At 64.5% G+C, this 56,100-nt stretch carries 51 protein-coding genes, 1 tRNA gene and 1 pseudogene (1 of these 53 only partly in view); 34 read left to right on the top strand and 19 right to left on the bottom strand.

The annotated features are described in order from the left end of the window. Positions 1 to 498 carry the beginning of a methyl-accepting chemotaxis protein gene (locus tag ACEN2S_RS11300; protein WP_441866256.1) on the bottom strand. Its footprint begins 2,178 nt before the window's first position, so 498 of the gene's 2,676 nt are visible here — the first part of the coding sequence; its start codon is at positions 496 to 498; its stop codon lies beyond the left edge, outside the window. Between the two features lie 19 nt (positions 499 to 517). Further along, the gene (locus ACEN2S_RS11295) at positions 518 to 1,087 is read right to left on the bottom strand and encodes a hypothetical protein (RefSeq protein WP_441866254.1); all 570 of its coding nucleotides are present in this window, start codon (positions 1,085 to 1,087) and stop codon (positions 518 to 520) included. Positions 1,088 to 1,322: 235 nt separating this feature from the next. Between ACEN2S_RS11295 and ACEN2S_RS11290 the strand changes: the two genes are divergently transcribed. The 5 genes and pseudogenes from ACEN2S_RS11290 to ACEN2S_RS11270 all read left to right on the top strand — a co-directional run bounded on the left by ACEN2S_RS11290 (position 1,323) and on the right by ACEN2S_RS11270 (position 4,765). After that, positions 1,323 to 1,955 carry an ATP-dependent Clp protease proteolytic subunit gene (locus ACEN2S_RS11290; RefSeq protein ID WP_441866253.1) on the top strand — a complete coding sequence of 211 codons (633 nt, stop codon included), beginning with the start codon at positions 1,323 to 1,325 and terminating at the stop codon, positions 1,953 to 1,955. Between the two features lie 116 nt (positions 1,956 to 2,071). Continuing rightward, positions 2,072 to 3,337, top strand: coding sequence for an ATP-dependent Clp protease ATP-binding subunit ClpX (gene clpX / locus ACEN2S_RS11285; protein ID WP_441866251.1), 1,266 nt, complete (start codon positions 2,072 to 2,074; stop codon positions 3,335 to 3,337). Positions 3,338 to 3,481: 144 nt separating this feature from the next. After that, a complete protein-coding gene (locus ACEN2S_RS11280; RefSeq protein WP_441866249.1) occupies positions 3,482 to 3,856 on the top strand; it encodes an NADH:ubiquinone oxidoreductase subunit NDUFA12 in 375 nt (124 codons plus the stop codon). Between the two features lie 4 nt (positions 3,857 to 3,860). Continuing rightward, positions 3,861 to 4,310, top strand: a pseudogene (gene mlaD, locus ACEN2S_RS11275) (outer membrane lipid asymmetry maintenance protein MlaD); the annotation flags it as partial. A 98-nt stretch (positions 4,311 to 4,408) separates the two neighbouring features. Next, positions 4,409 to 4,765, top strand: a complete 357-nt coding sequence (locus ACEN2S_RS11270) for a DUF2155 domain-containing protein (protein WP_441866248.1) — start codon at positions 4,409 to 4,411, stop codon at positions 4,763 to 4,765. Here the strand turns inward: ACEN2S_RS11270 and aat are convergent. Beyond that, positions 4,729 to 5,379, bottom strand: coding sequence for a leucyl/phenylalanyl-tRNA--protein transferase (gene aat, locus ACEN2S_RS11265; protein ID WP_441866246.1), 651 nt, complete (start codon positions 5,377 to 5,379; stop codon positions 4,729 to 4,731). The two genes, ACEN2S_RS11270 and aat, sit on opposite strands and share 37 nt — an antisense overlap. Positions 5,380 to 5,462: 83 nt before the next feature. Here aat and ACEN2S_RS11260 point away from each other — a divergent pair, with 83 nt between their 5' ends. Further along, on the top strand, positions 5,463 to 6,167 hold the full coding sequence (locus ACEN2S_RS11260) for a class I SAM-dependent methyltransferase (RefSeq protein ID WP_441866244.1): 705 nt from the start codon (positions 5,463 to 5,465) through the stop codon (positions 6,165 to 6,167). Positions 6,168 to 6,325: 158 nt separating this feature from the next. On the opposite strand, the gene ACEN2S_RS11255 is transcribed toward ACEN2S_RS11260, so the two are convergent. The 3 genes from ACEN2S_RS11255 to accB all read right to left on the bottom strand — a co-directional run bounded on the left by ACEN2S_RS11255 (position 6,326) and on the right by accB (position 8,510). Beyond that, positions 6,326 to 6,493: a hypothetical protein gene (locus ACEN2S_RS11255; protein WP_441866242.1), complete on the bottom strand. Its 168-nt coding sequence runs from the start codon at positions 6,491 to 6,493 to the stop codon at positions 6,326 to 6,328. 159 nt (positions 6,494 to 6,652) lie between these two features. Beyond that, positions 6,653 to 8,002 carry an acetyl-CoA carboxylase biotin carboxylase subunit gene (gene accC / locus ACEN2S_RS11250; protein ID WP_441866240.1) on the bottom strand — a complete coding sequence of 450 codons (1,350 nt, stop codon included), beginning with the start codon at positions 8,000 to 8,002 and terminating at the stop codon, positions 6,653 to 6,655. A 7-nt stretch (positions 8,003 to 8,009) separates the two neighbouring features. Continuing rightward, on the bottom strand, positions 8,010 to 8,510 hold the full coding sequence (gene accB / locus ACEN2S_RS11245) for an acetyl-CoA carboxylase biotin carboxyl carrier protein (RefSeq protein ID WP_441866238.1): 501 nt from the start codon (positions 8,508 to 8,510) through the stop codon (positions 8,010 to 8,012). A gap of 311 nt (positions 8,511 to 8,821) precedes the next feature. Here accB and ACEN2S_RS11240 point away from each other — a divergent pair, with 311 nt between their 5' ends. Both ACEN2S_RS11240 and preA read left to right on the top strand, forming a co-directional pair. Beyond that, on the top strand, positions 8,822 to 10,159 hold the full coding sequence (locus ACEN2S_RS11240) for an NAD(P)-dependent oxidoreductase (RefSeq protein WP_441866236.1): 1,338 nt from the start codon (positions 8,822 to 8,824) through the stop codon (positions 10,157 to 10,159). 1 nt (position 10,160) lies between these two features. Next, positions 10,161 to 11,462, top strand: coding sequence for an NAD-dependent dihydropyrimidine dehydrogenase subunit PreA (gene preA / locus ACEN2S_RS11235; RefSeq protein ID WP_441866234.1), 1,302 nt, complete (start codon positions 10,161 to 10,163; stop codon positions 11,460 to 11,462). A gap of 66 nt (positions 11,463 to 11,528) precedes the next feature. Here the strand turns inward: preA and ACEN2S_RS11230 are convergent, their stop codons facing one another. From ACEN2S_RS11230 to ACEN2S_RS11200, 7 genes are all read right to left on the bottom strand, one after another. After that, entirely contained in the window at positions 11,529 to 12,521 is a 993-nt protein-coding gene (locus ACEN2S_RS11230; RefSeq protein ID WP_441866232.1) for an endonuclease/exonuclease/phosphatase family protein, read from the bottom strand. Next, a complete protein-coding gene (locus tag ACEN2S_RS11225; RefSeq protein WP_441866230.1) occupies positions 12,518 to 13,618 on the bottom strand; it encodes a sn-glycerol-3-phosphate import ATP-binding protein UgpC in 1,101 nt (366 codons plus the stop codon). Before ACEN2S_RS11225 ends, ACEN2S_RS11230 begins: the two co-directional genes overlap by 4 nt. A gap of 9 nt (positions 13,619 to 13,627) precedes the next feature. Next, complete coding sequence (gene ugpE / locus ACEN2S_RS11220) at positions 13,628 to 14,470, bottom strand: sn-glycerol-3-phosphate ABC transporter permease UgpE (RefSeq protein ID WP_441866228.1); 843 nt, start codon at positions 14,468 to 14,470, stop codon at positions 13,628 to 13,630. Positions 14,471 to 14,476: 6 nt separating this feature from the next. After that, positions 14,477 to 15,382: an ABC transporter permease subunit gene (locus tag ACEN2S_RS11215; RefSeq protein WP_441866375.1), complete on the bottom strand. Its 906-nt coding sequence runs from the start codon at positions 15,380 to 15,382 to the stop codon at positions 14,477 to 14,479. Positions 15,383 to 15,549: 167 nt separating this feature from the next. Further along, on the bottom strand, positions 15,550 to 16,848 hold the full coding sequence (locus ACEN2S_RS11210) for an extracellular solute-binding protein (protein WP_441866226.1): 1,299 nt from the start codon (positions 16,846 to 16,848) through the stop codon (positions 15,550 to 15,552). 375 nt (positions 16,849 to 17,223) lie between these two features. Then, positions 17,224 to 17,856 carry a TetR family transcriptional regulator C-terminal domain-containing protein gene (locus ACEN2S_RS11205; RefSeq protein ID WP_441866224.1) on the bottom strand — a complete coding sequence of 211 codons (633 nt, stop codon included), beginning with the start codon at positions 17,854 to 17,856 and terminating at the stop codon, positions 17,224 to 17,226. A 375-nt stretch (positions 17,857 to 18,231) separates the two neighbouring features. Continuing rightward, positions 18,232 to 18,876 (bottom strand): TetR family transcriptional regulator C-terminal domain-containing protein, encoded by a 645-nt coding sequence (locus tag ACEN2S_RS11200; protein ID WP_441866222.1) that lies wholly within the window; start codon positions 18,874 to 18,876, stop codon positions 18,232 to 18,234. 140 nt (positions 18,877 to 19,016) lie between these two features. Here ACEN2S_RS11200 and ACEN2S_RS11195 point away from each other — a divergent pair, with 140 nt between their 5' ends. The 7 genes from ACEN2S_RS11195 to ACEN2S_RS11165 all read left to right on the top strand — a co-directional run bounded on the left by ACEN2S_RS11195 (position 19,017) and on the right by ACEN2S_RS11165 (position 26,054). Continuing rightward, entirely contained in the window at positions 19,017 to 20,267 is a 1,251-nt protein-coding gene (locus ACEN2S_RS11195; RefSeq protein ID WP_441866220.1) for a Zn-dependent hydrolase, read from the top strand. Between the two features lie 139 nt (positions 20,268 to 20,406). Then, on the top strand, positions 20,407 to 21,858 hold the full coding sequence (gene hydA, locus ACEN2S_RS11190) for a dihydropyrimidinase (RefSeq protein WP_441866218.1): 1,452 nt from the start codon (positions 20,407 to 20,409) through the stop codon (positions 21,856 to 21,858). Next, positions 21,858 to 22,685: an ABC transporter ATP-binding protein gene (locus tag ACEN2S_RS11185; protein ID WP_441866216.1), complete on the top strand. Its 828-nt coding sequence runs from the start codon at positions 21,858 to 21,860 to the stop codon at positions 22,683 to 22,685. Before hydA ends, ACEN2S_RS11185 begins: the two co-directional genes overlap by 1 nt. A 129-nt stretch (positions 22,686 to 22,814) precedes the next feature. Continuing rightward, positions 22,815 to 23,681, top strand: coding sequence for an ABC transporter permease (locus ACEN2S_RS11180; protein WP_441866214.1), 867 nt, complete (start codon positions 22,815 to 22,817; stop codon positions 23,679 to 23,681). Further along, complete coding sequence (locus tag ACEN2S_RS11175) at positions 23,678 to 24,517, top strand: ABC transporter permease (protein ID WP_441866212.1); 840 nt, start codon at positions 23,678 to 23,680, stop codon at positions 24,515 to 24,517. The genes ACEN2S_RS11180 and ACEN2S_RS11175 overlap by 4 nt, the downstream gene beginning before the upstream one ends. A 68-nt stretch (positions 24,518 to 24,585) precedes the next feature. Beyond that, on the top strand, positions 24,586 to 25,575 hold the full coding sequence (locus tag ACEN2S_RS11170) for an ABC transporter substrate-binding protein (RefSeq protein WP_441866210.1): 990 nt from the start codon (positions 24,586 to 24,588) through the stop codon (positions 25,573 to 25,575). Between the two features lie 116 nt (positions 25,576 to 25,691). Further along, positions 25,692 to 26,054 carry a hypothetical protein gene (locus tag ACEN2S_RS11165; RefSeq protein WP_441866208.1) on the top strand — a complete coding sequence of 121 codons (363 nt, stop codon included), beginning with the start codon at positions 25,692 to 25,694 and terminating at the stop codon, positions 26,052 to 26,054. Between the two features lie 66 nt (positions 26,055 to 26,120). Here the strand turns inward: ACEN2S_RS11165 and ACEN2S_RS11160 are convergent, their stop codons facing one another. Further along, positions 26,121 to 27,257 (bottom strand): mechanosensitive ion channel family protein, encoded by a 1,137-nt coding sequence (locus ACEN2S_RS11160; RefSeq protein ID WP_441866206.1) that lies wholly within the window; start codon positions 27,255 to 27,257, stop codon positions 26,121 to 26,123. A gap of 153 nt (positions 27,258 to 27,410) precedes the next feature. Here ACEN2S_RS11160 and ACEN2S_RS11155 point away from each other — a divergent pair, with 153 nt between their 5' ends. From ACEN2S_RS11155 to ACEN2S_RS11130, 6 genes are all read left to right on the top strand, one after another. Beyond that, positions 27,411 to 28,778 (top strand): short-chain fatty acyl-CoA regulator family protein, encoded by a 1,368-nt coding sequence (locus tag ACEN2S_RS11155; protein WP_441866204.1) that lies wholly within the window; start codon positions 27,411 to 27,413, stop codon positions 28,776 to 28,778. Positions 28,779 to 28,868: 90 nt separating this feature from the next. Beyond that, the gene (locus ACEN2S_RS11150; protein WP_441866202.1) at positions 28,869 to 29,276 is read left to right on the top strand and encodes a response regulator transcription factor; all 408 of its coding nucleotides are present in this window, start codon (positions 28,869 to 28,871) and stop codon (positions 29,274 to 29,276) included. After that, on the top strand, positions 29,276 to 29,557 hold the full coding sequence (locus ACEN2S_RS11145; protein WP_441866200.1) for a hypothetical protein: 282 nt from the start codon (positions 29,276 to 29,278) through the stop codon (positions 29,555 to 29,557). Before ACEN2S_RS11150 ends, ACEN2S_RS11145 begins: the two co-directional genes overlap by 1 nt. Next, on the top strand, positions 29,557 to 32,265 hold the full coding sequence (locus ACEN2S_RS11140) for an ATP-binding protein (protein ID WP_441866198.1): 2,709 nt from the start codon (positions 29,557 to 29,559) through the stop codon (positions 32,263 to 32,265). The genes ACEN2S_RS11145 and ACEN2S_RS11140 overlap by 1 nt, the downstream gene beginning before the upstream one ends. 152 nt (positions 32,266 to 32,417) lie before the next feature. Then, entirely contained in the window at positions 32,418 to 33,650 is a 1,233-nt protein-coding gene (locus ACEN2S_RS11135) for a FliM/FliN family flagellar motor switch protein (protein ID WP_441866196.1), read from the top strand. 514 nt (positions 33,651 to 34,164) lie between these two features. Further along, a complete protein-coding gene (locus ACEN2S_RS11130) occupies positions 34,165 to 36,387 on the top strand; it encodes an enoyl-CoA hydratase-related protein (RefSeq protein WP_441866194.1) in 2,223 nt (740 codons plus the stop codon). Positions 36,388 to 36,420: 33 nt separating this feature from the next. Here the strand turns inward: ACEN2S_RS11130 and ACEN2S_RS11125 are convergent, their stop codons facing one another. Then, on the bottom strand, positions 36,421 to 36,636 hold the full coding sequence (locus ACEN2S_RS11125) for a hypothetical protein (RefSeq protein ID WP_441866192.1): 216 nt from the start codon (positions 36,634 to 36,636) through the stop codon (positions 36,421 to 36,423). Positions 36,637 to 36,818: 182 nt separating this feature from the next. Here ACEN2S_RS11125 and ACEN2S_RS11120 point away from each other — a divergent pair, with 182 nt between their 5' ends. Beyond that, complete coding sequence (locus tag ACEN2S_RS11120) at positions 36,819 to 37,067, top strand: DUF2312 domain-containing protein (protein ID WP_441866190.1); 249 nt, start codon at positions 36,819 to 36,821, stop codon at positions 37,065 to 37,067. Between the two features lie 512 nt (positions 37,068 to 37,579). Further along, a complete protein-coding gene (locus ACEN2S_RS11115; protein ID WP_441866188.1) occupies positions 37,580 to 38,479 on the top strand; it encodes an NAD-dependent epimerase/dehydratase family protein in 900 nt (299 codons plus the stop codon). Positions 38,480 to 38,649: 170 nt separating this feature from the next. On the opposite strand, the gene ACEN2S_RS11110 is transcribed toward ACEN2S_RS11115, so the two are convergent. Then, the gene (locus ACEN2S_RS11110) at positions 38,650 to 39,525 is read right to left on the bottom strand and encodes a hypothetical protein (protein ID WP_441866186.1); all 876 of its coding nucleotides are present in this window, start codon (positions 39,523 to 39,525) and stop codon (positions 38,650 to 38,652) included. Positions 39,526 to 39,691: 166 nt separating this feature from the next. Here ACEN2S_RS11110 and ACEN2S_RS11105 point away from each other — a divergent pair, with 166 nt between their 5' ends. The 3 genes from ACEN2S_RS11105 to ACEN2S_RS11095 all read left to right on the top strand — a co-directional run bounded on the left by ACEN2S_RS11105 (position 39,692) and on the right by ACEN2S_RS11095 (position 46,289). Continuing rightward, on the top strand, positions 39,692 to 41,326 hold the full coding sequence (locus tag ACEN2S_RS11105; protein WP_441866184.1) for an ABC transporter permease: 1,635 nt from the start codon (positions 39,692 to 39,694) through the stop codon (positions 41,324 to 41,326). A gap of 54 nt (positions 41,327 to 41,380) precedes the next feature. Next, positions 41,381 to 41,456, top strand: a tRNA-Thr gene (locus ACEN2S_RS11100). Between the two features lie 819 nt (positions 41,457 to 42,275). Next, positions 42,276 to 46,289, top strand: a complete 4,014-nt coding sequence (locus ACEN2S_RS11095; RefSeq protein ID WP_441866182.1) for an HYR domain-containing protein — start codon at positions 42,276 to 42,278, stop codon at positions 46,287 to 46,289. Positions 46,290 to 46,432: 143 nt separating this feature from the next. Here the strand turns inward: ACEN2S_RS11095 and ACEN2S_RS11090 are convergent, their stop codons facing one another. The 3 genes from ACEN2S_RS11090 to ACEN2S_RS11080 all read right to left on the bottom strand — a co-directional run bounded on the left by ACEN2S_RS11090 (position 46,433) and on the right by ACEN2S_RS11080 (position 51,204). Then, entirely contained in the window at positions 46,433 to 47,452 is a 1,020-nt protein-coding gene (locus ACEN2S_RS11090) for an NAD-dependent epimerase/dehydratase family protein (RefSeq protein WP_441866180.1), read from the bottom strand. After that, complete coding sequence (locus ACEN2S_RS11085) at positions 47,452 to 48,615, bottom strand: nucleotide sugar dehydrogenase (protein ID WP_441866178.1); 1,164 nt, start codon at positions 48,613 to 48,615, stop codon at positions 47,452 to 47,454. The genes ACEN2S_RS11090 and ACEN2S_RS11085 overlap by 1 nt, the downstream gene beginning before the upstream one ends. A 486-nt stretch (positions 48,616 to 49,101) precedes the next feature. Then, entirely contained in the window at positions 49,102 to 51,204 is a 2,103-nt protein-coding gene (locus tag ACEN2S_RS11080; protein WP_441866176.1) for a methyl-accepting chemotaxis protein, read from the bottom strand. Positions 51,205 to 51,679: 475 nt separating this feature from the next. Here ACEN2S_RS11080 and ACEN2S_RS11075 point away from each other — a divergent pair, with 475 nt between their 5' ends. The 8 genes from ACEN2S_RS11075 to ACEN2S_RS11040 all read left to right on the top strand — a co-directional run bounded on the left by ACEN2S_RS11075 (position 51,680) and on the right by ACEN2S_RS11040 (position 55,825). Beyond that, positions 51,680 to 51,937 carry a spike base protein, RCAP_Rcc01079 family gene (locus tag ACEN2S_RS11075; RefSeq protein ID WP_441866174.1) on the top strand — a complete coding sequence of 86 codons (258 nt, stop codon included), beginning with the start codon at positions 51,680 to 51,682 and terminating at the stop codon, positions 51,935 to 51,937. Beyond that, positions 51,937 to 52,152, top strand: a complete 216-nt coding sequence (locus tag ACEN2S_RS11070; protein WP_441866172.1) for a hypothetical protein — start codon at positions 51,937 to 51,939, stop codon at positions 52,150 to 52,152. The genes ACEN2S_RS11075 and ACEN2S_RS11070 overlap by 1 nt, the downstream gene beginning before the upstream one ends. Beyond that, positions 52,152 to 53,309 (top strand): phage head spike fiber domain-containing protein, encoded by a 1,158-nt coding sequence (locus tag ACEN2S_RS11065; RefSeq protein WP_441866170.1) that lies wholly within the window; start codon positions 52,152 to 52,154, stop codon positions 53,307 to 53,309. Before ACEN2S_RS11070 ends, ACEN2S_RS11065 begins: the two co-directional genes overlap by 1 nt. After that, positions 53,309 to 53,578 (top strand): hypothetical protein, encoded by a 270-nt coding sequence (locus ACEN2S_RS11060; protein WP_441866168.1) that lies wholly within the window; start codon positions 53,309 to 53,311, stop codon positions 53,576 to 53,578. The genes ACEN2S_RS11065 and ACEN2S_RS11060 overlap by 1 nt, the downstream gene beginning before the upstream one ends. Positions 53,579 to 53,956: 378 nt before the next feature. Continuing rightward, entirely contained in the window at positions 53,957 to 54,334 is a 378-nt protein-coding gene (locus ACEN2S_RS11055; protein WP_441866166.1) for a TIM barrel protein, read from the top strand. A gap of 197 nt (positions 54,335 to 54,531) precedes the next feature. Continuing rightward, on the top strand, positions 54,532 to 54,894 hold the full coding sequence (locus ACEN2S_RS11050; protein ID WP_441866164.1) for a hypothetical protein: 363 nt from the start codon (positions 54,532 to 54,534) through the stop codon (positions 54,892 to 54,894). A 227-nt stretch (positions 54,895 to 55,121) separates the two neighbouring features. After that, positions 55,122 to 55,349 carry a hypothetical protein gene (locus tag ACEN2S_RS11045; protein ID WP_441866162.1) on the top strand — a complete coding sequence of 76 codons (228 nt, stop codon included), beginning with the start codon at positions 55,122 to 55,124 and terminating at the stop codon, positions 55,347 to 55,349. Further along, the gene (locus ACEN2S_RS11040; RefSeq protein WP_441866160.1) at positions 55,346 to 55,825 is read left to right on the top strand and encodes a type II toxin-antitoxin system death-on-curing family toxin; all 480 of its coding nucleotides are present in this window, start codon (positions 55,346 to 55,348) and stop codon (positions 55,823 to 55,825) included. Before ACEN2S_RS11045 ends, ACEN2S_RS11040 begins: the two co-directional genes overlap by 4 nt. Positions 55,826 to 56,100: the final 275 nt, after the last annotated feature.

Raw genomic sequence — 56,100 nt, 5'->3', positions numbered from 1 at the left:
CGCCAGCGCGCCAACGACCTTGTTGTCCGCGCCCACGTGAATCGGCACCGCATAGATCAGGCCATCGGCGGCGGTTTCCGCCTTGCCCGATTTCAGCGCGGCGCGGGCGGTATCCCCCATCAGACGGATATCGCCCGCGGTTTCATAGCTCGCAATATCCTTGCCCTCGACATTGACGAAAACGCCGCCGCTGGCCGGGTTTGACGGGTCATCGACAGCCCCGCGGATGATCTCAAGCGCTTGCTCTGCCTTGCCAAACTGCACCGCCCCGCCGCCTTGACGCGCGAGAATAGGTGTGAAGCCGGCCGCGTTGTGGCGCAGCGCGTTCATCACCAGCGCATGTGAGTTGGAGTAGTTGAGCCAGGCCAATGCTGTCGCAACCGCAGCAACGCAGATTGCCACAATGAGGGTCGCCTTGAAGAACAGCGAGCGCAGGGTGGCCGTCTTGCGATCGGCCCTGACCTGCCCGGCGCTGCCGGGGGATGCTGATGCACGCATGAGGAGGATCTTTCCAGTATTATTGGATCTGTTCGGCGTTCAGGGACACGGTCATCGCGCCGACGGGCGCGTTGTCGCTGGGATCCACGAGGGTGAACGAGACCTGCACGGTGTAGAGCTGCGACGATTCGTCGAATTCGACATCGCCGATCAGCATGGCGCCCGCGCCTTTGGGATAGGTCATGGTGAACTTGTCTTCGTCACCCTGCCAGTAGTCCGAGGTCAGCTCGGCGGTGGCGACGTTCAGGCCGCGGTTGTCCATCACGAAAGCTTCGGCAATCTCGCCGCCCGAGGCCGCGACCTGCTCGCGCAGGAAGGAGGAAATCGGGTTGTTCATCACCGGATCGATCGTCGGCTTTGCGCTGGCCGAAACTTCGGCGCGCCAGGCCGCATCCATCGCCAGAATCTGATCTTCGGAGAGGCCGGTATTGGCGGCATCCTGTGCCTTGACGGCCGCAATCACCGACGGGCTGGTCGCCCAGGCCATCACATGATCGTTGATATAGGCGGTCGCGGCGGCGTCGAATTCGCCTGCATGGGCGGAACCGGTTGCGGCGACAAAGGCCAGAGCGAGGATCGATTTCTGCATTCTGTTCTCCATATGGCGAAGGGACGTCCCAAAGCGAATTAGGGGCAGAATAGGAAACAACTCTTTCAGACCGATTAATTCCTGAGCGGTTTGTGAGCGCTCCGGCGGCCTGACTTTCGCAGGCCAATCGGATCAGAAATTTCACGCGCCCTTGCAGCTGGGGGGGCGTGACACTAAGACTCCGATAAGGTTCAGACGATATGGCTTTGTAACGGACAACAGCAGGCAGGCGGATATGAGAGACCCAATCGATACCTACATGAACACGCTGGTTCCCATGGTGGTTGAGCAGACCAGCCGCGGTGAACGCGCCTATGACATCTATTCGCGGCTTCTGAAGGAACGGATCATCTTCCTGTCCGGCCCGGTGCATGACGGCATGTCGACGCTGATCTGCGCGCAGCTCTTGTTCCTCGAGGCCGAGAATCCCTCGAAAGAGATCGCGATGTACATCAACAGCCCCGGTGGCGTGGTCACCAGCGGTCTGTCGATCTATGACACGATGCAATACATCCGGCCCAAGGTTTCGACTCTGGTGATCGGGCAGGCGGCCTCGATGGGGTCGCTGTTGCTGCAGGCGGGCGAAAAGGGCATGCGCTTCTCGCTGCCCAACAGCCGCGTCATGGTGCACCAGCCCTCGGGCGGCTATCAGGGCCAGGCGACGGACATCATGATCCATGCGCAGGAAACGCAGAAACTCAAGCGTCGCCTGAATGAAATTTACGTAAAACACACCGGTAACGACTATGAGACGGTCGAAGCCGCGCTGGAACGTGACAATTTCATGTCGGCAGAAGACGCAAAAGCTTGGGGCCTGATCGACGAGATTCTCGAAAGCCGCACCGCGCCGGACGCCGAGAAAAAGTGATCGGGCAAAAACCCGGCATTTTGACATTGTGATGACGGAGGGGCTGTCCTAGACTTTTAGCAGGGGCAGCCCATGACAGGCCCGGTTTCATTCCGGGCAAGCCGCAGAGGATACCAATGGCGAACAATTCAGGCAGCGACAGCAAGAACACGCTCTACTGCTCGTTCTGCGGCAAGAGCCAGCACGAAGTGCGCAAGCTGATCGCGGGCCCGACGGTCTTCATCTGTGATGAATGCGTCGAGCTGTGCATGGACATCATCCGGGAAGAGACGAAGACCACCGGTCTGAAATCCACCGATGGTGTTCCGAGTCCGCGCGATATTTGCAAGGTTCTCGACGATTATGTCATCGGCCAGGTGCATGCGAAACGCGTGCTCTCGGTGGCGGTGCACAACCACTACAAACGGCTCAACCACGGCACCAAGTCGGATATCGAGCTGGCGAAATCGAACATCCTGCTGATCGGCCCCACCGGCTGCGGCAAAACCCTGCTGGCACAAACGCTGGCGCGGATTCTGGATGTGCCCTTCACGATGGCCGATGCGACCACGCTGACCGAAGCGGGTTATGTCGGCGAGGATGTCGAGAACATCATTCTGAAGCTGTTGCAGGCCTCGGAATACAATGTCGAGCGGGCGCAGCGCGGCATCGTCTATATCGACGAAGTCGACAAGATCACCCGCAAGTCGGACAACCCCTCGATCACCCGTGACGTCTCGGGCGAGGGGGTGCAGCAGGCGCTTCTGAAGATCATGGAGGGCACCGTGGCCTCTGTGCCGCCGCAGGGCGGGCGCAAGCATCCGCAGCAGGAGTTCCTGCAGGTCGACACGACGAACATCCTGTTCATCTGTGGCGGCGCTTTTGCGGGCCTCGACCGGATCATCGCGCAGCGCGGCAAAGGCTCGGCCATCGGTTTCGGGGCTGAGGTCAAGGACCCGGAATCGCGCGGCGTCGGCGAATTGTTCATGGAGCTGGAGCCGGAAGATCTGCTGAAATTCGGTCTGATCCCGGAATTCGTCGGCCGTCTGCCGGTGATTGCCACCCTGACCGATCTTGACGAAGCGGCGCTGGTCACCATCCTGACCGAGCCGAAAAACGCGCTGGTGAAACAGTATCAGCGTCTGTTCGATCTGGAAGATGTCAAGCTGACCTTCACCGATGATGCGCTGATCGCCATCGCCCGTCGCGCCATCAAGCGCAAGACCGGCGCGCGCGGCCTGCGCTCGATCATGGAGGACATCCTGCTCGACACGATGTTCGATCTGCCGGGTCTCGACTCGGTGGAAGAGGTGGTGGTGAACGAAGAGGCGGTGGATACCCCCGAGGCGAAACCGCTCCTCATCCACTCGGATGCGAAGAAAGAGCCCAAGACCGCGGGCTAAGGTTTCAAAGGCGGGCGAAAGCCCGCCTTTTTGATTGGCTCGCGGCTTTTTGCTTTCGCCTCAAGGGGCAAGGCACTGGACCTTCGCGCGCCATTGCGTCATATCCCTAACAGCATTCCTGAATTGCCTCCCGGAGGATCTGAGATGAGTTTCCTGCTTCGTGTCGTGACCTGGTGGAACAGCCAGACGCTTGGTACCCAGCTGTTCACCGCCCGCAAGGGGACGCGTGTCGGCGAGGACGAACAGGGCAACATCTATTACCAGACCGGTGACGGCAAACGCCGCTGGGTGATCTACAACGGCGAATCCGAGGCGAGCCGCGTGGCCCCCGATTGGCACGGCTGGCTGCACCACACCTGGGATCAGCCGCCGACCGAAAAGCCGCTGACCCGCAAGGCCTGGGAAAAACCGCATCAGGAAAACCTGACCGGCACCCCGGCCGCCCATGTCCCCGCAGGCTCGCTGCGTCGCGCGGCGCCGATTGCGCGCAGCGACTACGAGGCCTGGCAGCCGGAATAAGCATATGTCCGAGAATCGCCTTGAAATCCTGACCGGCGCCGCCGTTCTGGCCATCGCCGCCGGTTTCCTGCTGTTCGCGGGCGAGGGCCATAGCCTCCGCCCCGCCGCCGACAGCTACACGCTGCACGCCTCCTTCCGGTCGGTGGAAGGGGTGTCGGTGGGCACGGATGTCAAGCTCGCTGGGGTGAAGGTGGGCACGATCACCGCGCTCACGCTGAACCCGAAAACCTTCTTTGCCGATGCGACCATTGCCCTGCGCAAGGACATCGAACTGCCCGATGACAGCGCGATCCTGATCTCCTCCGAGGGGCTTTTGGGCGGCAATTTCGTCGAGTTGCAGCCGGGCGGCAGCCTTGAGAACTTCGCCCCCGGCGATGAGATCGAGGATACGCAGGGCGCGATTTCCATGGTCTCGATGATGATGAAATTCGTCGATGGCGGCGGCTCCTCCAGCGCCCCGACAGCTCCGGCTGCGGCGCCTGCTGCGGCCCCCGCGCCCGCACCGGCGACCCCCGGTGCTATTCCCTATGCGCCGGCGCCCGGGGCCAACCCGTGATCCGCGCCGCCGCCCTTTCCCTGATGCTGGCGGCGGGTGCGGCCAGCGCCCAGGAGGTCGCCGAGGCCCCCGGCGCCCTGCTGCGTGGCCTCGACAAGATCTCGGGCGAAACCACCGATATTCCGGTGACGCCCGGTCAGACAGCGCCCTTCGGTCGTCTGCTGGTCACCCTGTCCGAATGCCGCTATCCGGTCGAGGATCCCTCCTCCAACGCATTCGCCCGGCTATCCATCGTCGACACCACCTCGAACACCGAGGTTTTCGCAGGCTGGATGATCGCCGACAGTCCGGCGCTCTCGGCGCTGGACCATCAGCGTTACGACGTCTGGGTCATCCGCTGCACCACCAACTGAGCGGGCGCGACGGGCAGGGCGGTGAAATCGGCCTGTACCCGCAGCGCGGCGGCCAATTGCTTGCGATAGGCCGCGCGGGAAATCTCGACACCGCCAAGGCTGGCCAGATGCGGCGTCAGATATTGCGTGTCGCAAAGGGTGAAGCCCGCCTGTTTCAGCCGGTCGACCAAACAGACCAGCGCCATTTTTGACCCGTCGGTGCGGCGCGAAAACATGCTCTCGCCGAAAAACGCACCACCAAGGCTGATGCCGAACAGCCCGCCCGCCAGCGCATCCCCCTCCCAGACCTCCAGCGAATGGGCATGGCCCAGGGCAAACAGCGCGCGGTAGAGATCAAAGAGCGGCGCATTGATCCAGGTTTCATCGCGATCGGCACAATGCTGCACGACCCCGGCAAAATCGTCGTTCATCCGAAAAGTGATATTTCCCCGCCGCATCCGCCGGGCGAGCGAGCGGGACATGTGGAAATTCTGCAAGGGGATCACGCCGCGCCACTGGGGTTCAAACCAATGCAGGCGGCTTTCGCCACGGCTGGTGGCCATCGGAAAAATGCCCTGCGCATAGCCCGCCAGCAGCATCTGGGGCGTCAAACCCTGACTGTCCTGCGCTGTCATGCCGCCGCCATCTTCTTGCCCGCCCCTCTGGCCTATACTAGCCTTGGCGCCAAGATGACGCAGATTTAACCCAAGGGCAATTGATGGGCTTTTATGATTTCATGGGGGAGATTCCGCCCTATAGCGAAGAGCCCGGGGCGATCAAACGCCTGAACGAGCGCCATAAAATGCTGATCAGGCCGCTGGCCGCCGAACTGGAGGGCAAGCGCGTGCTGGATCTGGCCGCGCATGACGGCCGCTGGGCCTATGCTTTCGCGGCGGCGGGCGCGCGCGAGGTGGTGGGGATCGAGGGGCGGCAAGAGCTGATCGACCGTTTTGCCAGCTTTCCGCGCGCCAATCTGCGCGAGAAGGTGCAGCTGAAACAGGGCGATATTTTCGACGGCATGGCGGCCGAACATGCCGCGGGCGCGCGCTACGATGTGGTGGGGGTGCTGGGCATCCTCTACCACGTGATGGACCATTTCCGCCTGTTTCAGCAGGTGCGCCGTCTGCAGCCCAAGCTGGTGATCGTCGACAGCGAATTCGCCGTCCGCCCCGGCCCGGTGATCATGCTGGTGCGCGAGCGGACCGACAATCCGCTGAACGCGATTCCGCAGATCGACGGGCAAGAGACGGCGCTGATCGGAATCCCCTCGTTTCCGGCGATGGAGGCGATGGCGGATGTGCTGGGCTACAGCTGCGAATGGCTGGACTGGAACGCCGTGCCCGAGGCGCGGCGGGGCCCGATCGGCGATTACTACCGCCCCGAGGGCAAGCGGCGCGCCACCTGCCTGTTGCGCCCGCGCTAAGCGGCACGGGCCCGCCCGCAGGCTGAAACGTGGTGCGGCTGACGGGGGGCAGGGCGGACGTGAAAAGGGCCACCTGTGCACGGCGGCCCTTTTGCGTCTCAAAGCGTTTCCCGCATTCTGTGCCCCTGCCGGGGTCCGGCGCGGGCGGCCGCGCGGGCTCAGCCCTGGTTCTTCTTGGCCTCGGCGGCTGCTTTCATGCGGGCCAGCAGCTCGGCCTTGGTTTCCTGCGTGCCATAGGGGTTCTTGTCCGTCCCCTTGGCGTTGTGCTCATTGTGGCGCGGCGCTTTTTTCCGCAGCGCCGGATTGCCCGATTTACCGTAATCCATCCTGAAACCCTCAGTTCGCGCGCCCGGGGGCGCTCATGTCATCATTCTGTCCCCAGCCGCGCGCCGACGCCAGAGGGGTCGCGCGCCCGCCGGGGGCCATTTCGCAAAGAAAACGCCCGGCCGCAACGGACCGGGCGTTCCTGTTGGCTCTCCGACGCCTCAGCCGCCGAATTTGGCCGCGAGCCATTTCTCCAGCCAATGAATGGAGTAATTGCCCGATTGGATGTCCGGCTCTTCCAGCAGCGCGTGGAACAGCGGCGCTGTGGTCTCGACGCCGTCGATGATCATCTCGCCCAAAGCGCGGTTGAGACGCGCCAGCGCCTCGGGCCGGTCGCGGCCATGCACGATGAGCTTGCCGATCAGGCTGTCGTAATAGGGCGGGATCTTGTAGCCGTCATAGAGCGCGCTGTCCATCCGCACGCCCAGACCACCCGGTGCATGATACTGGGTGATCTTGCCGGGGCAGGGCGAGAAGTTCGGCAGCTTTTCGGCGTTGATCCGCACTTCAATGGCATGGCCGTTGATCTTGAGATCTTCCTGCACGAAATCCATCGGCAGCCCTGCGGCCACCCGGATCTGCTCGCGCACGAGGTCGACGCCAAAGATGGCCTCGGTCACCGGATGTTCCACCTGCAAACGGGTGTTCATCTCGATGAAATAGAACTCGCCATCCTCAAACAGGAATTCGATCGTGCCGGCGCCGATGTAGTTGATTGCCCCCACCGCATCGGCACAAACCTTGCCGATCCGCGCCCGCTGTTCGGGGGTGATGATCGGGCCAGGGGCCTCTTCAAACACTTTCTGGTGGCGGCGCTGCAAGGAACAATCCCGCTCGCCCAGATGCACGGCGCGGCCTTTGCCATCGCCAAACACCTGAATTTCAATGTGACGCGGCCGCTGGAGATATTTCTCCATATAGACCTCGTCATTGCCAAAGGCAGCCTTGGCCTCAGAACGTGCGGTGCGGAAGGCCACTTCCAGCTCGGCATCGTTCTGCGCCACTTTCATGCCGCGCCCGCCGCCGCCTGCGGTGGCCTTGATGATGATCGGATAGCCGATCTCATTGGCAACCTTCAGCGCGATTTCATAGTCCGGCACGCCACCTGCCGAGCCCGGCACGCAGGGCACGCCCAGCTTTTTCATCGTGTCCTTGGCGGTGATCTTGTCGCCCATGATGCGGATGGTTTCCGCCGTCGGCCCGATGAAGGCGATACCGTGGTCGGCCAAAGTCTGGCTGAACGCGGCATTTTCCGACAGGAAGCCATAGCCCGGATGCACGGCCTCGGCACCGGTGATCTCGCAGGCCGCGATGATGCGCGGCACCGAGAGATAGCTCTCGGTCGAGGAATTCGGGCCGATGCAGACCGACTCATCGGCCATGCGCACATGCATCGCATCCGAATCTGCCGTGGAATGCACCGCGACCGTGGCGATGCCCATTTCCTGGCAGGCCCGGATCACGCGCAGCGCGATCTCGCCGCGGTTGGCGATCAGGATTTTGGAAAACATGCGCGCCTCACTCGATGATCATCAGGGGCGAGCCGTATTCCACCGGCGTGCCGTCATCGACCATGATGCGCTTGACGGTGCCGGATTTCGGCGCCGGGATGTGGTTCATGGTTTTCATCGCTTCGATGATCATCAGCGTCTGGCCTTCCTTGACCACGGCGCCCAGGGTCACGAAGGGCGTGGCACCCGGTTCGGCGGCCATATAGGCAGTGCCGACCATCGGCGAGGGCACAACACCCGGATGGCTTGCAGGATCATCATGTGCGGCGGCCGGAGCGGCAGCGGGGGCTGCTGCGGCGGCGGCCGGGGCCGCAGCCGGGGCGGCGGCATAGGTCACCGGGGCGGCGGGGGCGGCCACAACGGTCGATTGTTTGACAACGCGCACTTCCAGGCTGTCGTCTTCGCCATATTCGCGCATCACCGAAAGCTCGGTCAGGTCGTTCTTGTTCAGAAGCTCGGCCAGCGCCTGAATAAAGGCTACGTCGTTTTCGTGGGTGTGTTTGGTCATGCCGTCCTCAAGAAACTTGGCGTTCAGGGTCTTCGTGGCCCGTTCGGCGCGGGCTGCGCCAGTATTCGCAGGCTTATACGCGACTGGGACGGGCAGGGAAAGCCGTGAGTTACGCCGGGCCGGGTGCCGGGGCATGGCCCGCGCCGCGGGTCGGAATGCGGGGACTGGCGCTTATTTGGGCGATGGCACCTGCAAATGCCTCAGTCCTGAGCGTCGGGCCCGGATGCTGCGGCGCGGAGAATTTTACCACTTGATAAAATTTCTGGCTGTGGCAGCGTGGGTCAAAATAAAGCAAGCCAGGGAGGTCCGCCGTGACCAATAGCCAGCTGTCGCCGGGTGTCGTGCCCGGACGGCTTTCATCCGAAGACTATGCCGCGAATTTCACCGATGTGGCGCCGCCGCTGGACGGGCATGAAGCACGGGTTGCGGCGGATCGCTGCTACTTCTGCCATGATGCGCCCTGCATCACCGCCTGTCCCACCTCGATCGACATCCCGCTGTTCATCCGGCAGATCTCGACAGGCACGCCCGAAGCAGCGGCCAAGACCATCTTTTCGCAAAACGTGCTGGGCGGAATCTGCGCCCGGGTCTGCCCGACCGAGAACCTCTGCGAAGGCTCTTGTGTGCGCGAAACCGCCGAGGGAAAACCGGTCGAGATTGGCGCGTTGCAGCGCTACGCGACCGATACCTTGATGGCAAAGAACGCGCATCCCTTCACCCGCGCCGCGGCGACGGGCAAGCGGGTCGCGGTGGTGGGCGCGGGCCCGGCGGGTCTCTCGGCGGCGCATCGGCTGGCGATGAAGGGCCATGACGTCACCATCTATGACGCCCGCGCCAAGGCGGGGGGGCTGAACGAATATGGCATCGCCTCCTACAAGGCCGTGGATGGTTTCGCGCAAAAAGAGGTGGATTGGCTGCTGCAAATCGGCGGCATCACGGTGAAAACCGGGATGGCGCTGGGGGTGGGTATCACGCTGAAGGGGCTGTCGGCGGACTATGACGCGGTCTTCCTCGCCATTGGTCTCGCGGGCGTGAATGCTCTGGGTCTGCCGGGCGACGACAAGGATCAGGTGATCCCCGCCACCGATTTCATCGCCGATCTGCGGCAGGCGCGCGATCTGGCGACCTTGCCGGTGGGCCGCGATGTGGTGGTGATCGGCGGCGGCATGACGGCGGTGGATGCCGCGGTGCAGTCGAAACTCCTTGGCGCGGAAAACGTCAGCATCGTCTACCGCCGCGCGCAGGCGCAGATGCCTGCGAGCCGGGTTGAGCAGGACCATGCGCTGGCCAATGGCGTGCGGATCATCGCCAATGCCGCCCCGGTGGCCGTGCATGGCAATGGCGCAGTGCGCGAGGTGGAATTTGCCTATACCCGCGCAGGCGTCAAGGGGCTTGAGCTGACGGCAGAGACCTTCCGCCTCAAGGCAGATCAATGCTTTACCGCCATCGGTCAGGCGCTGGAGGGCGCGCCCGAGGGCCTCACCCTCGCGGGCCGCAAGATCGCGGTGACCGGGGCCGGGCGCACCAATCTGGCCGGGGTCTGGGCCGGGGGCGACTGTGCCGCCGGGGGCGATGACCTCACCGTGACGGCCGTGGCCGAGGGCCGCGACGCCGCCGAAGACATCCACCTTGCTTTGATGGGGGCCTGATATGGCTGATCTCACCTCGACTTTCATCGGGATCAAATCCCCCAACCCGTTCTGGCTGGCCTCGGCGCCGCCGACCGACAAGGAATACAACGTCCGCCGCGCCTATGAGGCGGGCTGGGGCGGCGTGGTCTGGAAGACGCTGGGCATGGAAGGCCCGCCGGTCGTCAACGTCAACGGCCCGCGCTATGGCGTGATCCATGGCGCCGACCGCCGCCTGCTGGGCCTCAACAACATCGAGCTGATCACCGACCGCCCGCTGGAGGTGAACCTGCGCGAGATCAAATCGGTCAAGCGCGATTACAAGGACCGCGCGCTGATCATCAGTCTGATGGTGCCCTGCGATGAGGACAGCTGGAAAGACATCCTGTCCCGCATCGAGGACACCGAGGCGGATGGGGTTGAGCTGAACTTTGGCTGCCCGCATGGCATGGCCGAGCGCGGCATGGGCTCGGCCGTGGGGCAGGTGCCGGAATATATCGAGATGGTCACCCGCTGGGTGAAAAAGCACAGCCGGATGCCCTGCATCGTCAAGCTGACGCCGAACATCACCGATGTGCGCAAACCGGCCGAGGCGGCGAAACGCGGCGGGGCGGATGCGGTCAGCCTGATCAACACGATCAACTCGATCACCTCGGTCGATCTCGACCTCTTCGCGCCGGAGCCGACGATTGACGGCAAGGGCACGCATGGCGGCTATTGCGGCCCGGCGGTGAAACCGATCGCGCTGAACATGGTGGCGGAAATTGCCCGCTCGGCCGAAACCCGCGGCATCCCGATCTCGGGCATCGGCGGCGTCACCACCTGGCGCGATGCGGCAGAGTTCATGGCGCTCGGCGCGGGCAATGTGCAGGTCTGCACCGCCGCGATGACCTATGGCTTCAAGGTCGTGCAGGAGATGATCTCGGGCCTGTCGGATTACATGGACAAAAAGGGCTTTACCGATACCGCCGAGCTGGTGGGCCGCGCGGTGCCCAATGTCACCGACTGGCAATATCTCAACCTGAACTATGTCACCAAAGCGGTGATCAATCAGGATGATTGCATCAAATGCGGCCGCTGCTATGCCGCCTGTGAGGACACGAGCCATCAGGCCATCGCCATGTCGGAGGACCGCACCTTCACCGTGAAGGATGAGGAATGCGTGGCCTGCAACCTCTGCGTCGATGTCTGCCCGGTGGAAAGCTGCATCACGATGAAGGAGCTGCCGTTGGGTGCCACCGACCCGCGCACGGGCAAGACCGTGGTGCCCTATGCCAACTGGACGCAGCATCCGAACAATCCCAGTTCGCAGGCGGCGGAATAATCCCTTGCGGTGAGATCAGCAAAACGGCCCCCAACCGGGGGCCGTTTTCATGTCCGGAGGGCGGCTTCAGGCCGAAAAGCCGGTGATGGTGCAGGTGATCAGATCATGATCCGAGAGCACCCGGCCCTCCGGGTCCGTCGAGGGGATGATCGCGCTGGTCGCCACTTCCAGCCCGCGGGAGAGGAACCAGTCGAGCTTCATCGCCCGCTCGGGCCAGCGGGTGATCAGGCTGGGGCGGGTGGTCATCTGCATCTCCGGCCCGCCGTGGACGGTAAAGCCGCGCGCGATGGAGTCGGGGAACAAAGCTTCCGTCGCGTGATGGCCGCCGGGATTGTTGCCGGTGTTCAGATCGCCGCCGATCAGGATCGGCAGGCCGGGAAAGGCCGCCTCGACCCGGTCGATGATGTGCCGCATCTGGGCGGCGCGATAGGCGCTGTCCGCCACGCTTTCGAGATGGGTGGAGATGGCGACAAAGGGCCCCGAGGTGGTGGCAATCACCGCCCCCATCGCCATCCGCTCGCCCAGACGCGGCTGGTCGGTGGCGGTGGCGAACCAGACCCGCTCGCCCGGCAACCGCAGCATGAAGGGCTGCGCGAGGGCGGTCGCGGCCATCAGCGCATTGCCGTGAAAACCACGCGCGTTTTGCGGATCGCGGCAAAATTCCCGCTCGGTGTCAGAGCCGAGGCCGAGCTCCAGAAACTCAACGCCGTAAGCATAGGCCATCCCAAGCATCGCGGCCATCTCTGCCGTGGGGTGCCGCTGTGCGGTGCGCGACATGCCATTGTCCAGCTCGGAGAGCAGCACCAGCTGCGCCCCGGTGACACGCAGCTTCTCGGCGCTGGCCTCGGGGAAGAGGCAACGCTCAAGGTTCCAGGCGGCGACAGTCAGCGGAAAGCCGAGCGGGGCCACGCCCGCCGTGCCGCCGACCTCGACGCGGTTCATCCCCGGCAGGCTGGCCAGATAGGCATCATGCGCCGCGCGTTCGCGCGGCAGATCGACGACGCCGGCGCGCACCGTCTGGCTTGGCACCGCCAATTCGGCAACAGTCTCGCGGATCATGCCAGCACGTCGGGCTCTGCCCCGGCATAGGTGGCCACATCGGCGCTGGCGGGCAGGCGGCGGCCGGTTGTGGTGTCAAACAGATGCAGCCGGGCCTGCGGCAGCGCGATCTGCATCCGGTCGGCATAGGGCAGGTCGGCGGGAAGTGCGAGGGTGAGGGGCTGATCCTCCACCGTGCCGTGCACCAGCCGTTGCGCGCCCAGTTCCTCAACAAAATCAAGGCGGAAGGGCATGGAGGGCATGCCGGGTGCGGCGGGCACCAGATCTTCGGCGCGCAGGCCCAGCGTTACCGCGCCCTGCGGCACCGTCCCGCGCAGCGGGGTGGACAAGCCGCCAAACAGCAGCCGCCCGTTTTCCACCTGCGCATCGACGAGGTTCATCGCGGGCGATCCGATGAAACTCGCCACAAAGGTCGAGGCGGGCTTGTGGTAAATCTCCAAGGGCGCGCCGATCTGCTCGATCCTGCCACCGTTCAGCACCACCAACCGGTCGGCCAGCGTCATCGCCTCCAGCTGGTCATGCGTCACATAGACGGAAGTTGTGCCCAGACGCCGCTGCAAACGGCGGATCTCGCCGCGCATGCTGACGCGCAGTTTGGCATCGAGGTTCGAGAGGGGCTCATCGAACAAAAACACCGCCGGTTTGCGCACGATGGCCCGGCCCATCGCCACCCGCTGCCGCTGCCCGCCCGAGAGGGCGCGGGGCTTGCGGTCGAGATAGGGCTGCAGCTCCAGCATCCGCGCGGCCTCGGTCACCCGCGCCTCAATCTCGGATTTCGGGGTTTTGCGGTTGCGCAGACCATAGGCCAGATTGTCGTAAACCGACATATGCGGGTAGAGCGCATAGTTCTGGAACACCATCGCAATGTCGCGGTCGGCGGGGTCAAGGTCATTCACCCGCCGCTCGCCAATGCGCACTTCGCCTTCCGAGATGGTCTCGAGCCCGGCGATCATCCGCAAAAGGGTGGATTTGCCGCAGCCCGAGGGGCCGACGAGCACGATGAACTCGCCGTCGCGGATGGTGATGTTCACATCCTCAACCGCGCGGGTGTCGCCCGCATAGATTTTCGAGACCTGTTCGAGGGTAATCGAGGCCATGGGATTTCCTTACTTGTCGCTCTCGGTGAGGCCTTTGATGAACCAGCGCTGGAAGAAGACGACGATCATCACGGGGGGCAGCATGGCCAGAACGGCCAGCGCGAAGGCTTCGTTGTAATCGGGGATCTGCGCGCCGATCCACACTTGCAGGATGGATTTGATGCCGCGCATCAGGGTGAAGAACCGCTCTTCCGTCGTCATCAGCATCGGCCAGAGATATTGGTTCCAGCCATAGACGAACATGATGATGAACATCGCGGCGATCATGGATTTCGACAGGGGCAGCAGGATGTCGAAGAAGAACTTGACCGGCCCCGCGCCGTCGATCCGCGCCGCCTCCAGAAGCTCGTCCGGCACCGATTTGAAGAATTGCCGGAAGTAGAAGGTGCCGGTGGCCGAGGCCAGCAGGGGCACGATCAGCCCGGTATAGGTGTTCAACAGGCCCAGCTCGGACATCACCTGATAGGAGGGCATGATCCGCACTTCCAGCGGCAAAAGCAGCGTGGTGAAGATCATCCAGAAGGCGAGGGTGGCGAAACGAAAGCGGAAATAGACGATGGCATAGGCGGCCATCATCGACAGCACGATCTTGCCCACCGCAAAGCCAAGTCCGAGGATCATCGAGTTCATCAGCATCGACGCACCGGTGATCTGGCCGGTAAAGCCGCCCTTTTGCGTCAGCACCTTTTCATAGGTGGCGACAAAATTGGTGCCGGGCAGCAGCGTCAGCCCGTCGCGGTGGATCTCGGCGGCGGTATGGGTGGAGGTCATGAAAGCCACGACGACCGGCAGCATCAAAAACAGCGCGCCGAGCATCAGGATCAGGTGGTCGAAGGGACGGGTCCGGTGCATGGGGCCTCAGCTGTAATGGATGCGCTTTTCGAGAAAGCGGAATTGCAGGATGGTGAGGGCAAAAACGACGACCATCAGGATGACTGACTGGGCAGAAGAGCCGCCGATGTCATTGCCGCGGAACCCGTCGAGATAGACCTTGTAGACCAGGGTGATCGGGTTGTTGGCGGGCTTGTCCTTCAGGATGACGTCGATGATCCCGAATGTGTCAAAGAGGGCGTAGGTCACGTTGATGATCAGCAGGAAAAACGCCGTGGGGCCCAGCAGCGGTAGCGTCACCGTCCAGAAACGGCGCACGCCGGAGCGGCAGTCGATCGCGGCGGCTTCGCGCACCGCCATCGGCACCGATTGCAGGCCCGAGAGGAAGAAGATGAAGTTGTAGGGGATCTGTTTCCAGACCGCGACGACGACCATGGCAAAGGCGGTGTCGAAGTAATTGAGCCCCACCTGCATGTCCCAGCCGAACCAGCCGACCAGCGTGACAAAGGGGCCGATGTGCATGTCGAAAAACATCATGCCGATCAGCCCGGCCACCACGGGGGCGATGGCATAAACCGCGATCAGCAGGGTTTTATAGGTGGCCGCCCCGCGAATGACCGCATCCGCTTTCACCGCGAGCAGGAGGCCGAGCGAGAGGGCGAGGCCGGTCACCAGCGCGGTGAACACCGCCGTAAACCGCACGATGCCCATATATTCCGAGCCGGTCACCGCATCCTTGTAATTGTCGAGCCCGACAAAGGTCGAGCCGAAGCCAAAGGCATCCTCGATGTAGAACGACGAGGTGACCGCCTGAACCGAGGGCCAGTAGAAGAATATCGCCACCACGGCGAGCTGCGGCAGCAAGAACAGCCAGGGCAGCAGGGGGCGGTCGAACTGCACGCGCTTGGCGGCAGCGGCGGCGGGCCGGTTCAGACGCCGGGCGGCGGCCTTCGGGCTGCGGATCTGTGCGGGGGTGACATCGGTCACGGGGGCAGGCTCCGGATCAGGGGAAAGGGAGGGCGGGCGGCGCGCGCGGGGGTCACCAACGGCGGTCGGGGGCCCCGGCGTGGCCGGAACCCCCGTTTTGCGGAAGGCTCAGATCAACCGGCGGTTTTGGCGAATTTCGCCAGCAGGTCGTTGCCGTCTTTTTCGATGATGTCGAAAGCGTCTTTCGGGGTGACTTCGCCCGAGAAGATGCGGTTGTATTCACGCTCCATCACCGAGCGGATCTGCGGGTAATAGCCCAGACGATAGCCCTTGGCCCATTCGCCGCCCGGCAGCATCAGCTGTTTGATGCCGACTTCGGCGACCGGGTTTGCGTCGTACCAGCCCTGCGACTTCGCCAAGTCATAGGCCGCCGTGGTGATCGGCACATAGCCGGTGTTTTCGTGATAATAGACCTGCACTTCCGGCGAGGTCAGGAACTGGAAGAAATCGGCGGTGCATTTGTTTTCCGCGTCCGATTTGCCCGACATCGCGAAAAGCGCCGCGCCGCCGATGAAGCTGTGGGTGCCCGCACCCTCGATCTCATGCCAGTAGGGCAGAAAATCGGCCGAGAACGGCATGGTCGCGGTTTTTGCCAGACCGCCGAACGAGCCCGACGAGCCGATCCACATGGCCACTTTACCCTCTTCGAAGGGCTTTTGGTTGTCGGCCCAGCCCGCGCCGTAGAAGCCATAAAGGCCCTTGTCCGCCCAGTCTTTCAGCTTGTCGAACATCATCACCAGTTTCGGATCGGTGACATTGAGGGTGGTGCCCTCGACGCTGTCATAGCCGTTGTTGTTCGAGGCGAACTGGATGTTGTTGCGCGACATGAAGTTCTCGGTGAACTGCCAGGTCAGCTGCGAGGCGGTCAGCGGGATATAGCCCGCTTCTTTCAGTTTCGGCGCGACGGCCTCAAACTCTTCCCAGGTGGTCGGCACGGCCACACCGGCTTTTTCGAAAGCCTCGGTGTTGGTGTACATGATCGGCGCCGAGGAGTTGAACGGCATGCCGATGAATTTGCCCGAAGCATCGGCGTAGAAGTAGCGCACGCCGTCGATGAAGGCATTGCGGTCAAAGGTGCCGCCGTTCTGGTTGATCAGGTCTTCTGCCGGGATGACAGCGCCTTTGGCGTTGATGATGGTGGCGGCACCGGCATCGAACACCTGCAGGATGTTGGGCTGTTCGCCCGAGCGGAAGGCCGCGATACCCGCCGAGAGCGCTTCCTCATAGGTGCCTTTCGACACCGGGGTCAGCATGCATTCGGCCTGCGCTTCGTTGAATTTCTGCGAGATCTCGTTGATCACCTCGCCGTTGCGCCCGCCCATACCGTGCCACCAGGTGATGTCGGTCTGCGCGAAAGCGGTGGCCGAGGTCATCCCCAGTGCCAGCGTGGCGAAAGTTGCGGTCTTGATCATGGTAAGCCCCTGTCGGTCTGAAATCTGCGGCGAGGGGTAAGCGCCGAACATCAAGGTCACGCGACGGGTCTGTGTCAGTTTGGTAACTTTTGGCCGGTTGACGCGGGGTCCGGCGCGCAAAGCTGTGCATAACCCCGGTTTTCCCGGCAGCACTGCGGATTTTGCGGCGGAGGGGCGCGGTTTTCAGCGGTGATTCCGCCGCGCGGTGACCGCGCGTGCGACTCAGGTCGGGCGCGGAGGGGGGAGGGGGCGCCTGCTGCCCGCGCGTGGCAGAACAGCCCGCCCTGTCGGGGGGGGCGGCGGGGCCAGTGGCGCGGTCAGATCTGCCTGCCTTGGCGGCAGTCAGACGCCCGGCACCCGGCGCCGTCGCACTGGTCAGGGTTTGAGAAGCCGCGTGTAGAGGGTGTCGATAAAGCCGCCCGCCTCGTCAAAGGGATCGTGGCCGGGCCCGAGCACCGCGCGGACCTGCACGTCGAAATCGGCGTAATGCTGCGTCAGCGCCCAGATCGAGAAGATCAGGTGGTAGGGGTCGACTTCCGCGATCTTGCCCGCCGCCGCCCAGCCGCGGATCACCGCCACCTTGGCATCGACCAGCGTTTTCAGATCGCCCTCGATCCCCGCCATCATCCGCGGTGCGCCCTGCAGGATCTCATTGGCAAACAGGCGGCTCTCGCGCGGATAATCCCGGCTCATCTGCAATTTGCGCCGCACATAGGACAGGATCTCGGTCATCGGATCGCCCTCGGCATCCAGCGCCCGCAAGGGGTCGAGCCAGGTGTCCATCAGCGTCGAGAGCAGCGCCAGATGGATCGCCTCCTTTGAGGGGAAGTAATAGAGCAGGTTCGGTTTCGACAGCCCCGCCTCCTGCGCGATCTGATCCAGCGTGGCCCCGCGAAACCCGCAGGTCGAAAACACCTCCAGCGCCGCCTCAAGGATGGTGGCGGTGTTGCGGCGCTGAATCCGCGTTTGCGGGCGGGGGCTCTCGGGCTCGGTGGTCAGGTCATTCACGCAAGGGCTCTCCTCAACTTGGCCCGCTGTAGGACAGTACCGAAAAGGCGGCAAGACCCCTGGGCGGGCGTAGGTCCGGGCCGAACGCGCTGGGGGCTGCCTTCTGACCAATCGGTAAAATCATTCTTTCGACTGCCCGCTGGGCTCGCAAGCGCTTTGACCCCTCCTGTGGTGGATTTTTCGCCGATGCCGGGGGGCAGGGCACATCGCGCCGCAATTCAGGGCAACCGGGGCAGCGCAGACGCCGGTTCGGATCGCGAAGCGCCCGCCGGGGGCAGCGCCTGCCGAAAGTCCCCGATGGGTGTCGGCGGGCCCGATGCGCAGGTGCGGGGCAGGAGGAATAGGTCGGGCGGATCGGGGGGCCACGCTCACCGCTCAGGGCTGCGCGCCGATGCCCCGCAGTACGATGTCCTTGACGCTGGCTTTTGCGGCTTCCCAGTCGGTATCGCTCAGCGGGCCGCCGTTCAGCGTTTCGATCTGATGGCCGAAATCGGCGTAATGCTGGGTGGTGGCCCAGAGCATATAGAGGAGATGTTCGGCATTCACCGGCGCCATTTTGCCCGCCGCGATCCAGCGCTCGATCACCGCCACCCGGCCCGAGGTCCAGTCGCGGAGCGTGGTTTCCAGATAATCCTGAATGACCGGCGCGCCATGCATCACCTCGGAGGCCCAGACTTTGGACCCATGCGGATGGCGGCGCGAGATTTCCATCTTGGCGTCGATATAGGCGCCGATTCCCTCGATCGGGCCCGCCGCCGCGTCAAAGACCGCCGCCGCCTGCAGCCAGATGTCGAAGATCTCCTGCACCACCTTGCGGTAGAGCTCTTCCTTGGTGGCGAAATAGTAATGCAGGTTCGCCTTGGGCAGCCCCGCCATATCGGCGATCAGCTGCATGGTGGCGCCGCCGAACCCGGCCTCGGCAAAGACTTTTTCCGCTGCTGAAAGAATGAGCGCTTCCCGCGCCGCACGCGACTTTCCGCGGCGGGTTACGGGGCGGGTCGGGCGGGGCGTCTCAGGCATCGGGCCTCCGGGTGCAGAAAAATCTTGACCGTTTGGTCAGGTCGTGGTGCGCTCGTCACATAAAGATGTCTGACCATATGGTCAGATGAGAGATTCGTCGCAAGGGACATGAAGATCCGGCTGCGACAGGGAGAAAAAACATGTCTGCACCGGGCGAAAATCTTCGCATCAATTCCGCACGTCTTTGGGACAGCCTGATGGAGATGGCGCTGATCGGCCCCGGCATTGCCGGGGGCTGCAACCGCCAGACGCTGACCGATGAAGATGCCGAGGGCCGCGCCCTGTTCCAGACATGGTGCGAGGCGGCGGGGATGAGCATGGGCGTTGACGCGATGGGCACGATGTTTGCCACGCGGCCGGGCGAAGACCCCGAGGCGCTGCCGGTCTATGTGGGCAGCCATCTGGATACGCAGCCGACGGGCGGCAAATATGACGGCGTGCTGGGCGTGCTTGGCGCGCTCGAGGTGGTGCGCTCGATGAACGACCTCGGGATCAAGACCAAACACCCGATCGTGGTGACCAATTGGGCGAATGAGGAGGGGGCGCGTTTCGCGCCTGCCATGCTCGCCTCGGGCGTCTTTGCCGGGGTGCATTCGCTGGACTACGCCTATGCGCGGCAGGACCCCGAGGGCAAGACCTATGGCGCCGAGCTGGCGCGGATCGGCTGGAAGGGCAGCGAAGAGGTGGGCGCGCGCAAGATGCACGCCTATTATGAGCTGCACATCGAACAGGGGCCGATCCTGGAGGCCGAGGGCAAGGAAATCGGCGTTGTGACGCATTGCCAGGGGCTGTGGTGGCTCGAGTTCACCCTGACCGGGCGCGAGGCGCATACCGGCTCGACCCCGATGGATCTGCGGGTGAATGCGGGCCTCGCGATGGCGCGGATATTCGAGATGGTGCAATCGGTGGCGATGGTGAACCAGCCCGGTGCTGTGGGTGGCGTCGGGCAGGTGAAATTCAGCCCCAATTCGCGCAATGTGCTGCCGGGGACGGTGGTCTTTACCGTGGACATCCGCACGCCGGATCAGGAGAAGCTCGACCGGATGCGGGCAGCGATCGAGGCGGAGGCGGCGAAGATCTGTGCCGAGCTCGGGGTCGGCTGTTCGGTGGAGGCGGTCGGGCATTTCGACCCGGTGACCTTCGCGCCGGAGCTGGTCGAGAATGTGCGGCGGGCGGCCGAGCGGTTGGGCTATTCGCACCGCGAGATCATCTCGGGTGCCGGGCATGACGCCTGCTGGGCGGCGAAAGTGGCCCCGGCGACGATGGTCATGTGTCCCTGTGTGGGGGGGCTCAGCCATAACGAGGCCGAGGAGATCAGTCAGGACTGGGCGGCGAAGGGGACGGATGTGCTCTTTCATGCCGTGCTGGAGACGGCGGGGATCGTGCGTTGACCCTTGCGCGCCGGGGGCGCTGCCCCCGGACCCCCGAGGTATTTTTGCCAAGAAGAAGCCGAAGCGGGAAGGGTGCCGGGCCGCAGTGGAGCGAATGCAGAGGGAGCGCGGCAGGGCGCTTTGAGAGATGAGGAAGAACATGTCGACTGTCATCAAGAACGGCACCATCGTCACCGCAGATCTGACCTACAAGGCGGATGTGTTGATCGAGGGCGGGGTGATCACCGCCATCGGGCCCAATCTTGTGGGGGATAAGGCGCTGGATGCGACGGGCTGTTACATCATGCCCGGCGGGATTGATCCGCATACCCATCTGGAGATGCCCTTCATGGGCACCTATTCCAGCGATGATTTCGAAAGCGGCACCCGGGCGGCGCTGGCGGGGGGCACCACGATGGTGGTGGATTTCGCGCTGCCGAGCCCCGGCCAGGGGCTGATGGATGCGCTGAAGATGTGGGACAACAAATCCACCCGCGCCAATTGCGACTATTCCTTCCACATGGCGGTGACCTGGTGGGGCGAGCAGGTCTTTGACGAGATGGCCGAAGTGACGGCGCGCGGCATCAATTCCTTCAAGCATTTCATGGCCTACAAGGGCGCGTTGATGGTGAATGACGATGAGCTGTTCGCCAGTTTCAAGCGCTGTGCGGCGCTGGGCGCGCTGCCGATGGTGCATGCCGAGAACGGGGATATCGTGGCCGAGATGTCGGCCAAGCTCTTGGCCGAGGGCAATACCGGGCCGGAGGCGCATGCCTATTCGCGCCCCAGCCAGGTGGAGGGGGAGGCCACCAACCGCGCGATCATGATCGCCGATATGGCGGGGGTGCCGCTTTATGTCGTGCATACCTCCTGTGAGGAGGCGCATGAGGCGATCCGGAGGGCGCGGATGCAGGGCAAGCGGGTCTATGGCGAGCCGCTGATCCAGCATCTGACGCTGGATGAGAGCGAATATGCCAACCCCGATTGGGACCATGCCGCGCGGCGCGTGATGTCGCCGCCCTTCCGCAACAAGGCGCATCAGGACAGCCTCTGGGCGGGGCTCTCGTCGGGGTCTCTCTCGGTGGTGGCGACGGATCATTGCGCCTTTACCACCGAGCAGAAGCGCTTCGGCCAGGGGGATTTCACCAAGATCCCGAATGGCACCGGGGGGCTTGAGGACCGGATGCCGATGCTCTGGACCTGTGGCGTGAACACCGGGCGGATCACGATGAATGAATTCGTTGCCGTGACCTCGACCAATATTGCCAAGATCCTGAACTGCTATCCCAAAAAGGGTGCGGTGCTGGTGGGGGCGGATGCCGATCTGGTGGTCTGGGACCCGAAAGCCAGCAAGGTGATTTCGGCCGGGAGCCAGCAATCCGCGATTGATTACAACGTCTTTGAGGGCAAGGAAGTGACCGGTCTGCCGCGCTACACGCTGACGCGCGGGCAGGTGGCGGTGGTCGAGGGGGCGATGCATTGTGAGAGTGGCCATGGTAAGTTTGTGGCGCGTGAACCCGGCATGGCGGTGAACAAGGCATTGTCCGCCTGGAAAGAGCTGACCGCGCCGCGGCCCGTGGTGCGGGCAGGCATTCCGGCCTCGGGGGTATGATGGCAGCAGCATCTCTGATGGTGGATCCGACGGCGGCGGTTGCGCCCGCAGCACCGGTGATCGAGGCGCGGGGCGTCGGGCTGACATTCCAGACGAATGACGGCCCGGTGCATGCGCTGAAAGACGTCAATCTGACGATCAACAAGGGCGATTTTGTCAGCTTCATTGGTCCCTCCGGCTGCGGCAAGACCACATTCCTGCGCACCATCGCGGCGCTGGAGCATCCGACGGAAGGCGTGCTGACGGTGAATGGCATGTCGCCGGAAGCGGCGCGGCAGGCCCGGGCGTACGGCTATGTGTTTCAGGCGGCGGGGCTTTATCCCTGGCGCACGATTGCCGGGAACATCAAGCTGCCGCTGGAGATCATGGGGTTTTCGCGCGCCGAGCAGGAAGAGCGGGTGGCGCGGGTGCTGGATCTGGTCGAGCTCTCGGGCTTTGGGCGCAAATTCCCCTGGCAGCTCTCGGGCGGCATGCAGCAGCGGGCGAGCATTGCGCGCGCTTTGGCTTTTGACGCCGAGATCCTCTTGATGGACGAGCCCTTCGGTGCGCTGGATGAGATTGTCCGCGACCGGCTGAATGAGGAGCTGTTGAAGCTCTGGGCGCGGACGCAAAAGACCATTGGTTTTGTGACCCATTCGATCCCGGAGGCGGTCTATCTCTCGACCAAGATCGTGGTGATGTCGCCGCGGCCGGGGCGGATCTTCGATGTGATCGAGAGCCCTTTGCCGAAGGAGCGGCCATTGGATATCCGCGACAGCCCGGAATTCATCGAGATCGCGCATCGGGTGCGCGAAGGGCTGCGGGCGGGGCATGGCGATGATGTGTGAGGCTGTCTGCGTCAGGGCGAAAACGGGGTCGGCGTGGGGGGGCCACGCCGCGAAGAGGGGGGCTGTCTGCCCCCCGGGCCTGCGGCCCTCCCCCCGAGGATATTTTTCCCGAAGCAAGGAGGGTGCAGCGTGAGGCGGGCAGTGCTGCCGGTGCTGGCGGTTTTACTGGTGCTTGTCGTTGTGTGGTATGCGGCGGCGGTGGCGCTCAATGCGCCTTGGGCGCGCGATCAGGCGGGGCGGGCCGGGGTTGAGCTGGGGTTTGGCGCGCTCGTCGTGGACACGATGGCGCAGGAGCGGCCGGTGCTGCCCGCGCCGCATCAGGTTTTCCGCGGGCTCTGGGACGGGGTGGCGGGGCAAAAGGTCACCTCGAAACGCTCGCTCGTCTATCATGGCTGGATCACGCTCTCGGCGACGCTGATGGGTTTTGCTTTGGGCACTGCGGCGGGGATGCTCCTCGCAGTGGGGATTGTGCATAGCCGGGCGATGGATCTGAGCGTCATGCCCTGGGCGGTGGCCAGCCAGACCATCCCGATTCTGGCGATTGCGCCGATGGTGATTGTGGTGCTGGCCTCGATGGGGGTGACGGGGCTCTTGCCAAAAGCGGTGATCGCGGCCTGGCTCTCGTTCTTTCCGGTGCTGGTGGGCATGGTCTCGGGGCTGCGGGCGCCCGATGCGATGCAGCTGGATCAGATGAAGACCTGGAATGCCTCGGCGTCGCAGGGGTTCTGGCGGCTGCGCTTGCCCTCGTCGATGCCCTATCTTTTCACCTCGCTGAAGGTGGGGATTGCGGCGGCGCTGGTCGGCACGATCGTGGCGGAACTGCCGGCGGGGGCGAGTGCGGGCCTGGGCGCGCGGCTCCTGTCGGGGAGTTATTACGGGCAGACGATCCAGATCTGGTCGGCGCTCTTTGCCGCGGCGACGCTGGCGGCGGCGCTGGTGATGATCGTGGGGCTGATCGAGCGGGTGACGCTGCGGCGGATGGGGATGGCGCGATGACGATGGCGGCGGTGATATTCTGGCTGGCGGCCTGGGCGCTGAATGCCTGGCTCGCGCGGCATTATGCCCATCTGCGGGCGGTGCGGATGCTGATCCCGGCGCTCTTTGGCGTGACGCTCCTGGTGCTTTGGGAGGGGCTGGTGCGGGGCCTCGGCGTCAGCCCGGTGATCCTGCCTGCGCCCTCTGCCATCGCGGCGCGCTTTGCCGAGAGCCTGCCGATCCTTTGGGGCGATTTCGCGCAGACCATTCTGAAGGGCGCGCTCGGCGGTTATCTGATCGGTTGTGGCGCGGCGGTGCTGGTGGCAGTGCTGATCGACCGCAGCCCGTTCTTGCAACGGGGTCTGCTGCCGGTGGGGAATTTTGTCGCCGCGCTGCCCATCGTCGGCATCGCGCCGATCCTGGTGATGTGGTTCGGTTTTGACTGGCAGTCGAAGGCCGCCGTCGTCGTCGTGATGGTGTTCTTTCCGGTGCTGGTGAATATGGTGGCCGGGCTGAAGGCCACCGATGCATTGCAGCGCGATCAGATCGCCACCTGGGGGGCAAGCTATGGTCAGGCGCTGGTCAAGCTGCGGCTGCCTGCGGCGATGCCCTTTCTCTTCAACGGGTTGAAGATTGCCACCACTTTGGCGCTGATCGGGGCGATTGTGGCCGAGTTCTTTGGCAGCCCGACGCGCGGCATGGGGTTTCGCATCTCGACCGCGGTGGGGCAGCTCGATCTGCCGCTGGTCTGGGCCGAGATCACCGTCGCGGCACTGGCGGGATCGGCATTTTACGGCATTATGGTGTTGATCGAGCGGGCGGTGACCTTCTGGCACCCCGCGCAGCGACGCCGGTAATTCCCCGCAAGGGGCAGATCATCATGACCGGAAACATATCCGGCATGTACCAACAGAGAGGGTTTGAGATGAAGAAGCTGATGATTTCCGCGCTGGCGCTGATGGCGGCCACGGCGGGTGGCATGGCGCAGGCGGCGGATTCGGTGAAGCTGCAGCTGAAATGGGTCACCCAGGCGCAGTTCGCGGGCTATTATGTCGCTGCGGAAAAGGGCTTTTACACCGATGAGGATCTCGATGTGACGATCATGCCGGGCGGCCCGGACATCGCGCCGCCGCAGGTGATGGCGGGCGGCGGGGCCGATGTCATGGTCGACTGGCTGCCCTCGGCGCTGGCCGCACGGGAAAAGGGCCTGCCGCTGGTGAACATCGCGCAGCCGTTCAAATCTTCGGGCATGATGCTGACCTGCCTGAAGGAAAGCGGCGTGGCGAGCCCTGCCGATTTCAAGGGCAAGACCCTGGGCGTCTGGTTCGGCGGCAATGAATATCCCTTCCTCAGCTGGATGGCCACTTTGGGCCTGCCGACCACCGGCGGTGCCGATGGGGTGGAGGTGCTGAAACAGGGCTTCAACGTCGATCCGCTGCTGCAAAAGCAGGCCGCCTGCATCTCGACCATGACCTACAACGAATATTGGCAGGTGATCGACGCCGGGATCAAACCGGAAGACCTCGTGACCTTCAAATATGAGGATGAGGGCGTGGCGACGCTGGAAGATGGCCTCTATGTGCTGGAGGACAATCTGAAAGATCCGGCCTTTGAGGACAAGATGGTGCGTTTCGTGCGCGCCTCGATGAAGGGCTGGAAATACGCCGAAGAGAACCCCGATGAGGCGGCGATGATCGTGCTCGACAATGACGAGACCGGCGCGCAGACCGAAGAGCATCAAAAGCGGATGATGGGCGAAGTGGCCAAACTCACCGCAGGCTCGAACGGCGCGCTGGATCCGGCCGATTATGACCGCACCGTCAAGATCTTGCTGGCGGGCGGCTCGGACCCGGTCATCTCCAAGGCGCCCGAGGGGGCCTATACGCTCGACATCACCGACAAGGCCCTGAAATAACAGGGTTAACGGCGGGAAATCTGAAAGGCGCGCGGGGCAATCCGCGCGCCTTTTCAGCTTCTGTTTACCTCTGATGCCTATTCTGAACCCGGGTGAATCTGTGGGGAATGGGCGACATGCGGGCGCTTTTACTGTCATGCGTGGCCGTCATTGGGCTGAGTGCTGCGGCACCGGCGCAAGCGGCTTTTTTGTTCAAGCAACCTTCCAAGGAATGGGAGGCGGCCTATTGTTCGGCGGCCAGTGCGCGGGCGCTGGAGATCATCGGCCCCTTTGCCGATGACAAATTGCGCATGTTTCTCAACGAGCAACTGGTGTTCTGGCGCGAACGCGGCAGTCTGAGCCAGGTGGGGCAGATGCCGCTGAACATGGATATGAACCGCCAGCGCGACCCCGAGGCCGTCTATATTCAGAACACGGTGCGCGATTGCGGCTTGAAAGCGCTGCACTATGGCGCGAGTTTCCGGTCCTTCTCGAAATAAGTGTGGCAGGGCAGGGGATTGCGGGACGGGGCAGGGCCCGGATGGCCCGCGCGAGGTCCTGCGATCCTAGCGCGGATCGGGCCCCGCCATCGGCCCAATGGGCGCGCCTGACGCGGCCAGAGCGGGATGCGCCTCTGCCAGATCCAGCGATTCCCGCGTGCGCGGCAATGCCTCGGGGATCTCGGTCTGAATCCAGTCGATCAGCTTCTCGCGCATCTCGCAGCGCAGATCAAATGCCCGGCCAGAGTTGCGCGCCGAGACCAGCACCCGCACCTCCATCACCCGTTCCTTGAAATCGGTGACCGCCAGATTGAACACTTTGCCGTCCCACAGCGGCGAGGCTTTGGCGATGGCTTCGGCCTGATCGCGGATGCGGCCCACCGGCGCTTTGTGGTCGAGATAGAGCATCACCGTGCCGATCAGCTGCGCGCTTTCGCGGGTCCAGTTCTGGAACGGCTGTTCGATGAAATAGGACAAGGGCACGATCAGCCGACGCCAGTCCCAGATGCGAACCACGACATAAGTTGACGTAATCTCTTCAACATTTCCCCATTCTCCTTCAATCAGCAGGGCGTCGTCGATGCGGATCGGCTGGGTGATCGCCAGCTGGATCCCGGCAAAGACGTTTTTCAACAAGGGTTGCAGCGCGAGGCCCGCGACGATCCCCGCCGCCCCCGCCGAGGCCAGCAGCGAGACGCCATATTGGCGCACCGCGTCAAAGGTCATCAGCGCCGTGCCGACCCCCAGGATCAGGATCAGCATATTGGCGATGCGCTGCAGGATGCGGGTCTGCGTGACATGTTTGCGCGCGGCGAGGTTGTCCTCGCTGTCCAGCGTGAAACGGCGCAGATAGATCACCGTCCAGATCGACAGTGCCATCCGCGCGATCCAGGCGATCAGCACGATGAAAGCGATCATCAACAGATGCCGCAGCGTGCTTGCCTGTCCCACGGTGATCGGGGCAACGCTCGCCCCCAGCGCCAGCGCCAGCATCAGGAATGCCAGCCGGGCGGGTTTGCGGCTGCGGCTGTGCAGGCTGCGCCAGAACAGGCTGCGCCCCTCGGCCAGCCGCCCCAGCACGCCATAGACCATGCGATGCACGATCCAGCCCGTCATCAGCGCGGCCAGCAGGATCAGAAGCGCCTGCGCCCAATCGGGCACCCAGACCATCACGCGGGCCAGCGCGGCGTTCACTTCGGTCATCCGGTCTCCTGCACGTGCTTTTGGCCTCCCTATGGGCGAACGCCCGCCCGCGCGGAACGGTTCCCACAAAAGGCCCCAAGGGTCGGGTGGAGCTGTGTGAAGGGCTGGAAAAGCCTTTGTAAATCTGTAAATCTGCGCGGAAGGAGAGGTCCGATGCCCCGCAAAATCCGCTCACCCGCCACCGAGACGCCGGGCCGTGCCGCCCTGACCGGCACCCGCATCCGCGAGCGGCGCACCGCGCTGGGGCTGAAACAGGCCGATCTGGCGCGGGCGGCGGGGGTCTCGCCTGCCTATCTCAACCTGATCGAACACAACCGCCGACGGGTGACCGAGGCGCTGCTTGAGGGGTTTGCGCAGGCGCTGATGGTCGACCCGCGCGCGCTGAGCGAGGGGGCGGAGGGGGCGCTCTTTGACGGGCTGCGCGAGGCGGCGGCGGCGCCGGTGCCGGGGGCGGCGGGACCCGAGCTGGACCGGATCGAGGAATTCGTCGGCCGCTTTCCCGGCTGGGCGACGCTTCTGGACGCGCGGCAGGCGCGGGTGGCGGCGCTGGAGCGTCTGGTCGAGGGGTTTTCCGAGCGGATGGCGCAGGACCCGTTTCTGGCGACCACCCTGCATGAGGTGCTCTCGGCGGTGACCTCGCTGCGCTCCACCGCCGCGATTCTGGTCGAGACCGAGGAGATGGAACCGGAGTGGCGCAGCCGCTTTCACCGCACCATCCATGAGGAATCCCTGCGCCTCTCCTCGACCGCCGAGGCGTTGGTGGGCTATCTCGACACGCTGGACGAGGCGGAGACGGGTCTCTCCTCGCCGCAAGAGGAGGTGGGGGCCTGGCTCGCGCGGCAGGAATGGCATCTGGCGGCGCTGGAGCGGGGGCACGCGCCCAGCCCGGAGGCGATGGTGGCGGGTGTGGCAGAGCTGGCGAGTTCCGCCGCACGGTCGCTGGCGCTGGCCCATGTCATGCGCGCGCGGGCCGATGCGCAGGCGATCCCGCTTGAGCCGTTGCGCCGGGCGCTGGCCGAGTTGGGGCCGGACCCGGCGGCGCTGGCGCAGCGCTTTGGCGCCAGCCTCGCGCAGGTGTTCCGCCGTCTGGCCGCGCTGCCGCCCGAGCCGGGCCTGCCGCAGCCGGGGCTGGTGATCTGCGACGCGGCGGGGGCATTCACCTTTCGCCGCCCGCTGCCGGGTTTCGCCCTGCCGCGCTTTGGTGCGGGCTGCCCGCTCTGGCCGCTCTATGAGGCGCTGAGCCGCCCGATGCAGCCGGTGCGGGCGGTCGTCGAGATTGCGGGGCGTTTGCCGCAACGCTTTCTGACCTATGCGGTGGGCCAACCCGCCGTGGCGGCGGGGTTTGAGACACCGGCGGTGATGGAGGCGCTGATGCTGATCCTGCCGCTGCCCGCCGAGGGTCTGGCCTCCCTGCGCGGCCCCGGTGCCGCCGAGACGCGGCCGGTGGGCAGCGCCTGCCGGATCTGCCCGCGTGGTACCTGCGGCGCCCGGCGCGAACCCTCGATCCTCACCGAAGGCTGAGCGCGCGGACCAGCGAGGTTTTGACAAGCGCCGGATGGGCGGTGATAACAGCATAACGGTGCGGGGGGCGCCGTCGGAGAGGAGGCCGGGATGCGGACAAAACATGTCCTGCTGATCGAAGACGAGCCGCATATTGCCGAGGCGATCCGCTTCCTTCTGGGGCGGGATGGCTGGGGCGTGCGGCATCTGACCGAAGGTGCTGATCTTGTCGCGCGGCTGGCCGAGCAGCCGGTGGATGTCGTGGTGCTGGATCTGATGCTGCCGGGGCGTTCGGGGCTCGAAATTCTGGCCGAGCTGCGCGCCGATCCGGCTACAGCGGCGCTGCCGGTCCTGATGCTGACCGCGCGCGGCCAGGCCCGCGACCGCGAGGCGGCGGAGCGCGCCGGGGCCACCGGCTTTCTGGCCAAGCCCTTTGCCAATGCCGACCTCGTTGCCACGCTGAACGCGCTCTTGCCGCCCGAGGCCTTGGACGCGGCGCAGTCCGGGGCCACCGGCTGATGGCGAAGGCCGGGCAGCCGCTGTTCCTGGCCCGCCGCGCCTATCGGCGACGGCGGCTGATGGATGCGGCACGCCTCTTGCCACTTTTGGGGGCGGTGCTCTTTGCCATTCCGATGCTCTGGCATCCGGCCGACAGTGCCGAGCCTGACACGGCGCGTGGCGTCACCTATCTCTTTGCGGTCTGGTTTCTGCTGATCCTTGCCGCGGCGGCGCTGTCGCGCGGGTTGCGTCCGACGCTGGAGGATGACAGCGCCGAAGAACCGCCCGAGGGGCCGCTGTGATGCCCTTCAACGCGCTGGTCGCGGTCTGTCTGGCCTATGTCATCTGCCTTTTCCTCGTGGCCTTTGCCGCCGAACGCCATGCGGCGCGCGAGGCCGGGCGGGGCCGGGCCTTCTGGCTGCGCTCGCCGCTGATCTACACGCTGTCGCTGTCGATCTATTGCACCGCCTGGACCTTTTACGGCGCGGTGGGCTATGCAGCGCGCTCGGGGCTGGAATTCGCCACGATCTACCTTGGCCCGACGCTGGTTTTCATCGGCTGGTGGTGGGTGCTGCGCAAGCTGGTGCGGATCGGCCGCACGCAGCGCGTGACCTCGATCGCCGATCTGATCTCGGCCCGCTACGGCAAGTCGAACCTTCTGGGCGTGATCGTCACGCTGATGGCCGTTGTGGCCTCAACCCCCTATATCGCGCTGCAATTGCAGTCAGTTACCCTGTCGTTTGGCGTCTTTGCCTCTGGCGCGCCGGAGGGCTGGGCGATGCCCGATCAGGGCGCGACCGCGCTCTGGGTGGCGGCGGGGCTGACGCTTTTCACCATCCTCTTTGGCACCCGCAACCTTGATGCGAATGAGCGCCACCACGGGGTCGTCACCGCCATTGCGGTGGAGGCGGTGGTCAAGCTGGTGGCGCTGCTGGCGGTGGGGATCTTCGTGGTCTGGGGCGTGGCGGGCGGTGTCGGCGATGTGCTCAGCCGCATTGATGCCTCGGCCATCGCCGATTGGCAGCTGCAACCGGGGCGCTGGGCGGGCCTCACCTTTGCCTCGGCCGCCGCCGTCCTCACCCTGCCGCGGATGTTTCAGGTGATGGTGGTCGAGAATGAAGATGAGCGGCATCTGGCCACCGCCGCCTGGGCGTTTCCGCTCTATCTGATGCTGATGAGCCTGTTTGTCGTGCCGATCGCCGTGGTCGGGCTGGAGGTGATGCCCGCCAGCGCCAACCCCGATCTTTTCGTGCTGACTGTACCGCTGACGCAAGGCCAGGGCGGGCTGGCACTCCTGGCCTTTCTGGGCGGGTTCTCCAGCGCCACCTCGATGGTGATCGTCGCCGCCATCGCGCTGGCGACGATGGTGTCGAACCATATCGTGACGCCGCTCTGGCTCAGCCTGCGCGAGGGGGGTGCGCGGGCCACGGGGGATGTGCGCGGCCTTGTGCTGATGTCGCGGCGGGTCTCCATCGGCGCGGTGCTGGCGATGGGCTATGGCTATTACACCCTCTCGGGCGGTTCGGCGGCGCTGGCCTCGATCGGGTTGATCTCCTTTGTCGGGGTGGCGCAGGTGCTGCCCGCGCTTCTGGGCGGCATATTCTGGCGCGGGGCGACGCGGGCGGGGGCCATCGCCGGGCTGGTCACCGGTGCCGCGATCTGGACCTATGCGCTGTTCCTGCCCTCGGTCGGTGACAGCGGGCTGATCTCGGCGCAGGTGCTGGCCGAGGGGCCGTTTGGCATCGGCTGGCTGCGGCCGCAGGCGCTGTTCGGCGTGCAGGGTCTTGATCCGTTGCTGCAGGCGCTCTTTTGGTCGATCCTGTTGAACACGCTGATGTTTCTGGCCTTTTCACTGCTCACCTTCCCCGGCCCGATGGAGCGGTTGCAGGGTGTGGCCTTTGTCAATGTCTTTGACCAGACCTCGGGCGCGCGCACCTGGTCGCGCGGCGGGGCCGAGGCCGAGGATCTCTTGTCGATGGCGCAGCGGATCCTGGGGGCCGGGGCCGCGCAGGAGTTCTTTCAGGCGGAAGCCGCGCGGCAGGGCAAGGAAGGGTTCCTGCCCGAAACCACCTCCGAGTTCATCTCGCGGCTGGAGCGGCAGCTGGCAGGTTCGGTCGGGGCGGCCACGGCGCATGCGATGATCGCGCAGATCTCGGAAGGGGCGACGGTCTCGGTGCAGGATCTGATCGCGGTGGCGGGCGAGGCGCTGGAGATCAAGGAATATTCCGCCCAGCTTGAGGCGAAATCCGAAGAGCTGGCCCGCGCCGCCCGGCAATTGCGCGAGGTGAATGAAAAACTGACCGAACTTTCGGTGCAAAAGGACGGCTTTCTGGGCCAGATCAGCCATGAACTGCGCACGCCGATGACCTCGATCCGGGCATTTTCCGAGATTTTGATGGAGCCGGACCTGCCCGAGCCTTTGCGCGCGCAATATGCCGAGATCATCCATGAGGAGGCGCGGCGGCTGACCCGGCTGCTCGATGACCTCCTTGATCTGAGCGTGATGGAGCACCGCAAGGTGCAGCTGAACATCACCGTCACCAATCTGCACGACCTGATCAGCCGCGCCGTGACGGCTGCCTCCAGCACCCGGCCAGAGCGGCAGTTCCGCGTGGTCCGCGATGTGGTGAATGAGCATATGCCGATCTTCACCGATGCCGACCGGCTGGTGCAGGTCTTCATCAACCTCGTCTCGAACGCCCGCAAATATTGCGATACAGAGCCGGGGGTGCTGCGCATCGAAGTCAAGGCGCGGCGCGGCCGGGTGCAGGTCGATTTCATCGACAACGGCAAGGGGATACCGAAAAAGGCGCAGGCGCTGGTCTTTGAGAAATTCGCCCGTCTGACCGACACCAGCCGCGCGGGCGGCGCGGGCCTCGGGCTGGCGATCTGCCGCGAGATCATGGTCAATCTGGGGGGCGAAATCGCCTATTTGCCGGGGCAGGGCGGGGCGGGCTTTCGGGTGACCCTGCCCTTGCGGCGGGGGGCGGTGCCGGAAGAGGCAGGTTGAGCCTGTGGCACAGGTGACGCTGCGGCAGGGCCCGCCAAAGCCGTCGGACAGAAGTTAATTTTCGACAAGACTCGGATTTGTTTAAACCTTTTATAAACCCTGATCTGCGATTTCTGGGACAGGTTCCGATGCGCGGGGCAGGACGGAAGGCAATGACACAAGAACGGCTGCAAACAGTGTTGCGACGCAAGGCGGAGGCGGGGAAACCCGCGCCGGTCGCCGCTGCCGTGACGCCGCCGCGCGCTTTGGGTCAGGCGCTGGCCAAGACCGCGCAGGATCTGATGGGCCTGCCGTTGCGCGTGGCCAACATCGATCAAAGCCGGATGTCGCTGGCCGATCTGCCCGAAGCGCTGGAGGATCGCGCGCTTCTGGCGATGCTGGAGGGTCCGGGCGAGGCTTTGGGCCTCGTGGTGATGCCGCAATCCACCTATTCCGCGCTGATCGAGTTTCAGACGATGGGGCGCCTTTCGGCGGCCGTGCCCGCGCCGCGCAAACCGACGCGCACGGATGCCAGCCTTTCGGCGGAATTCATTGATGCATTTCTGACGCTGTTTGAGGCGGATCTGGTTGCGCTGGAGGACATCACCTGGGCGGGCGGTTTTCGCTATGCCTCCTATCTCGATGACCCGCGCCCGCTGGGCCTGCTGCTTGAGGATGTCAGCTACCGGGTGATGAAGGTCGAGATGGCGCTGGGGGCAGGCGGCGACCGCATGGGCAATCTGATGCTGGTTCTGCCCGCGCAGGGCCGGGGGCCGGGGCCGAAGGCGCTGCGCAAGGCGGCGGCCGCCGCACCCGAGGCGCGCGGCTCCGGCTTTGGCAATGACCTGCCCGATATGGGCGAGGAACCCTCGGACGAGGTGGTCTGGAGCGAGAAGATGGAGAGCACCATTCTCGGCACCACGGCCACGTTGGACGGGGTGCTGCACCGGGTGACGCTGCCGCTCTCGGCGGTGCTGGGCTGGGTGCCGGGAACGGTTTTGCCGGTGCCGATGGCGGCGCTTGAAGGCCTGCGGATCGAAGGCAGTGGCGGGCGGCTTTTGGGCCATGCGCGGCTGGGCCAGAACCAGGGTTTCCGCGCCATGCGGATCTGTGGTGCCGGGGAAGATCAGGCCCCGGTGATGGGCGAGGATCCCTATGCGCTGGGGTCGGTGGCCGATGCGATGGGGCGTGGGGCCAGCCCGATGGCCGCGCCGATGGATCTTGAGATGGATATGGCGGCGCCGATGAATTTCGGCGGCCTGTCGGACGAACCGGCAGAGATGGGCGGCCTGGCCGATCTTGGCAATTTCGGCGAGATGGGGGATCTGCCGCCCATGTCGATGGATATGGGCAGCTTTGGCGAGGAAGACGAATTGCCGCCGCTGAAAATGGGCGGCGCGTTCTGACCCGGCCCTGCCGCGTTCTTTCCTGACCATATTGCAACAACCTGCGACCCGTCCGGCACTCCGGCGGGGTGATACCTTTGGTATGTCTCTGTAAAGGGAGCGTCCCGCAGATGGGGCGTTGGGGGCGAGGCCGCCGGATCGCCCGCGTTGGCGTGGCCTTCGGCGCGGTTGCTGTCTGGGCCGGAGGGTTTGGCCGAGTGTCTGGCCAGAGTGTTTCGCCGGAATGTCTGGCGGTCGCGTGTGGTCACCGTCGGGGCGTGAGGATGCCCGTTGCTGGCCTTCGCAGGCGGGTCTGCGTCCTGTCGCATGGCCCCTGGCGCGGCCAATGGGGTAAAATCACAGGCAGGCTGCGGCTTCGCGGGCGCATTTGAGCTTCGGGATGGTCCAAGCTGCGGCAATCGGGGTGCTTTCCCGTTGCCTTGCCCCGAAGCCGAGAGGTAAACTCCCTGAAAAGGGATGACCGCCCGACCCGGCTGATTGCGGGGGCGAGGGGGTCCGGCGGGCAGGACGACACATGGTGAAACCGGTCAAGGTACATCTGCGCGATGGCGTGGTGCTGATCACGCTCAACCCGGCGGGGGCAGAGCCGCAGGGCACATCCGGCTTTGACAGCGCCTGTTGCGCCAGCCTCTCCGAGGCTTTGGCGGGCGCGCTGGCGGAACCCGCGGCGCGGGCGCTGGTGCTGCGGGCGGGCCCCGGAGGCTGGCCGCTGGCGCGCGATCCGCTGACCGAAGATGGCGCCGCGCTGGACCGCCTGGCGCTGATGCTGGCCACGGCGCAAAAGCCGGTTTTGGCGGCGCTCTCGGGGCGGATCGCGGGCGGCAGTCTGGCGCTGGCGCAGGCGGTGGAATGGCGGATCGCGGCGGCGGATGTCCGGTTTTCGGCCCCCACCACCGCGCTTGGACTGATGCCGCCGGGCGGTCTGCTGACGCGGCTGTCGCGGCGGATCGGCCCGGCACCGGCGCTGCGGTTCTTGCTGAACGCCGGGGGCTGGGACGGTGCGCAGGCGCTGGCGGCGGGGATGATCGACGGCAGTGTCGAGGCCACGGATGTCGAGCTGGCCGCGCTCAACCTCGCCAAACGCCTGACGGCGGCACAGGCGCCCGCCGGTGCCGCGGCGGACGCCCCGGCGCCACCGCCCGCAGCCCGCGCGCGCGATGCGGCCTTGGCCGATCCCGCCGCCTATCTCAAAGCCCTGAGCCAGATGCGCGAGACCCTGCCCGAGGGCGTTCTGCGCCCGGTGGCCCTCGCCCTTGCGGATGGGGCGGAGGCGGCGGCGCTGTTGCCCGAGACGGCGGCACTGGAGGCCGAGGCGGTGTTTCGCGGTGATCTGGCGGACTCGCCTTTGGCGGCGGCGCTCTGCCATCAGGCGGCGGCACGGCGGCGGGCGAAACGGCTGGCGGGCCATGCGGATGCGCCGGGGTTCGGGCCGGGTGTCATCGCGCTCTGGCACGGCGGCGCGGGGCAGGGTGCGGGCGGCGCAGCGGGGGTCTGGCAGGGCAATGCCCGCCGGATCGCGGCGGTGGCGTTGTCGCTTGCCAGCGACAAACCCGGCGGCGCCGGGCGGCCGGTGCGGCTGGGGGCGGCGGATGCCGGACAGCTGATCTCATCCTTTGAGGAAATCGCCCGCGCGCAAGAGGCCGCGGTGCAGGAGGGGCGTCTGAGCGTCGCCGCGCGCGAGGCGGCCTGGGCGCATCTGGAACCGGCGCGGCTCGCCTCGGATCTGCGGGGCAATGCGGCGGCGGGCGAAGAGCCGCCGGTCATGCTTCTGGCAACCTTGCCGGATCCGGCCCCGGCGCGGGTCTCGGCTTTGGGCGCCCTGGCGGCGGCGCTGCCGCAGGGGGCGCCTTTGGTGGTGCTGGATGCGGCGGTGGATCCGGGACGTCTGGCGCCCCTTCTGGCCGGGCGCGGCGGTGATGTTGTCGGGCTGCGTCTGGCGGGGACGCGGCTGGCGGCCTTTGGCGCGCCGAGCCAGGTGGGCGAAGTGGTGGTGGGCCCCGAAACCCGCCCCGAGGCCGCCGAAGCGGTGGCCGCCCTGCTGACCGAAATGGGCGTGACGACGGTGCTGGGCGGGCCCGGGCCGGGCGGCATCCTGCGCCGGATGCGGCTCGCGCTGATGCTGGCGGCCGAGGGCTGTGTGCTCGCGGGTGCCACCCCGGCGGCGGTGGATGGCGCGCTGCGGGCGGCGGGCTGCGGCGAGGGGCCGTTTGAGGCGCTGGACCGGCAGGGGCTGGAGCGGGCGCAGGCGCAGGCCGAGGCCATCGGGCGGCCCTTGGGCCGGTTGGTCGCGCGGCTGATGGCCGAGCGCTGGCTGGGCCGGCGTGCGCGCGAGGATGGGCAGGCGGCGCGGGGCTTTTACCCCAGCGGTGGCCGCGGGGTGACCCTGTCCGATGGCGATCCGGCGCTTGAGCGGGTCCTGGCCGAGCTGCGCCCGGCACAGCCGATGGCTGACAAGGAGATCATGGCGCGGATTCTGGCCGCTCTTGCCGGGGAAGGTGCGGCCCTCCTGCAGCAGGGCGGCGCGCACCGGGCCAGCGACATTGACCTGGTGATGGTCGAAGGTCTGGGGTTTCCGCGCGCCTTGGGCGGGCCGATGCTGGCCGCAGACCGCGCCGGGCTGATCGCCATCCGCAAACGCCTGCGCGCGCTGGCGGCAGAGGGCGCGCCCGCGCCGGTCACGCTCTGGGACGTGCTGATCAAGAACGGCCGGAAGTTCGGCGATCTGAACGAGGCGTAGCGGGCGGCCCCCCGCTGGGGCAGGCTCCGGCGTTTATTTCAGCACGATCCCGACCACGACGATCATCAGCCCGATGACCGAGGTAAAGAGCGCCCCAAGGTTCAGCGCCACAACGCGCTGCATCTTGGCGCGCATCGCCTCATCGCTCAGCCGGGCGCGTTTGGCACGGCTGACGATCACGATACAGGCGAGAATTCCCGCAAGCCCCAGTGCCGAAATCACCGCACCTGCCCAGATCACATACTCCATCGGTCATTCTCCCTGTTTGGCGGCGGGGTAGCGGTTGGGCGGCACTGGCGCAAGAGATTTTCCGCCACAGGACACCCCACCCCCAGCCTTGCGGCGGCGCCGCGCGTCGTGCGGGCTTGAAGCGCGCGGCCCAAAGCCTTAGCAAGGCCGCAACCCCAAGACCTGTGACACGCGAGGAAGCCATGTCAGACGCCGCCTATAACGTGACCGCAGATGAGCTGCGCCAGTTCATCGAACAGTACGAGCATCTCGAAGCCGAGAAAAAAGACATTACCGAGCAGCAAAAGGAAGTCATGGCGGACGCCAAGGGCCGCGGCTATGACACCAAGGTGATGAAAAAGATCATCGCCGAGCGCAAGCGCGACAAGAATGATCTGGCGGAAGAAGAGGCGATCATGGACCTCTACAAAGCCGCTTTGGGCATGAGCTGAGGCCAGGCCCGCGCTGAACGGACAGAGCCGGGGTGGCAACGCCCCGGCTTTTGCATGCCGGGTCGGCGGGTTCGGGCGCGTGGTGCCAAAACGGGGGGATCGCTTGGCAGGGCCTTGCCGGGCACCAGACACCGGGCACCAGACACCGGGCACCAGACACCGCGCACCAGACACCGGGCACTGGACACGCAGGGCGCGCTCAGGGGGCGCTCGTGGGGTGCCAACCCTCGCGAAGGCCCCTTGGGCCGGGACTGGACAGTGATCGGGATCAGGATTGGGGCCGAGATCGGAACGCGGGCGGCTCTCTGCGGCAGAGGTCACGGCCGCGCGGGGGTTTTGTGCCGGGATTTTGTACCGGGCGGGGGCGGCGGTGACGGGTCCCGGCGCGGCAGCGCTCGCGGCGGCTGGCATCTGGCTTGGCAGCTTGCCGTTGGGGCAGGGGCGCCTTGGGCTTGCGGATCGGGGGGCGGGGGGACAAACTCCGGCCCTTCGGCAGGCTTGAGGAGGCAAAGATGCGGATTCTGTTCACGGGTGGTTCGGGCAAAGCGGGGCGGCATGCGGTGGCCTATCTGCGCGATCAGGGGCACCGGGTGCTTAATGTTGACCTGAAGCCCCTCGACATGCCCGGCGTTGACAGCCGCATCATCGACATCACCAATGCCGGGCAAGTCTTTGACGTCATGGCAAGTTATGCGGGCTTTGACGAGATGGAACCGGGCACCGGCGTGCCGCGCTTTGACGCGGTGGTGCATTTCGCGGCCATCCCGCGGCTCTTGCTGACGGCGGACAGCGAATGCTACCGGGTCAACACGATCGGCACCTATAACATCCTGGATGCGGCAGTTAAATTTGGCATTCGCAAGGTGATTTTTGCCTCCTCCGAGACGACCTATGGCGTCTGTTTCGCCGATGGCGAGCGCAAGCCGGACTATCTGCCGATTGACGAAGAGCATCCGGTGGTGCCCGAGGACAGCTATGCGATGTCCAAGGTGGTCAATGAGGTGACGGCGCGCAGTTTTCAGCGCCGCTCGGGCTTTGACATCTATGGGCTGCGGATCAACAACGTGATCGAACCGCATGAATATGCGCAGAATTTCCCCGATTATCTGGCCAACCCCGACCTGCGGCGACGCAATATCTTTGCCTATATCGATGCGCGCGATCTGGGGCAGATGGTGCAGCGCTGCCTTGAGACCGACGGGCTGGGCTATGAGATTTTCAACGTCTCGAATGATGATCATTCGGTCGGACTGACCACCGCAGAACTGATCGAGACCTATTATCAGGGGGTTCCCGCCGCCGAGATGGGCGCGCATGAAACCTTTTATGCGAACAAGAAGGCCAAGGCGCTCCTCGGTTTTCAGCCCGAGCACAGCTGGCGGATGTATCTCGACCGGCCGGGGATGGTCTGACCGGAGTGCCGCGCCCCCGGGGTGGCCCCGGGGGAATGGTTTGGGAGCATGGCCGCAGAACGTGGCCGCAGAGCATGACCGGACAGCATTGCCGCAGTGCATGGCCGGGGGAACCGGCCCGTAAAAGCAAAGCTGTCGGAGCCCGTCCCTGAAAACCTGCGCGGGGGCGGTCAGGGGGCGATGAATTCCACCCCCGGCATGGCGGCAATGGCGGCGATATCGGCGTCATAGTTGGCGCTGATTTCCTCGACCAGATCCTGCGTCCAGCCGGGCAGGTTCAGCTCAACCTCCAGCTTCTCGGTGAGCGCGAATTTGTCGAGGAAGGCGGTGACGATCTTGCGCCGCTGCCCGGCCGAACTCGGGGGATGTTTCGCCAGATAGGCCTTGAGACGCTCAAGCCCGTCGGCGGACATGATGGTGGCGAGGATGGCATAATCGCCCTCCAGCGCCATTTCGGGGGCGATGCCCGCGATGCGGCGCAGCACTTCGGGCCAGATCAGCGGCGTGTCCTCATTGCACCACAGCACCAGCCGCCCCTCCGGGGCCGCGGCAATCATATCGGCGATGACCGGCGCCCACCGCAGGCTCGCAGGCTCGACCCGGCCCATCACGCTGTCATAGCTCGCCCCGTCGATACGGTCGATCAGGGCGGGGATCAGCGTGGCGGGGTTGATCAGCCCCATGAAGAATTCAGCGCGCGCCTGCGGGAAGAGATTGGCGAGCGGTTGCAGCTTTGACGCGGCCATCGTGTAGAAACCATTGCTGGTCACCACCCGTTGCGGGATGCAGAGAAAGAATTCATGGCTGAAGATCACCCGCTCCGGGCTGGCGATTTCGGTGACCGAGCCGAGGAGGCGCTCTTGCTCTTCCGGCGGGGCCTCGGCCCCCTTCAGGCTGACCAATGCGTCGCGCAGCACCATGCGGTAGCGCATCGGCGCGGGCACGGCGATGCCCTGTTCGGCAAGAGTGCTGGCGTTGCGCATCAGCGTCTTGACCAGCCGGTCTTCGTCGGTGGAATGCGCGCCCAGATGATACACGACCTGCATGGGTCTCTCCCTCTTCACTCTGCTCGGGGTGGTTATAAGGGCTTTTCTGGACAGGGAAAACGCTTTCCTGTAATCGCCGCATATGGCCGAGAACAGCACCCCCTCACCGATGGATCCGACCGCGCCCCGCGCCACGCCCCGCGCCACGCCGGGGAGGCGCCGCCGCATGCGGCTTGGGGGGGGCGGGCTGTGGTCGCTCGGCGCGGTGCTCATCGCGGGGCTCGTGCTCCTGCCGATCGTGGCGGTCTGCTGGATCGCCGCTTTTCCGACCGAGAACATCTGGCCGCATCTGATGTCGACCACGCTGCCGCGCTATCTGACCAACACCGCCATTCTGGCGCTGGGGGTGGGGGCGCTGGCCTCGGCGATGGGGGCGGGCTCGGCCTGGCTGATCACCATGTACCGCTTTCCGGGCGCGGGCGCGCTGGAGTGGCTTTTGCTGCTGCCGCTGGCGATCCCCGCCTATGTCGGTGCCTATGCTTTGGTGGATTTCCTGGATTACTCCGGCCCGTTGCAAGTGCTCTTGCGCGAGACGATGGGCTGGCATTCGGCGCGGGATTATTGGTTTCCGGCCGTGCGCTCGCGCGGGGCGGCGGTGGTGGTGCTGGCGGCCTCGCTTTATCCCTACATCTATCTGCTGACCCGCGCCGCCTTCCGCGAGCAATCGGGCGGCAGCTATGAGGTGGCGCGCGCGCTGGGGGCGGGGCCGCTGGCGCTGTTCTGGCGTGTGGGCCTGCCGCTGGCGCGGCCTGCCATCGCGGCGGGGGCGGCGATTGCGATGATGGAGACGGTGGCCGATTTCGGCGTCGTCGACTATTTCGGCGTGCAGACGCTGACCACCGGGATCTTCACCACCTGGCTGGAGGCGGGCAATGCGGGGGGGGCTGCACAGATCGCGTGTGTGATCCTGGCCGTGGTTTTCGCGCTGTTCGCGCTGGAAAAGAGCGGGCGGCGGCGCGCGCGCTATCACAATTCTGCCCGGCAGGCGCGGCCGGTGACCCGGGTCACGCTGAAGGGCGGGGCAGGGGCGCTGGCAACATGTGCCACCTTCATCCCCTTTGGTCTGGGCTTTGTGCTGCCGGTTGCGGTGATTTCGCATCACGCCTGGCTGCACCCCGAGGCCTGGTTCGGCCCCGGTCTGGGCCGGGCGCTGGGCCACACGCTGGCGACGGGGGGGATTGCGGCGGTGCTGACGGTGACGGCGGCGCTGTTCATGGTCTACGGCGTGCGGCTGACCGGGCGCAAATTGCCGCGGTTGCTGCTGCCGCTGACCACGCTGGGCTATGCGGCCCCGGGGGCGGTGCTGGCGGTGGGGATTCTGATCCCGCTGGCCGCGCTGGATCACCGGGTGGCGGATCTGGTGCAGGCGGTGACCGGCACGGATCCCGGCCTGTTGCTGACCGGTTCGGCCACCGGCATCGTGCTGGCCTATCTCGTGCGGTTTTTCGCGCTGGCGCAGGGAGCGGCGGACAGTGCCTTTGGCCGGGTCTCGCCCTCGCTGCCGATGGCGGCGCGCTCGCTGGGGCGGAGCGCGGGGGGAGCTTTGCGCGAAGTGTATCTGCCGCTGATGAAGGGCTCGGTCGGCTCGGCCCTGCTCTTGGTTTTCGTGGATTGCGTCAAGGAGCTGCCCGCGACCATGCTCTTGCGCCCGTTCAACTATGAGACGCTGGCGACGCGGGTGCATGAAAAGGCCAGTCTGGAAAATCTGGGCGAGGCGGCCCCCCCGGCGCTTCTGGTGATGGCGGTTGGCCTCTTGGCGGTGGCGCTGCTGGCGCGGGCAAATTTGCGCGGCCGCGGCTGAAGCCCGAGGTTCGGCCTTGCAAGCCTTTCGAGGCGGGGTTATTTGAAGGGCGTTGCCCCTATAGCTCAGTTGGTAGAGCAATGGTTTTGTAAACCGGAGGTCGGGAGTTCGAGTCTCTCTGGGGGCACCATATCTGTCGGGTAGTCCTTGATTTTCCTATAGATTTTTGGTGCGATGTTGCTCAGCCCCACGGCTGATCCCACAGCGGTGCCTTCCATCTGACATATGCCGCATGGATGGGCCGCCGCGGATGGCGCTGGTTTGCCGGCTTTTCCGCCGCTGCTTCCTTCGCCCCGACTGTTCCCCGGCTTGGGTCCGGCCTCTGTGCTGCACCATCGGCCATAGGCGCACCAAGGCGTCGCCTTATGGGTCTTGCGCCGTCACCGTCGCGCAGGGGTTCCTGGCGCTTTTTGGCCGCAGACATTGGCCCGGACAGGTGACCCCGAATGCCATTTGCACGGCGCGGTCTTGCCGCCTGCTGCCCCTCTGAATGCCCTGCCAAAATCAACCGGACCCTGGCGGTCTTTCACACATAATCAACCACCCTCCCGCTACTGATCGAAAGGAATGTCACCCCCCGTTTCACAAGGACCTTATCGTGCGAACGCGTTCAGTATTGCAGATGTTATGTTTGGCCTCGGCCGCTTTCGTGCCCACGATGGGGTTCGGGTTTTCGTCGCCGACACCCACGAACGGGAGCTTCGTGGCGGGTTCGAGCTGCGCTTTTTATTGGCAATATGACCCCAATGATGAACTGGCAATCGTGTATTCTATGGGCGGGGGAAGCCCGTATATCGCCGGCGGAAGTTATTATGAATTCGGGTTGGCAGACAACTCGTATCCGGCCTTCTCCGTCAGTCAACTTGCCCTTTGCCTTGGGACAAGCGAGAGCAATATTTCCAACCTCTCTCAAACCGGAGCACAGGTTTCCTTTGTCAGTGACACCTATATGGGGTTTTCGTTCACGCTGACGACGGCAACGAGCAGACTGGCCGCGGGCAACCACGAATTTTCCCTGGACGGACATTCCTTTTCGCCCGCAGCTGACACTCAGCCTCCGGTGCTCACCGCGCCGTCGGCGCAGAGTGTCAGCACCGATGCGGGGGTTAACACCGCCGCGCTCAATGTGACCAGCCTCGGTTCGGTCAGCGATAACGTCGATAGCGGGCTGGCCATCACCTATAAGGTGGGCTCCACCGTTCTGAGCGGGGCTTATGATTTCCCGCTGGGTGTGACCACGGTGACGATGGATGCCACGGATACGGCGCTGAATGCCGCGACTCAGGCGAGCTTCACCGTGACGGTGAGCGATGCCGAACGGCCGGTGCTGACCGCGCCGTCGGCGCAGGTGGCGAACACGGATCCGGGGGTGAGCACCGCTTCGGTTAACGTGACCAGCCTCGGCTCGGTCAGCGACAACGTCGATGGCGGGTTGGCGATCACCTACCGTGTGGGCTCAACCGTGTTGAGCGGTGCCTATGACTTCCCGTTGGGTGTGACCACGGTGACGATGGATGCCACCGACACCGCTCTGAACGCGGCAACGCAGGCGAGTTTTACCGTGACGGTGAGCGATGCGGAGGTGCCGGTTCTGACGGCGCCGTCGGCGCAGAGTGTCAGCACCGATGCGGGGGTTAACACCGCTTCGCTCGATGTGACCAGCCTCGGTTCGGTCAGCGACAATGTCGATAGCGGGTTGGCGATCACCTACAAGGTCGGCTCCACTGTTCTGAGCGGGGCCTATGACTTTCCGCTGGGCGTGACCACGGTGACCATGGACGCCACCGACACCGCTCTGAACGCGGCGACTCAGGTGAGCTTTACCGTGACGGTGAGCGATGCCGAGGTGCCGGTTCTGACGGCGCCGTCGGCGCAGAGTGTCAGCACCGATGCCGGGGTCAGCACCGCCTCGCTGGATGTGACCAGCCTCGGTTCGGTCAGCGACAATGTCGATAGCGGGTTGGCGATCACCTACAAGGTCGGCTCCACCGTGTTGAGCGGCGCCTATGACTTCCCGCTGGGCGTGACCACAGTGACGATGGACACCACCGATACCGCCCTGAACGCGGCGACTCAGGTCAGCTTTACCGTCACTGTCAGCGACGCCGGAATACCGGTGCTGACCGCCCCCGCCAATCAGACGGCCAATACGGACCCTGGTGTCAGCACCGCCGCGCTGGACGTGACGAGCCTCGGCTCGGTCAGCGACAATGTCGATAGCGGGTTGGCGATCACCTACAAGGTCGGCTCCACCGTTCTGAGCGGCGCCTATGACTTTCCGCTGGGCGTGACCACCGTGACGATGGACGCCACCGATACGGCGCTGAATGCCGCGACGCAGGTGAGTTTCACCGTGACGGTGAGCGATGCGGAGGTGCCGGTGCTCACCGCCCCCTCGGCGCAGAGTGTCAGCACCGATGCGGGGGTTAACACCGCTTCGCTGGATGTGACCAGCCTCGGCTCGGTCAGCGACAACGTCGATAGCGGGTTGGCGATCACCTATCGTGTGGGCTCCACCGTTTTGACCGGCGCCTATGACTTCCCGTTGGGTGTGACCACGGTGACGATGGATGCCACCGACACCGCTCTGAACGCGGCGACGCAGGTGACCTTTACCGTCACTGTCAGCGATGCCGGAATGCCGGTGCTGACCGCCCCCGCGGATCAGACGGCCAATACGGACCCCGGTGTCAGCACCGCCGCGCTGGATGTAACCAGCCTTGGCTCGGTCAGCGACAACGTCGATAGCGGGCTGGCGATCACTTACCGTGTGGGCTCCACCGTATTGACCGGCGCCTATGATTTTCCGCTGGGCGTGACCACGGTGACGATGGATGCCACCGATACACTGAGCAACGCGGCGGCACAGGTGAGCTTTACTGTCACCGTCAGCGATGCGGAAGCGCCGGTGCTCACCGCGCCTGCCAATCAGACGGCCGCCACCGATGATGGTCTCAGCACGGCTTCGGTCGATGTCACCAGCCTTGGTTCCGTGAGCGACAATGTCGATACCGGGTTGGCAATCACCTACAGGGTCGGCGCGACGGTTCTGAACGGCGCCTATGATTTCCCGCTGGGCGCCACCACCGTGACGATGCAGGCCACCGATACGGCAGGGAATGCTGCGGTGCAGGTGAGCTTTACCGTCACCATCAGTGACACCGCGACCGATGGGGTGGCGCCGGTTCTGACCGCGCCGGCCAATCAGACGGCCAATACCGATGACGGTGCGGGCTATGCAACGGTTGATGTCACCAGCCTCGGGTCGGTGAGTGACAACCTCGACACGGGCCTGACCATCACCTACCGCGTGGGGTCCGTCATTCTGACCGGTGCTTATGACTTCCCGGTCGGCGAGACCACGGTCACGATGGATGCGACCGATACGGCCGGCAATGCGGCGGTGCAGGTCAGCTTTACCGTCACCGTGCAGGATGTGAGCCCGCCGCCCGCGCCCACGGTCGCCACCGTCGTGGTGAACCTTGATCAGACCCTGACCGTCAGCGGCACAACCGAGCCGGGTGCCCTGGTCACCGTCACCTTCCCGGACCTGTCGGTTGTCACCACCCATGCCACGGGCGGGATTACGCAAAAACCGCAGCGGGTGGCCCGCAACATCGTGCAGTCCGGCACCTTCTCGGTGACCTCGGCGGCACCGCAGCCGAACGGGACCGTCACTGTCACCTCGACCGACAGCAACGGCAATACCTCGGGCGCAACGGTGGCCGTGGTGGACACGCTGGCCCCTGATGTGGTGATCAGCGGCGGCCCCGAAGCTGTGACGCCGAACGGCAACTTCACCGTCAGCATCACCTTTACCGAAGCGGTGACCGGCTTTGGTGCAGGGGATATTGTTGCCACCCACGCCTCGGTGACCGGACTGACCGGCAGCGGTGCAAGCTACACGGCATCATTGACCGCGTCGGGCGGCGGTGACATCAGGATCTCGGTCCCGGCAGGGGCTGCGCAGGATGCGGCGGGCAATCTGACCACGGCGTCAAACCTGCTGGTTCTGGCCGATACCACCGTGGCGGAAACCCAGGAAACCATTGCCGATTTCATGTTCACGCGGGCCAATCAACTGGTCAGCAACCAGCCCGAACTCTCGGCCCTGCTGAACGGCGCCGCCAGAGGGCATGCCAATGCGGCGGTCACCCGGGGCTATGGCACCTTTGAGTTCGGCGCGGGTCTGGGGGCGGTCGGCTTTGACAATGCCTGGTTCCAGCTCAAGGGCGCGAAGACCAAGGATGACACGGCCGACAGCCTTTACATGTTCGGGGCCATCGGGGGGCATGTCCAGCTGCGCGAGACCATGCTGCTGGGGGCGATGCTGCAATTCGACCATCAGTCGCAAGACGATGGCGCGCGCCGGGTGAAAGGCAGCGGCTGGCTGGCGGGCCCCTATTTCGTCGCGCGGCTGGCCGAGCATCCGATCACCTTTGAGGGCAGCCTGCTCTATGGCCGCTCGCAGAACAGGGTGTCGCCGTTCGGCACCTATGAGGATGGCTTCGACACCAAGCGGGTGCTGGGCCAGGTCAAGGTGACGGGCGCGTATGATCTGCGCGGCCTGCAGCTCAGCCCCTATCTGAAGCTGGCCTACACCAGAGATGCGCAATCGGCCTATATTGATGCGCTGGGAAGCACCATCCCCGGGCAAACCATCACCTTGCGCCAGATTGCGCTGGGCGTGGATCTGGCCGAGCATCTGTCCTTTGACGGTGGAGAGATGGATTTGGTGGCCGGGGTCTCGGGCATCGGGTCCAGCACCAGCGGTACTGGCGGTACCGGCGTCGCCAGCAGCGTTGTCCCCGGCTATGAGGGCTGGCGCGCGCGGGTGAAACTCGGCGTCACCTATGCCAGCAAAGCCAACGGCACCTTCAGCGCGGCGGCCTATGTCGATGGGCTGGGGGCGGCGGATTATGACAGCTATGGTCTGAACCTCGGCTATACGCTGGACTTCTGACGGCAGGGGGCAGGTTTCCCCCGCGTGAACGGCCAACAACCGCCAGCCCTGACAGGGTTGGCGGTTGTTGCGTTCTGGCGGGCGCTTTCGGAGGGGGTCGACGGCGCTTCCGGGGTGCTGCCGTTTGTGAAACCGAAGGGGAGCTAGTGCCGGAAGTAGTCGCGGTACCAGTCGACAAAGGCTTTCACCCCTTCGGTGACGCCGGTGGTCGGGGTGTAGCCGGTGAGTTTTGACAAGAGCGTGGTGTCGGCCCAGGTGGCGGGCACATCGCCGGGCTGCATCGGCATCATGTTGCAGATTGCCGTCCGCCCTGTCGCGGCTTCGATCGCGCGGATGTAGTCCATCAGCTGCACCGGGCTGCCATTGCCGATGTTCACCACCCGGAACGGCGCCACGGGCGAGAGGCTGTCGCCCTCGGGCACCACCCCATCCGCAGGCCGCACCGGGGCAGCATCGAGCAAAAGCCGGATCCCTTGCACCAGATCGGTGACAAAGGTGAAATCGCGGCTCATGTCGCCGTGGTTGTACACGTCAATCGGTTGGCCGTTCAGGATCGCCTTGGTGAATTTGAACAGCGCCATGTCCGGGCGGCCCCAGGGACCATAGACGGTGAAAAACCGGAACATGGTGATCGGCAGGCCGTAGAGATGCGCATAGCTGTGGGCCATGCTTTCATTGGCCTTTTTCGTGGCCGCATAGAAGGACATCTGGCTGTCGGCCTTGGCCGTCTCGACATAGGGCATCACCGTATTCGCACCGTAAGCCGAAGAGGTGGAGGCCATCAGCATATGCGCAGGGGGATGCGCGCGGGCGGCTTCGAGGAGCTCATAGGCGCCCAGAAGGTTCGCCTCGACATAGGCGCGCGGATTGTCGATGGAGTAGCGCACCCCGGCCTGGGCCGCCAGATGCACGACCAGATCCGGCTTTTCCCGCGCGAAGAGATCCATCAGCAGGCCCGGCTCCTCGACCTTGCCGCGGATCGCGGTAAAGCCCGGATTTTGCAAGAGCATCTGCTCGCGCCGTTCCTTGAGTGTCACGTCGTAATAATCATTGTGGCTGTCAAGGCCGATCACCCGGAACCCGTCGGCCAGCAGGCGGCGGATCAGGTGAAAGCCGATGAACCCGGACGAGCCGGTGACAAATGCAGTGCGGGCCTCGGCCATCAATCAACTCCGAACAGATCGCGGGTAAAAATCTTGTCTGCGACATCCGCCAGATCGGCATCGGCGCGGTTGGCGAGGATGACATCGGCCTCGGCTTTGAAAGCCTCGAGATCCGTCACCACCCGGCTGCGGAAGAAATCGGGCGCGTCCAGCGTCGGCTCGAACACGATCACCTCGATGCCCTTGGCCTTGATCCGCTTCATCACGCCCTGGATCGAGCTGTCGCGGAAATTGTCCGACCCCGCCTTCATCGTCAGCCGGTAGATGCCCACCACCTTGGGATTGCGGGCAATCACCTGATCGGCAATGAAATCTTTCCGTGTCGAGTTGCTGTCGACGATGGCGCGCATGATGTGCTGCGGCACGCGGTCGTAGTTCGCCAAGAGCTGTTTGGTGTCTTTTGGCAGGCAATAGCCGCCATAGCCGAAGGAGGGGTTGTTGTAATGCCCGCCGATGCGCGGATCGAGGCTGATGCCGTCGATGATCTGCCGCGTCGAGAGGCCATGCACCTGTGCGTAGGTGTCGAGTTCGTTGAAGAAGGCCACCCGCATCGCGAGATAGGTATTGGCAAAGAGCTTCACCGCCTCGGCCTCGGTCGGATCGGTGTAAAGCACCGGCATATCCTTGCGGATCGCCCCCTCGATCAACAGGCCCGCGAAGGCCTTGGCGCGCGGGCTCTGCTCGCCCACCACGATGCGGGAAGGGTAGAGGTTGTCGTGCAAGGCCTTGCCTTCGCGCAGAAATTCCGGGCTGAAGATGACATTCTCAAAGCCCTCTTCGCGCATGCGGGTGATGAAACCGACCGGGATCGTCGATTTGACCACCGCGACGGCCCGGGGGTTCAGCCGGGCGACATCGGCGATCACCGCCTCGACGCTGGAGGTGTCAAAGCGGTTTGTGGTGACGTCGTAATTCGTTGGCGTGGCGATGATGACGAAGGCCGCCCCGGCATAGGCTTCGGCCGGATCGGTGACCGCGCGCAGGTTGAGCGTGCCGCGCGCGAGGTACTCCTCGCATTCCGCGTCGCCGATGGACGAGCGTCCGGCATTCACCATCTCCGCCCGCGCGGCGTTCACCTCGAGCGCCACAACCTCATGGTGCTGCGCGATCAATATGGCGTTCGACAGGCCCACGTAGCCAAGGCCAACCACTGCGATTTTCATGTGTCACCTGATCCCGTCTTCTGATGTTGTCGCGCCGCAGCATGAGGCTATGAAACCGAACCAACTTGCAGGGTCAAACGAAAAGCACATTGTCGCCCCCTGTCGTTCATTCGCCCGGTGCCAGCCTGTGACCGTGCCGCATCCTGCGTATTTCACCTGTTCCGGGCCAAAGATATGCCCTTTTCGGGCCGATTTTGTGGCCATCATGTTGGTGCGGATGGCCTGTGGCGGCATGGGGGCGGATGCGGCAGAGAGGGTGGCGCAGGGCGCACGCCCTGCCGCTGTGGCGGGGCGGCGGGACATCGCGGGGCGGGCAGGGCGCAGAGCCCTGTCGCGAAGGGCCGTGGGCGGGGCATGGCAAAGCACCGTGCGGCCCTGTACTGAGCCTGCGCGGTGCGTTGAAGAGGGCCGCGCCGGGGCACGGCATGCGGGGGAGGGTTTGTGGCGGGTGGGAGGGCCGGTGGCAATCCCGCCCGCCGGAGCGGGTCAGCCTGCAGCGCGCAGCCGTGCTCTGGGGGCGCGGTTTGCCACTCCGGGATACCCGACGGCGCCGCTGCCTGACAGCCCGGTCGTGAACACTGCCGTGCTTTGCGCCAGCTCGACCGCCTCGCGCGTCAGGTTGCCGGTCGCGGCATTGGTTTCCTCAAACATGGCCGCGTTTTGTTGCGTGACCTGATCGAGCTGGTTGACCGCGAGGTTGATCTCGGCAAGGCCGGATGCCTGTTCCTGCGAGGATGTTGCGATTTCGGTGACTCGCAGATGGATTTCCGAAACCGCCGCGTCGATCTCTTGCAGCGCCCGCCCGGCCTGACCCACGAGACCGACCCCGCGCGACACCTGACTGGAGGAGGCCGAAATCAGCGCTGCAATCTCGCGCGCAGCGTCGGACGACCGCTGTGCCAGCGCCCGCACCTCCGAAGCAACCACCGCAAACCCGCGCCCCGCTTCGCCTGCCCGCGCCGCCTCAACGCCCGCGTTCAGCGCCAGAAGGTTGGTCTGGAAGGCAATTTCGTCGATGACGCTGGTGATCTTGGAGATCTTGGTCGAGCTGTCGGCGATCTCATCCATCGCCTTCACCGCATCGCGCACCACAACGCCGCTTTTTTCGGCGCTTTGCTTGGCGTCGGCAACCATCTTGCTGGCCAGAGCGCTCAGCTCCGAGGCCGAGCGGACCGATGCGGTCAGCTGATCAATCGCGGCGGCGGTTTCTTCGAGCGTTGCCGCCTGTTGTTCGGTCCGGCGGCTCAGATTGTCGGAGGCCTGACTGATTTCCGAGGTTTCGTTCTGGATGGTGGCGGCATGATCGACCACCCCCATCATCACGGCATTCAGCTTGTCGCTTGCCATGTTGAAATTCTGCCGCAGGCTGTCGAATTCGCTCGCCAATGCGGTGGTGATCTGTGCCGTCAGGTTGCCGTCGGCGAGTTCGGACAAGGCCAGCTGCATGACGTCAATGGCGGTTTTACGCGGGGTGGAATCCGTTGCGTATTTCACAACCTTGAATGGGCGTCCTTCGCTGTCAAGGATCGGGTTGTAGCTGCCCCTGATCCACACTTCGCGTCCGTCCTTCCCCAGACGCCTGAACTCGCCGGATTGGAACTCACCTTTGCGCAGGTTTTCCCAGAAGGTGCGGTACTCATCCGAAAGGGCGACTTTCTGATCCACAAAAATCGCATGCCGCTGACCGCGGATTTCGTCGAGCGAATAACCCATGGTGGTGCAGAAATTTTCATTCGCCGTGAGGATTTTCCCCTCAAGGTCAAATTCGATGACAGCCTGCACTTTTGAAATGGCCGCCATTTGCCCCGCATTCTCTGCGGCGCGGTTTTTATCCGCGGTAATGTCGACCGCATATTTCACGACTTTATAGACCTTGCCCGCCGTATCCAGAATGGGGCTGTAATTCGCCTGAAGCCAGCGGATGGCACCGGTCTTGCTGAGGCGCCTGAATTCGCCAGCCTGATATTTGCCCTGTCCCAGCTCTTCCCAGAATGCACGATAGGCCGCGGTGCCGATCACATCTTTGGGCATGAACAGGCTATGGTGCTGTCCGATCAATTCGGTCGGGGAATATCCCATTGTGGCGCAGAAATTATCGTTGACTGCCAGGATCTTGCCGTGCAAATCAAACTCGATCACCGCCTGCGCTGTCGAAATTGCCATCAGCTGGCCTGCGGCGTCGGCGGCTTTTTCCTTGGCTGCCGTCACATCGACCGCGAATTTGACAACCATGACCGGTTTGCCTTCGGCGTCAAAGACCGGATTATAAGAGGCTTCAATCCACACCTTTTTACCATTCTTGCCAATGCGCGAAAACGTGTCTGAAATGACCTCTCCACGGGAGAGTTTATTCCAGAACTGTTTGTATTCGGCGCTGTTGGCGAATTCAGGTGTCACGAAGATCCGGTGCATCTGTCCCTGAATTTCCTCGAGACGATATCCGACCACCGAGAGAAAGTTTTCGTTGGCGTCCAGAATTTTGCCATCGAGGTCAAACCAGATCAGCCCCTGCGCGCGATTCAATGCCGCGATGAGAGACGAATTGCTGTCAACTGAGCGTGCAGCGTGGCGGGCAAAGGCGCGGAACATCGTCATCTCCTCATTACGGTATGGCGTTCTTCTACCTGTCAGGTACAAATTTTCGCTTAATTTCGGGGATGAAAATCGCAAAATTCCCTTGCTACATTGGAATTTTGCGATTTTCCCTAGTGCCGTGTGAATGCGGTATTCAATCTATCCTTAACCATTCGCTGCATTGGAGGCGCCCCGCTGACTGCCGTTCCGCAACGTCGAGCGGATTGCATGCCCGGCTGTGGTCCGGGGCGCCGGGTTTGACGCGCGTCAGACGGGTGACGCTTGGCCCCGAGGGCGCCCGGGACGCGTCTGCCGTGGCGGCGGCGTTTTGGGGATGTTGCTCCTCACGCATTTCCGGCGGTCGCTGCCTTAGGGCGATCCTTGCGCGCTTTTGCCACTCTGGGCGGCGGGTTGATGCGCCGCCGGTTTTGCCGGCGGTCACGCAGGATGTCTGTGCCTTCGTCGTTTCATGATCTGAAAGGAGCCTCTCATGGCTGATCTCTATGCAAAATTCGCCCGTGGGCTGGAGGCCCCTGCGCAGTTTCATTTTGCCATCGTGCCGGCCAATGGGGTGGCTTTGCCGAACCGCCCGCGGGTGCTGAAGGTGTTGACCGATGGCACCGTCGCGCTGCGTGATGCCGCGGGGGTGGTGCTGACCTATCCGGTGGTTGCGGGCGACCTGTTGCAGTTTTCTGCCATTGGTGTCGAGGCGACGGGCACCACCGCCACCGTCGTGGGATGGGTCTGATGCTGGGCCTGGGTCTCGGCCTGACTGCGGGCGGGGGCGCGCGGATGTCACCCGGCCGCTACCTGCAGGGCGGGGTGGCGCCTTCCTTGGTGCTGGACCCCGGGCGCCGGATCTTTGCCAGCGATTTGGGGGCCTGGTCGATCCGCTATGAGGCCGGAGGGCTGCGGCCTGCTCTGGCCCTTGATTTTTCCGTTGCGACATATGGGAGTGCCTGATGGGGTATAATCCGACGCTCAAGCCGCTGACCTCGATCCTGACCAGCCAACGCAGCACGACGGGCACCTATGTCAATGCCGCCGGGCAGATCGCCACTGCGGCAATCGATACCGCGCGGATCGATTGGTCCGAGGGAACGGCGGCCCTGTTGATCGAGGCGGCGGCGACCAATCTGATCACCAGATCAGCGGCGAGCAGTGCCAACTGGACGAACCAGTCCGCGACGTTGACCAACAAGACGGACGCGGCATTTGGTGTGTTTCCGGGCCTGTTGGTGGCCAGCACCGGCAGCGCGTCTGACCGGGCGCAAGCCGCGGGTGTCCTCCATGCCGGTGCCACCGATTACACGGTCACCGCGTGGTACGCCTCGGGGACATCGGCGCAGATCGCTTTGCAGGTCTCGCTGGCCAGCCCGGCCACCAGCATCAAGGTGTCGGGCGCCCCCGGCGCTTTGGCGGTTTCGGGCACCGTCAGCGGCGGCACGGTCAGCGGCGTGACCAACCGCGCTTTGGGCGGAGGCCGGTATTCGGTGTCGGTGACCTATCGGGTGACCGCGGCGGTGACGCTGAGTTGGGGGATGGGCCCGAACAGCGCAACCGTCGGTGAGACCATGACCGCCTATGCGATGCAGCTGGAGACCGGCACCACCGCCACCAGCTATATCCCCACCTCCGGCACCACCGTCACCCGGGCGGCTGACATCTGCAGCCTCGATGTGACGCCCCTCGGGCTTGCGGCGGGCTTTACCATTGCGGTGAAGGGCACGGTGTTTGGCACCGCCGGTGTCTCGGGCATTGTGGCGAACTTCGACAGCGGCGCCTATGACAACCGGCAGATCATCGTGCTCAACAGCACGGGCTCTGGTCTGGGGGCGCAGGCTTTCGCCGGCGGCGTGTCACAAGCCTCGACGTTCACCGCCTATACGCCGGGCACGCCATTCGCGGCGGCCATGCGCGTGGGGCCGAATGTGTTCCGGTATGTGCTCAATGCCTCGGTGGGGGCAGATGACACATCGGTCGACTTCGTGCCGCCGACGATCCTGCGGATCGGTGGCTCCCTCGCCAGTCAGATACCGGCGCGGCTGCGGCTGAAATCTGTCCTCCTCTATCCCGCGCTGGTTTCCGACGCCGCCCTGACCGCATTGGGGACCGTATGATGCAGATCCTTCGTCTGAAGTTCGCAGATGCCGTGGAAGCCGAACTGCCGCTCAGCGCCTATTGGGCGGATACGGCCTGCACGCTGGTGCAGGTATTTCCGACCGAGACCAGTGGCGAGACCGGTGCTGAGGGGCCGCCGGTGGTGGCGCTGGTGTCGGGGTATCACGTGGATCTTCTGGCGCGGGAGGCGGTGGATCTGTCGCCTCTCACCGGGTGGGGGATCCTGCCTGCCACACCGCAGCACAGATTCGCCGGTGTTGACGTCTGATCCGCCGTTGCCCGTCGCGCGCGCCGAAAGGCCGCCCGTTTCGGGCGGCCTTTGTGCCGGCGAGTTGAGGTCGCCTCTGGCATCGCAGGGGCTGAACGGGAGGACGACAGCGGCGGTGTTGCGGCAAAGCTGCTCCGCGCCGGTTGCCGTGGCGCCGTGACCGGAGGGCGTCGGTCTGCATTTGTGATGGGCGGGGTCTTGTCAGGATGGGTGGCGCCTTGCGAGCCCTGCGTTTCCGGCAAGACGCGGATGCCTGGTGGCGCTCGATGGAAGAGCTGGTGCCGATTTTCGAGCGCGAGGGGATCCAGTTGAACGTCGAACCCCACCCCCGAGGATTGGTGCGAGACGCTGCAACCGGCGCTCGACATCATCCGCACGGTGAATTCCAAGAATGTGAAATTCCTCTATTGCGCGCCGCATACCTTCTATTTCGGCGATGACACCAAGGCGATGCTGCGCGAGGCCAAGGATGTGCTGGCGCATGTGCATGTCGGCGATACGTTCAACCACAAGGCCAGCTCGGGGCTGCGTTATATCCTGAACCCGCCGGGCACGCAGGCGCGGGTGCATCAGCACCTGAACATCGGTCAGGGTGAAGTGCCCTGGGACGATTTCTTCGGCACGCTGGCCGAGATTGGCTTTGACGGCATCATGACCGCCTGTGTCTTTGCCTGGGAAGACAAGGCCGATCAGTCGGGCAAATTCATGCGCGCCGAAATGCAGCGCTATATCGATCAGAATTGGCCGAAGCGCTGAGATTGGACCTTGGCCCGCGCCCGGAGAATGGGCTCGGGCCAGAGGCGGGGACGTCTGAATAGCCGTTCCAGCCTGTGCGCGAGGTTCGGGCAGCTTCCCGACCTTCGCGACCATGGCTGGGGCGAGCGCTGTGCCCTGCAGCAACAGGTCGGCATGATGTTATGTCGGCAGATGCCAAAGCCACTGTAGGTGGTCTGATGCCGCGCCCGTTCGCGCCTTTCAGCGACATTCTAGCGGTCTGCAGCATGTGGCGCGAAGGGCGGGAAGCGGAAGTTCGCGGCAGAGACGATCCGATCGCTCAGCAAAGGTGGAAGCCGACATTCGGAGCGGACGAAGGTAGAGGTTCGTTCTGCGCCGCCGCGAGGCGGCACAGAGCCACAGCGGTCAACCGCTATGACTCGCTGGTCGAAGCGCTGACGCACCTTGACCGCGACCATTATGACCTGAAGTCCCTGCCCCAGAACGTGCTGGGCAAGATCGGGGGCGTCTGGCCGGTCTCTGTGATGGGCGCCGAGCATTCTTTCAAAGCTTATGGGGCAGGGCTTTCACCGCCGAAGTGAACGGCGAACCTCTCGACGCGGACGACTGGCGCGAAGGCTACGCGCGCGGATACGATGCCGGGAAGGCGCATGGCGCGATCTGAACTTCCTGACACTGTTCTTGCGGATCATACAACCGTGTAGCGCATAGCTGGAAATGGACAGTTTAAGGACCGTGCGGTAGCGCGCCACGGTTGAGAACGCGCCGAGTTAGTGTATAACAAGGGTCACAAACCACGAGACACGCCATGCACAAGAAGAACAATATGGGCTTCCAGACCGGCAGCCAGGTCAAAGTGAACACCAAGGTTCTTAGGGATGCTAAATCCGGCAAGTTTGTAACGACAAGCTCTACCGTGTCACGCGTGGAGCGGATGGAGCAGGTCATTGAGAGCACCGGAAAGCGCCTTTCCGTTCAAGAGTCGCGCAAGCGCATGCTCAAGCAACTAGATTTGAGCTTTAAACGGCTTGCATGAAATACTTCACCTTGCCCGAGGAACTGCAAATCCTCACAAATGACGACATCCATGAGATCCATGATGAGCAAATCCGCTTGTATGGTGGGAATGCTGGTTTCAACGATCAGAAGATCGTGGGTGTGGACGCGACCCTTGGGCGGGTTCAGAACCATATCGCTTACATGCCGGATACGGACTTGCTGCGCGCAGCAGCTGTGCTATGGCACGGCCTCACGACCGCCCACGCCTATCTTGACGGCAATAAGCGCACGGCACTGATGGGGATGGCGGTATTTCTGGAGATCAACGGCGTCACCTATGATCGAGGCGGTGAGTATGCTGCGATCTTCATAGAAAGCCTCTTTGGTGGGACAGGCGAAGAAAACCATGTCACGCTTGAGGACTTCGAGCGGCACTTGCGCCAGAACACCCATGCGCTTGATTATGCCGTCCTCGCCGAAATTGCCCCTGAGGACCAATCGATTACCCCTTGAGCTATCGCCGCGACTTCAGCCGCACGATCGCCCATAGGATCATCGCGATCACAGCAATCCCCTCCCTTACGCTGAATGGCCGCTTTGTCCTCGTCCGCAACGCGGCCGCTCGTCCTCTCGGAATGCTGCGCAACGTTCCAATGACCGCTTCGGTGAATGTCGTCTTGCGGCAGGGGCGAGGCTCCACCGGCGGCAATGGGCCGAGGCTGTGTGGAAACGCGCGTGCAAGGTGCGCCGGATGTAGGTGTGTCGGTCTGCTCGCTTTTTGCAGCCTC

The organism is Phaeovulum sp. W22_SRMD_FR3 (genome assembly GCF_052113705.1).
GTDB lineage: Bacteria > Pseudomonadota > Alphaproteobacteria > Rhodobacterales > Rhodobacteraceae > JBGQOG01.
The sequence above is the reverse complement of the archived record's forward strand: the minus strand, read 5'-3'. Positions and strand labels throughout refer to the sequence as shown.

Coding starts and splice junctions, on each gene's coding strand:
- clpX (WP_441866251.1), top strand. CDS start 2,072: ATGGCGAACAATTCAGGCAGCGACAGCAAGAACACGCTCTACTGCTCG.
- accC (WP_441866240.1), bottom strand. CDS start 8,002: ATGTTTTCCAAAATCCTGATCGCCAACCGCGGCGAGATCGCGCTGCGC.
- ACEN2S_RS11210 (WP_441866226.1), bottom strand. CDS start 16,848: ATGATCAAGACCGCAACTTTCGCCACGCTGGCACTGGGGATGACCTCG.
- ACEN2S_RS11260 (WP_441866244.1), top strand. CDS start 5,463: ATGGGCTTTTATGATTTCATGGGGGAGATTCCGCCCTATAGCGAAGAG.
- ACEN2S_RS11295 (WP_441866254.1), bottom strand. CDS start 1,087: ATGCAGAAATCGATCCTCGCTCTGGCCTTTGTCGCCGCAACCGGTTCC.
- ACEN2S_RS11195 (WP_441866220.1), top strand. CDS start 19,017: ATGTCTGCACCGGGCGAAAATCTTCGCATCAATTCCGCACGTCTTTGG.
- ACEN2S_RS11060 (WP_441866168.1), top strand. CDS start 53,309: ATGCAGATCCTTCGTCTGAAGTTCGCAGATGCCGTGGAAGCCGAACTG.
- ACEN2S_RS11135 (WP_441866196.1), top strand. CDS start 32,418: ATGACACAAGAACGGCTGCAAACAGTGTTGCGACGCAAGGCGGAGGCG.
- ACEN2S_RS11050 (WP_441866164.1), top strand. CDS start 54,532: ATGCCGCGCCCGTTCGCGCCTTTCAGCGACATTCTAGCGGTCTGCAGC.
- ACEN2S_RS11155 (WP_441866204.1), top strand. CDS start 27,411: ATGCCCCGCAAAATCCGCTCACCCGCCACCGAGACGCCGGGCCGTGCC.
- ACEN2S_RS11090 (WP_441866180.1), bottom strand. CDS start 47,452: ATGGCCGAGGCCCGCACTGCATTTGTCACCGGCTCGTCCGGGTTCATC.
- ACEN2S_RS11080 (WP_441866176.1), bottom strand. CDS start 51,204: ATGTTCCGCGCCTTTGCCCGCCACGCTGCACGCTCAGTTGACAGCAAT.
- ACEN2S_RS11165 (WP_441866208.1), top strand. CDS start 25,692: ATGCGGGCGCTTTTACTGTCATGCGTGGCCGTCATTGGGCTGAGTGCT.
- ACEN2S_RS11105 (WP_441866184.1), top strand. CDS start 39,692: ATGCGGCTTGGGGGGGGCGGGCTGTGGTCGCTCGGCGCGGTGCTCATC.
- ACEN2S_RS11120 (WP_441866190.1), top strand. CDS start 36,819: ATGTCAGACGCCGCCTATAACGTGACCGCAGATGAGCTGCGCCAGTTC.
- ACEN2S_RS11045 (WP_441866162.1), top strand. CDS start 55,122: ATGCACAAGAAGAACAATATGGGCTTCCAGACCGGCAGCCAGGTCAAA.
- accB (WP_441866238.1), bottom strand. CDS start 8,510: ATGACCAAACACACCCACGAAAACGACGTAGCCTTTATTCAGGCGCTG.
- ACEN2S_RS11230 (WP_441866232.1), bottom strand. CDS start 12,521: ATGATCCGCGAGACTGTTGCCGAATTGGCGGTGCCAAGCCAGACGGTG.
- ACEN2S_RS11075 (WP_441866174.1), top strand. CDS start 51,680: ATGGCTGATCTCTATGCAAAATTCGCCCGTGGGCTGGAGGCCCCTGCG.
- ACEN2S_RS11255 (WP_441866242.1), bottom strand. CDS start 6,493: ATGGATTACGGTAAATCGGGCAATCCGGCGCTGCGGAAAAAAGCGCCG.
- ACEN2S_RS11070 (WP_441866172.1), top strand. CDS start 51,937: ATGCTGGGCCTGGGTCTCGGCCTGACTGCGGGCGGGGGCGCGCGGATG.
- ACEN2S_RS11140 (WP_441866198.1), top strand. CDS start 29,557: ATGCCCTTCAACGCGCTGGTCGCGGTCTGTCTGGCCTATGTCATCTGC.
- ACEN2S_RS11225 (WP_441866230.1), bottom strand. CDS start 13,618: ATGGCCTCGATTACCCTCGAACAGGTCTCGAAAATCTATGCGGGCGAC.
- ACEN2S_RS11125 (WP_441866192.1), bottom strand. CDS start 36,636: ATGGAGTATGTGATCTGGGCAGGTGCGGTGATTTCGGCACTGGGGCTT.
- ACEN2S_RS11290 (WP_441866253.1), top strand. CDS start 1,323: ATGAGAGACCCAATCGATACCTACATGAACACGCTGGTTCCCATGGTG.
- ACEN2S_RS11085 (WP_441866178.1), bottom strand. CDS start 48,615: ATGAAAATCGCAGTGGTTGGCCTTGGCTACGTGGGCCTGTCGAACGCC.
- preA (WP_441866234.1), top strand. CDS start 10,161: ATGGCTGATCTCACCTCGACTTTCATCGGGATCAAATCCCCCAACCCG.
- ugpE (WP_441866228.1), bottom strand. CDS start 14,470: ATGCACCGGACCCGTCCCTTCGACCACCTGATCCTGATGCTCGGCGCG.
- ACEN2S_RS11065 (WP_441866170.1), top strand. CDS start 52,152: ATGGGGTATAATCCGACGCTCAAGCCGCTGACCTCGATCCTGACCAGC.
- ACEN2S_RS11170 (WP_441866210.1), top strand. CDS start 24,586: ATGAAGAAGCTGATGATTTCCGCGCTGGCGCTGATGGCGGCCACGGCG.
- ACEN2S_RS11095 (WP_441866182.1), top strand. CDS start 42,276: ATGGGGTTTTCGTTCACGCTGACGACGGCAACGAGCAGACTGGCCGCG.
- ACEN2S_RS11040 (WP_441866160.1), top strand. CDS start 55,346: ATGAAATACTTCACCTTGCCCGAGGAACTGCAAATCCTCACAAATGAC.
- ACEN2S_RS11175 (WP_441866212.1), top strand. CDS start 23,678: ATGACGATGGCGGCGGTGATATTCTGGCTGGCGGCCTGGGCGCTGAAT.
- ACEN2S_RS11150 (WP_441866202.1), top strand. CDS start 28,869: ATGCGGACAAAACATGTCCTGCTGATCGAAGACGAGCCGCATATTGCC.
- ACEN2S_RS11145 (WP_441866200.1), top strand. CDS start 29,276: ATGGCGAAGGCCGGGCAGCCGCTGTTCCTGGCCCGCCGCGCCTATCGG.
- ACEN2S_RS11115 (WP_441866188.1), top strand. CDS start 37,580: ATGCGGATTCTGTTCACGGGTGGTTCGGGCAAAGCGGGGCGGCATGCG.
- ACEN2S_RS11130 (WP_441866194.1), top strand. CDS start 34,165: ATGGTGAAACCGGTCAAGGTACATCTGCGCGATGGCGTGGTGCTGATC.
- ACEN2S_RS11280 (WP_441866249.1), top strand. CDS start 3,482: ATGAGTTTCCTGCTTCGTGTCGTGACCTGGTGGAACAGCCAGACGCTT.
- ACEN2S_RS11110 (WP_441866186.1), bottom strand. CDS start 39,525: ATGCAGGTCGTGTATCATCTGGGCGCGCATTCCACCGACGAAGACCGG.
- aat (WP_441866246.1), bottom strand. CDS start 5,379: ATGACAGCGCAGGACAGTCAGGGTTTGACGCCCCAGATGCTGCTGGCG.
- ACEN2S_RS11160 (WP_441866206.1), bottom strand. CDS start 27,257: ATGACCGAAGTGAACGCCGCGCTGGCCCGCGTGATGGTCTGGGTGCCC.
- ACEN2S_RS11185 (WP_441866216.1), top strand. CDS start 21,858: ATGGCAGCAGCATCTCTGATGGTGGATCCGACGGCGGCGGTTGCGCCC.
- hydA (WP_441866218.1), top strand. CDS start 20,407: ATGTCGACTGTCATCAAGAACGGCACCATCGTCACCGCAGATCTGACC.
- ACEN2S_RS11200 (WP_441866222.1), bottom strand. CDS start 18,876: ATGCCTGAGACGCCCCGCCCGACCCGCCCCGTAACCCGCCGCGGAAAG.